Source organism: Natrinema halophilum, assembly GCF_013402815.2.
GTDB lineage: Archaea > Halobacteriota > Halobacteria > Halobacteriales > Natrialbaceae > Natrinema > Natrinema halophilum.
Genome location: NZ_CP058601.1, coordinates 3,312,169 through 3,369,839, shown reverse-complemented (window position 1 = coordinate 3,369,839; position 57,671 = coordinate 3,312,169). Strand labels below are relative to the sequence as shown.

The window sequence follows — 57,671 nt, the reverse complement described above, 5'->3', positions numbered from 1 at the left end:
AGTTTTCAATTTTTTGATTAGAGTGGTACCCTTCGAGGTTGAAGAGGATGTATCTAAAGCAGATTTCGATACTTGGAATCAGCTGAGAATAGCTTTCAGTCATCGAGTTTTGGCCATGTCTCACCGTGCCACCACCCAACTGAGACTCATCATACTTGATTACGAACGAATACTTTCAAATTCCGATAGGAAGATGCTACCGTGACTTCGGGTGAATTGGCTCTGAGTTGGAAATGCTCTGGGCAATCTGAGGGAAAGGGGGATCAGAACGGGGAAGGGTGAGCTTAGTGTCGCGGGAACGCGATCTCGCGGTCGTACTCCCAAGGTTCGTCCTCGGAAACAGGCGTCGTTCCGTGGTCAATCTGTTCGTCGGTCAGGCCGTAGCTGATCTCGTGCTCCATAATGAGGCTCTGATACTGCTGGCCCAGCTCAGACTGGTCGGTTATCCGGCTCGACTCGATCAGGTAGTGCGCCATGTTGCGACCTGCTCTTGAGCCTGCCGCGGTGTGCGTGTCGTTGACGACGTAGCCTAACTCGCCGAGCCCTTCGCTCTCTGGCTGGACAGGGAAGTCGTGCTCTGGCTGTTCCCCGCGCCGAAGCGATTGCATCCGGTCTGGAGCGATCTCCAGCCACCAGTTCTTCATCGGGAGTAGTTCACGAGCGGACTCGGCCTCAGCGAGCAGGCTGGCCGCTCGCATCGCGCAGGCGAGGCCCATTCCCTCGTCGGGGTCCCACTTCTTCGTGGCGAGCTGTCGGAGTCGTTCGATGGCAGGGAGTAGGTCAGCCTCAGTGACCGCAAGTCGGCAGTCCTCCAGCAGAACGGTTTGGGCTCTGTCCCAGAAGTTCCAGGAACATCCGCTGCGTGCGAGTTCAAAGCTCGCCCAGACCGCCTTCTCGCGGTCTCCTCGACGGACTGCCTTTTGGAGCAGGCTGGCCACCGTATAACGCGAATAACCCCCCTTCGTCATGTTGCTATCAAGTGGCTTTCCAAGGTCGTTCGTATCGTTGCTCATAGTTTCGTTTGTTTGTTGTCGGTGGTCAGGTAACGATGCCTCTCTCGGGGTGATGCTATATCCCTGAGTTAGTGCTTGATAGTATACTTGTTATTTGATTACAACTTTGATGTGGCAGCCAAAAATCGAAGGACAGCGCGTCACTGCTGTCACGACGTAGGACAATGCTCCGACAGCAGGGTGTCTACCAGATCTGCTCGGCGGCGTCGTTACGAGTCTCAGCGTCGGAGTGAAGATACTTCATCGTCGTGGTGACACTCTTGTGACGAAGCTGTTCCTTCGCGTGATGTGGACCGAGGTGGTTCGCCCAGTAGGTAGCTACCCTTGACGAATCGAGTACCATGTGATCTCCTTGTGATCCGGGATGGGGAGATCTCCCTCGTCAACGAGACGGCTCAGTAGATAGTTACACGACTTCGAACTTTACTTGCTCCCTTGCTTTGTGAGCCAGAGTTCGTTCCGATCGTTGTACTTGGCGTACGTTGCTCGCTCCTCTAACCACCGCTTGAGGACTCTTGACGTACGCTTCTTGATCGAGCAGTTCCAGTGAGCTTCGTTCTTCGTGGACTCGTCTTTGGGGATGTTGAGCTCGTTATTATCAAGATTGACCCAGTCTGTGCTGGCTCGACCGACTTCGATAGGACGGAGTCCAGTGTCCAGCGTCACTGCGATGATCGAGGGCTCCTTCCACGAGTTCGCCTGTTCGAAGTGCTCGGGTCCGACCTCAGACTTGGGGACACCGAGGCGTTTTGAGACGTGTATCTTGAGCCGATCGCGCTCCTCGGTGGACATCTCACTATGATAGCTCTTGACAGAGTTGTATTCCAGCGCGGCCTGGTATAGCGGCTTGAAGGCTGTCCGACGAAGGTAATCCCGTTCGTCGCCGGTCGCCTGACTCAGTTCGGGTTTTGGTTCCCAGTCGTAATCGGTTCCGTGGATCTGGTTCTGATACTTGAATAACCGCTGTACCGCTTTTCCGTAGTGAAGTACGCTGGAGTCAGCCATCTCGTCTGAGCGATTGAGGAGGCGGATGAAACGGTCAGCGTGGTCCGGTGTGAGTGCTGTCGTGTAGGCGTCCTCGTCTTCCCAAAGCCACCGAAAGACGATCTCCAGCTTGTAGTGTGTTGACTGAAGGGTGCTCTCTGCAAGGCCCTCTCCTTTCTCTGGATGCTTCCCGTAGGTCGCGAGCCACGAGAGGACTTCCTTCTTGAAGTCGTGGTAGTCCTCGATCATATTGAGTCCATATGCCTCGAGATCTTCGCGTGAGCGTTCGCTGACGAGCGGGAAGTCGAACTCTACAGACTCTGGTGCTGGCGGAAGACCTTCTCGTGGAGTTCCACCTCCGGCGGGAAGGTTGTCCAGGGGATCGGGCTGGTTGGTCACCGGCGCGCACCCCCTTTTGTTTGTGTGCCATGATACGTTCTGGAATCGCAAGACTGCGCGGCTATCGGGTTGTAGTCTTTTCGGATGTTATTGGGCATGGTTCGTCTCTCCTGAGAAGGGGAAATCAGTCGAGAGAGACGTTAAGGCCGTGTAAGCCTAGGCCGGGATTTGAACCCGGGCTCTCGTCCTTACCAAGGACGCGCTTTACCGCTAAGCTACCCAGGCGCGTACTCGTTCGTTGTCCGGAGTCGTCTTTATGGGTTTCGATTCGATTGGGCCGTGTGTCGGTCTATCTCGATCAGGTCGTGCGGTCGTGACCGCTCGTCAGGGGTCCGTTGCTGACGTCGCGCGGTCGGACGGTCCATCCTCGAGCGATCGGTCGTGGAGTGATGGCTCGAGATCGGTGAGACACTCTGCCGCCGGGGGAAACGACGGGCCGACCGCGTCGGCGAGATCCGTGGCGACGGCGAGCAGCCAGGGAGAGGGCGTTTCGCCGACGGCGACGGCCCCGGTGAGGACGGCGAGTTCGAGGACGTCGCGCTCGAGGTTGGCGTCGATCGTCGTCGGGTCGATGGGGTCCGTTCCGCTCTCGGAATCGGCGTTCGTATTGTCCTCGTCGTGGAGGTCCGTGCGACGGGTCTGATCGCGACCGAACGATTGGACGGTGCGGACGGCCTTGTCGGCGGCGTCCGTGTGAGCCAGCAGGTAGAAGCCCCGGGCGACGAGAATGTCGGCGGCGAGAATCGCGAGATCACCGTTGCTGCCGTTGTTTTTTGTTGCTGTCGCCGGCCTCGTTGATCGCCGTCCAGGGCTCGTCGTGGGCGAGCGTGCGAGTCAGGCGCAGTCCCTCGTAGATGAGTTGGACCCCAGCCGCGTGGGTGACGATACCGTCCGGATCGCACCCAGCGTCACGGTTGGAATCGTACTCGTGTTCGTGCGCGCGGTCTCGGTCGACCTCGGGAATGCCGGAAAGAGGAAGGTCGCCTTCGAGCGTGTATCCGTCTGCAGCCATCGCTGTGGCGCTCTCGAGGGTGAGTGTCCCGGGAACCATCGATGCTCGCTCGAGGACGGATTCGATATAGTCGTGCAGTTTTGGTGGTTCGACGTCCGCGACGGCCCCAACGGCGGCACGCCGACAGCTGTCGGCCTTCTCCATTAGCGGGGGGTTACGACGGCGGAGCCAAAGACCTTTGGAAACGCCGGGTCGACTGCTGCCATGATCGACGTTGATACGTCCGAGTCGATTCGTACCGTTACCTTCAACCGCCCCGAAGCCCGCAACGCCCTCACCGTCGACGGTCTCGAGGCGCTCGAAGCTGCGATCGAAGGCGCCGAGGAGCCAGTACTCTACCTCTGCGGACGCGGAGGGGCGTTCTCGGCGGGAGCGGACCTGAACGAGGTTGCAGCGCTCGACGGAGATCGCGACCGCGCGACAGAGTTCGCCCACCTGGGCCAACGCGTGGCCCAGACGATCGAGGAGTCGCCTGCGGTTGTCGTCGCGGGAATCGACGGCCCCGCACGCGGCGGCGGTCTCGAGCTCGCACTGGCCTGTGACGTTCGAGTTGGAACGCCTGATTCGACGTACGGCGAACCGGGTGTCACCTTCGGTCTGTTCGGCGCCTGGGGCGGCACCGTTCGGCTGCCACGAATCATAGGTGAGGGCGACGCGCTCGAGTTTGCGCTCTCCGGGCGGTCGGTCGACGCGGCCGAGGCCCGCCGAATGGGGCTGATTTCGCGAGTCGAAGACGAACCCCGGTCTGTCGCCGAAGAAATCGCCGCCAACGCAGCCGACTCGCTGGCCGCGTTGAAACGGCGGATTCGAGACGATAGCGAGCATGCGACGCAGGAACGACGCGAGGCCCAGGCGTTTGCAGACCTCGTTGCCGCTCACGCGGACGACATCGACGCGCTGCTCGAGTGAGCGGCGAACGGAAGAAGTTTATTTGTTGACAGGTTTGGTCCTGATATGCCCGGCCCCGTATTCCTGGAGGGTAACCGCAGTACGCTGCGACCGATCGAAGAAGCGGATCTCGAGTTCCTGCAGGCGCAGGTCAACGATCCGCGAATCTGGCGGCTGATCGGTCGCTCGAGGCCGCTCAACCGTGAGCAGGAACGAGAGTTCTTCGAGGACGTTGTTTGTGGCGATGAGAACGTGTCGCTGCTGATCGTCGACGAATCGACACCGATCGGGACCGTCGCGCTCAATTGGAACGACCTGGAGGCCCAAACGGCCGAACTCGGGTACTGGATCGCACCCGACCACCAGCGACAGGGCTATGGCTCCGACGCGGTGGAACGAGTCCTTGAGTACGGCTTCGACCAGCTCGGGCTCCACAGGATCGAAGCCCGCGTGTTCGAACTCAACGAGCCGTCGCGCCGGTTGCTCGAGTCCGTTGGCTTCACGCAGGAGGGCATCCACCGCGACGTCGAGTTCATCGACGGCGAGTATCAGGACGCGTACTGGTTCGGGTTGCTCGAGGATGAGTGGCGGGGACGAGACGAGTGAGATGACGAGGACCGCCTATTCGAGCGGTTCCGGTGCGGGCGGCGCGTTCCGCTTGTGTTCGGTTTGCTCGTACATTCGACGGACCATCTCGACGGTCTCCTCGTCGATTTCGAGCAGTCGGCAGGTCGCGGCGACCGAGAGCGGCCCGTCGATGTGGGTTGCGAGGATGTCGTCGAGCATCTCGTAGCTGATTCCCAGTTCGTCCTCATCGGTTTGATCGGCCCACAGCTCCGCAGTGGCGGTCTTTTCGGCGAGTTCTTCAGGAACGCCGACGTGGTGGGCGAGTTGGCGAACCTGGCCTTTGTAGAGGTTGCCGATCGGATGGCAGTCGACGGCGCCGTCGCCGTACTTGGTAAAGTAGCCCACCGCGGCCTCGCTGCGGTTTCCGGTCCCGACGACGAGCCGACTCTCGTGATTGGCGACGAGATAGTTCAGGACGGCGCGGATACGCGCCCGAGCGTTGCCGACCGCTTCACGGTCGCCTTCCGCCTCGGGATAGGCCGACAGCAGGGAGTCGACGAGCGGTTCGATCTCGATGACGTCGTAGCTGATCTCGAGAATCTGAGCGACCCGTTCGGCGTCGCTCATGTGCCCTTCGCTGCTGACGGTCGCCGGCAGGACGAGCCCGTGAACGCAGTCGGCTCCGAGGGCCTCGACTGCGAGAAAGCCGGTCAGAGTGCTGTCGATCCCGCCGGAGAGCCCGAGAACGACACCGTCAGCACCCGCTGCGTCGACCTGATGACGAATGAATTCCGTGATACGGTCGCGCCGGCGTTCCAGTTCCGCCTCCGAAAAGCGAAGGTCGATCATAGGAGGGTCTACGGCGGGCGTGACCTAATAGTCATCCCTCTCCGGAAAAAAGTGACCGGGCGGTCGATTTCCCAGACTCGTCGACCGAGCAATCCATTCACCCGCGGTCGGAAATTCCAAGGACAGCGAAGTCCGGGTGCGAGAATCGAACTACGCGTCTCAGCCACACAGGCTGAAGGATAGCCACTACCCTAACCCGGACACTGACCGAAGCTCGTGGCAGCTATCAGTAGCACCTTCCACGCATAATAAACGCTGATCGTCTGCAACGATTGCAACTCGAGACAGCGTTCTTAGATGACGCCGGAGTGCGATTCGGTCGAGAGCGCTACGTTCAAGTGCGACCGGTCGCTATGCTTGGGTGACGAACAGAGTGAATGGGCGCCGGTAGTACGCACCTCCGTCGGAGTTGCGATCCTCGGCGCGCAAGCGAACGACGTGAGTGCAGTGCGCCGGTGGTCTAGTGGGAGGACATGAGCTTCCCAAGCTCATAGCCCGGGTTCAATTCCCGGTCGGCGCATACTGCAGAAAGCGAGCTCGTTTCTCGTGACGCTGGTGGGCCGAGCCCAGCGAGGCGAGAGTCAATAGACGAGCGTCGCGGGCCTATCGATCGTATCGATGCTCGTCTCGAGCGAGTGGTGTCCCGAAAGCGGACAACCGCTGACCGACAACCGACGACCGATAGTCGGCCGTGCTGGCTGCTGGTCAGTTCAGAACCGACGGCCGGAAAAGTGGGTCTGGAAAAAACAGATCGAAGCCGAAATCGGCGTCCAGGGCGGACTAGTGAATGCCCATCGCTTCGATCTGCTCTTGATACCGATTTCGGATGGTGACTTCGGTCACCTGCGCGACGTCGGAGACCTCCCGCTGAGTCTTCTTTTCGTTACAGAGCAGCGACGCGGCATAGATCGCGGCGGCGGCGTAGCCAGTCGGCGATTTGCCGGAGAGAAGTCCCTTTTCGGTCGTCGTATCGATGATTTCGTTGGCTTTGGCCTGGACCTCCTCGGACAGTTCGAGTTCGGAGCAAAACCGCGGGACGTATTTCTTCGGATTGACCGGTTCCATCTCGAGGCCCAGTTCCTGAGCGACGTATCGATACGTGCGGCCGATTTCTTTGCGCTCGACGCGGGAGACGGCCGCGACTTCCTCGAGCGAGCGCGGGATACCTTCCATGCGACAGGCGGCATACAGGGTGCTCGTCGCGACGCCCTCGATTGACCGGCCGCGGATGAGGTCTTCATCGAGTGCCCGCCGGTACATGACGCAGGCGACCTCGCGGACGGATCGGGGGATAGCCAGGGACGACGCCATCCGATCGGTTTCGGAGAGGGCGAACTGCAGGTTTCGTTCGCCGGCGTCTTTGGTCCGGATGCGCTCTTGCCACTTTCGCAGTCTGCGCATCTGGTTTCGTTTGTCCGAGGAGATGGATCGACCGTACGCATCCTGGTTCTTCCAGTCGATTGAGGTCGTCAGACCCTTGTCGTGCATGGTCTGGGTCGTCGGTGCGCCGACGCGCGACTTGTTCTGCCGTTCGGAGTGATTGAACGCGCGCCATTCGGGCCCGTGATCGATGTTCGACCCCTCGACGATCAGGCCACACTGATCGCAAACGAGCTCGCCCTGATCCTCGCTTTTGACGAGCGTTCCCCCCTCACACTCGTCGCACACCCGCTCACGCTCGTCTGGTTCCTGCGTTTTTTCGGTCGTTTCAGGAGTACGTTCACGTTGGCGGGGTGGACTAGCCATGTCGTGTAGGTAACGACGGTGCAAGAACTTAAGGCCTCGCAACAATGGAACCAGTCTTGAATAGGGACACAGATCCGATTTTATCGGCGGAACGGGGCTGGAAATGCCTCACAGGTAGCCAAAGAGCGTTCCGACCAGCACCAGTACCCACATCGTGGTCCCAGCCAGTAACATATCGTTGAACTTCGAGTTGCGCGTCGCTTGTTTGGCCGCACCGCCGGCGATGAGACCGAGCGCGACGACGACGAGCATCCGCTGGACGACGACGTCGACGGGGAGCGTGTCGACACCGAGCATGCCGTAGTCGAGCCAGACCGCCACCGCGAGCGACGCTGCGGCGACGACGGCGGCGTCGAGACGGCGCGTGAGTCCGCGTGCGATCAGGTACGCCGCCACCGGGATGGCGATCCCGATGACAGGGTAGAGCAGCGCCGCGATCTGGTGCGGCGTGAGGAACTCGGCCTGGCGTTCGAGGAAAATGCCCCCCAGTCGGACGCCGAGGTACAGCGCGAGGATGGTGAACACGAGCACGAGGTGGCCGGCTTCGAGGCGGGCGTACGCGGCGGCGATCCGGCGTCGGTCGACGTCAGTCAGGTGGTCGTCGATGGCTGCCGGCGTGCGCTGGCTGATCTGGTCGGCGGAGTGGCCGGATCCACTGTCGGCGTCCAGACCACGTCTGCCGGCGCGAATACCGATCATCGTGGGGACGACGAATAACCCGGCGAGTTCGACGACCGTCGCCCAGCCGTCTGTGTCCGACGGGCCGCCGTTAGCGAGGTAGATCCGTTTGACATCCTCCTGCGTATCGACTCGCGGGTCCGACATGAATTCGGACTCGACTTTCTTCTGGGCGGCTTTGGCCCCGTCGACGCGGTGTCGGAGGGTAAACCAGTCGAAATGCTCCGTGTGCGTCTGCATCGCGACCCAGTCGTCGTCCTCGTTCGGGCTCTCGTAGAGCCGGATGTGATACCGCTGACCGTAGTAGTCGCCATCCTCGAGCTGGAGCGTTTCGGTCGTCCAGTAGCCGCTCTCGTTCGGTCCGGGATCGATGTAGGCGTAGCGGATGCCGCCGTCGGCTTCGCCCCAGTCGAGGTCGGGGATGCGAATCGGTGAGGTGTCCGACGAGGATTCGTTGTCGGTCCCGTTAGACGATCCGTTCGTCGCGTTTGGAGCGGACGCGTTACGCGACGAGTTGTTCGTTGCATCGGTGTCGTTTTCGGTCGTGTTCCCGCCGCTGAAGAGGGAGTAGGTGTCCGGGAGCGCTTCTTCCTCGGACTCGTTGATTTCCGACCAGTCGCCGTCGCCCTCGTCGGTTAGAATCCGCTCGACGTCGTCGACGTCGCCGCGGACGATCACGTTGATAGGGCTTCGCTTCTGGAACCCCTGACGCGGGCTGAGATACCGCCAGAAACCGCTCTCGGAGTTCTCGAACGAGATGACGTCGGGGGCCGATTTCGGATCGACCGACTTCCGTTGCGTCGGTTCCTCGGACGCGGTCAGTCCGGTCGACATCGATAGCAACATCGACGGACCGCCGACCAGCACGAACGCTAGAACGAGGAGTACGGCTCCGATCACGAGCGAGCGACGCATTTCCACATCAGTAGCAACGGGAAACACATCAAACCATGTGTGACGGAGGCGACAGAGTCGCTCCAAGACGGGACAAAGAGTCAGGCCGCAGGAAAGCTAGAGACGACTGGAGAGCCGGGGGCGTACGGATGAATGGTCCCAGTCGACTGAGTGAAACTACCGACTGAGCGAAACAGCCGTGCGAGCGGACCGTCGTGGTCGGTCTCGTCAGTCCGACCGGACGCTCGGGCCGACGGTCGTGACGGGGACGGGTGCCTCGCGGACGACGCGCTGGGAAACGCTACCGACGACGTTGCGCTCGTACTCGTCGCCGCTCGTTCCCATGACGATCAGGTCCACGTCGTTTGTAGCGGCGTAGTCGACGATGCATTCGGCCGGATGACCGGTGTCTACGGCCGTCGTCGTTTCGACGCCGCGATCGGCAGCACGGGTCGCCGCCTCGTCGACCGCCGATCGAGACGTCGCTTCGAGATCGTCACGAACGCGCTCGATACGGTCCTCGTCGAGAACGAGAAAGGCGCGATCGTCGACGACCGAGAGGACGTGGAGGGTCGCGTCTCTCGTGGCCGCAACGTTGATCGCGTGGGCCGCGACGGTCGTCGCGTGGTCACTGCCGTCCGTTGGAAACAGGATCGTCTCGTACATCGCTGTCTAGAGTGACCACTCGAGCGGACGGACAAAGGAGTTTGCGACGTTCTTCCCTCGTGGGAAGTTTGGGTTGGTTCCGTCTGAGCGGGCTATATTCCCGGAATTCCGAGTACGTCGGGCGTGATGATGCCGACTACTGCGAACGCGTAGACGATCACGACCGCGACGATCCAGGCAACGAAGCCGATTGCGATAGCCGATCCCCAGCCGCCGGGATACCGCCAGTTGATGATGCCGACCCAGATGACGAGCATCAATAAGATTCCCAGAACAGGAATCCAGCCCACGAAGAAACTCGTGACTGCCCAAGCGACCGCGCCGATCAGCGCGGTTACCGCCGCGTTCACGAAGCCGGCATCTCGATCCAGCACGAGGCGCGCGCCCGCGAGGATACCGATCGTCCCGACCAACAAACTCAGAACGAAAATCAAGATTGAGTCCGCCGTAGCCATATTAGGGTTTCCAGCTCAGTTCGATGTCTACTGTCTCACGGTTCCCCCGAAGCATCGAAGATCGTTCGACCACTTCGACCGAGATGTCGACGTTCTGGGGCGGATTAAGTGATACGTTCTTGTTCCCGACGGGAACGGAGACCGTTTCGTCACCGTGTTCGAACTCGGTGGCGAGATCCTGGAGGTACGCGGCGAGTTCTTCTCGTGGCAGTGTTTCGTCGGCCGTCGTCCGTTGCGCCATGCGGAAACATGATGATCACTGCCGGAAAAGTATGGGCAACGAACGGCGTTCTAACTCGATATTACCGGCTCGAAAGCCGTTGTAACAGTTCACCGATCGGACGGGAGACGAGGTCCCTGGTTCGGATCGAAGCCACCGGTCTGATCCGAGATCTCCGCTAAAATAAATTCGCCTGCTGGTAGACTGAGATGCCGTCGTTGGTTATCTCGTACGGTTTTTTCTCTCGGGAGTGGTTCGCATCACGGATCTTCTGAATCTCGATCGCGAGTCGCGTTTCGCGGAAATCGTCCGGCCGAACGTATTGGAGAACGAACACTGCGTCAGTGAGGTACTCGACGATACCGTACCGCGACGCGTACGGCGTCTCCGGAGAGACCTCGCTCGTCAGCAGGGCGGTAACACCGGCCTCCTTCAAACTCCGGGCGAAATCGTATATTTCGTTGCGCCGGTCAGCCCGGTTCTCGTACATCATCTCGAGTAACGAGACAGAGTCCAGCACGAGCCGTGATGCGCCGAAATCATCGACGAGCGACGGGAGTTCGTTCCGAATCGACGCCAGACTGTTCGCCATCTCGATCGGATCAACGTCGACGACAGCGAGTTCTCCCTCGGCAGCGTACTCGTCGAAGGCGTACCCTTTCTCGGTCGCGCTGTTGATGACCCGGTCGCGGCTCTCCTCCAGAGTGATACACACGCCGCGCTCGCCCTGCTCCAGACCGTGGTTGAGAAACTGGAGGCCGAAAGTGGTCTTGCCGGTGCCGGCGCTACCCATCGCAACGATCAGCGATCGTTCCGGAATGCCGCCCTGAATCATCCGATCAAGGCCCTCGATCCCGAGGTCCAGCCTGGGAAGTTCCGAGTCGATCTCTTCGTCGAAGTCTGGTTCATCGCTGCCAGAAAGGACGAAATCGAGATCGTCGAACCCTTCGGGATCGCTGGTCACCTCCGTATCGGTGGTGTCGCCGACGGCCGGCGTCTCGACGTCTTGCAGCGCAGCGCCGAAATCGTCCTCGAACAACGAGTCGTCAACATCACCCTCATCGACACCACTTTCGACGGCACCGCTTTCGTCGCCATTGTCATCGACGGTCTCGTCGCCGCTCGAATCGACTGTCTTGTCGGTTGACGTCGCCCTAGCCTCGTCTCCGTCCCCATCGCGTTCCTCGTTCTCGAGCGCTCGGTGGAACCAATCTTCGGCCTCGTCACTCACGGCAACCACCTTCGGGCCATCGTCGGTCCGGGACCGACAGCCGCGAGTGAATCTGGCTGCTGACACCGGGGCGACGCAACGGGAGCATACACGAGTGGACGAACGCCATACTGGACATTGCGACGGAGTCGTCGCGAGGTTCACGTGTTCGGATTCGTTCCAGCCCGATTAACCTTGTTGCCGCCGACGGACAAGCGTGGCTTTTTGACGCCGGGGCGGGTAGCGGTCGACGATGGAGGCTGCCGTCGGAATCGTCGCTCAGCGCGACAACGAGCGTGCACAGGAACTCGCCGCAACCCTCGTCGATGCCCTCGAACGAGAGGGCGCGGGCGTCATCGTCGACGAAGCGACTGGCGGGGCGATCGAGGCGACGGCCGCTCCAGTTTCCGCGATGGAAAGTCGCAACCTCGTCGTGAGTATCGGCGGTGACGGAACGCTACTGTTCGTCGCCCGTGAGATCGGAGCCACGCCGATTCTCGGCGTCAATCTCGGCGAAGTCGGTTTTCTCAACGCCGTCGCTCCGGACGACGCGCTCGCGGTCGTCACCGATCTCGTTTCCCAACTCGACGAAACGGGCGACGTCGACGGGCGCGAGCTAACTCGGCTTCAGGCAACGGGCGTCGACGAGGACTGGACGCTCGAGCCCGCGCTCAACGAGGTCCTCGTCCACGGACCGCGGCGAGGGCCCGGCGGCGGCGCGACGGTCGAGGTTTGCGTCGATGGCCAGGAGTACACCGAAAGCCACGTCGACGGGGTGCTCGTCTGTACGCCGACCGGTTCGACCGCCTACAATCTCAGCGAGGGCGGGCCGCTGGTGTATCCGACGGCCGACGCGCTCGTCGTCACGCAGATGGCCGCCACCGAGTCGATGCCGTCGCTGGTCGTCGAACCGGACACCGAACTTACGCTTTCCATCTCCGGGACCGAGACGGCCTATGCGATCAGCGATGGCCGGAACCGACGGCGCCTCGAACCGCCCGCGACGGTTTCCGTCACCCTCGCTGACGATTCCGTCACCCTCGCCGGCCCGCAAGCTAACTTCTTCGATGGGCTCGACAAACTCGAGTAGTCGCTATCGACGGCCGCAGGCGTCGCCGCTGCTGCCCTCGACGAGCCGCTCGGCGTGTTCCACTCGTTTGTTGGTAGAAACTTAGCATCTTACAGTGAAGAAGATGTCCTTTCAGTGTTCATAAGAATCTGTTCACAGTGAAGTGGGAGTTGTTTTATTCCCGACCTGGGGTCAGACACTTCACCGTATGGATAAATGATGTTAATTCCGCCCCCATGTTGGAATTTTTACTCGGAGTATCCCAATATATAGTGAATTATTATATAAACAGGGAGGAAAATGATTACTATGATAGCTATACCACCACCAATTTCAGAGAATAATTCATTTGTGGCACTGGATACCGATTCAAGGGCTATTATAGCTAATAATTGCAGAATGAGCGCGAGAAACCAATCAGTTCTATCCATGTAGCGAGGTATACATTCGCGATAAAAATGCTTTTTGCTATAGTAATACCTATTAAATAAGTAAATATGAATGTTATATATTAATTTATCTAAATATCAGGCAGAATAGTCGTCTTGTTCTTCCCAAGAATCAGCACCAATGGGTACTGACACGGAGACTGTACCGGTAGGTGAGATAGACACATTTTCAAGAAAGTTCCAGCCAGCCAGACTACCAATACTCCAAGTATGTTCGTATAGCGTTTCAATACGCCCAGGTTGGCGCTCAGGATAGTTTTGCTTTCGAAGTTTAGCTTGGACGGCTCCTTCGCACCGATCAGTGAGCAGAATGTCCCCCGATCGGTCTTTAAGCCAATCTATGACTGTAAACCCAAGTGCATTGTTTTGCTCACCAATTAATCCTCCACCCTGCATCTCAACTGGTAATTTTTTCGACTCTATCTTGTCAGCAGCCGCGTAAACCTCGGACCAACTAATAACTGTATCTAAACCAACTAGGCCCCATTGGCTATCTTCCCAAGCGATAACACAAGCATCTTTTGGCATTTGTCCATCAAAATCGTATGGGGAAGTATTATAATAGAGATCCCAATAAAGAGTGACCCACATTTCTCTTCCATCTTTACCGGTAATCAGGGAGACCTCTCCCGAACCGGTTGAGCTGGGTTTTTTATAGTAATGTTGGGCAGAGACGCTCCCAGAAGTGCTCTTTAATCCATTCTCATTGTGACCAGCCCTGACTGTATTGAGATGGTATTCAAAATCGTTTTCTTTAGCTACTTTCTCTGCTTCCTCAAAGTTCCCGTTTCTTGATAATTCAGCGAATTTGTTGAAAGAATCGCTGGCCGCAGTAACTGAACTGGTCATTACTCCGGAGGCTCCAATCGCTGCCAACCCGCTATAAGAGCCTGCTTTAAGGAATGTACGCCTGTCCGTCTCTATCGTACTTCTGTGATTCGCTTGATTGGAGGTCATTGCATTTCCGGTTATCATTTCTCACTATTAATTTTTTCTATCTTTAGCGGTAATTATAACAATTGTATAGTTAATATTATAAATTAGTATTCTACCATAACGCGCTTCAATTTCTATAATAACTGTCTATTTATCACTATTACGATAATCCATCTAGCGAGCAGGTACTCATAAATCTCAACTAGGTAGTAAAGCTCGTGAAAATTCTCGATGGGGCTTTGTAATGTATAATAGACAACTCGCCAAACAGTCGCCGGCTAGAGTATAAGTAGGGCAATCAACGTATGGGAGACAGGCCATAAGACACTAGGACTATACTGGTTCAAGCAGTAGGCGTGCTATGTTTTACACAGTCTAGCAGACCGTGGTTACGACCACGACAGCGACGAACCATTTCAATGTGACAGAACAGACGGTGAAAGCGAGATATCGTCGATAACTGCGGTGTAGAGATGTTCACCATGACTTAGATGAGCGCGACCGAGCCGCCCGCGACGATCTCGGTCTCGCTCGCCCGACCCCGTTACGCTCGTCGGCCCGCAGGCGAACTTCTTCGATGGGCTCGACAAACTCGAGTAACCGGTACTACTGTCCGCCCTCGACGAGCCGCTTCAGGTGCTCCGGCGGCACCGCGCCGCGGGCGACGCGACCGTCAGAGACGAACATCGGAACGCCGGTGACTCCGTCCTCGTGTGCGTCCGCGAAGCGCTTCTCGAGGTCCGCCCGGTAGTCGTCGTCTTCGACGGCCTTGCGAATCTCGTCGCTCGGGAGACCGACGTCGTCCGCGAGGTCGGTCAGCACCTGACTGTCGCCGATATCGCGCTCATCCTGCCACAGCGCCGTGTAGATCGCCTCGTCGAATGCGTCCCATCGGTCGGGAAACTCCTGTTTGACGTACCACGATGCGACCTGGGCGTTGAACGAATCGACTTCCGTCGCGATTTCCTGGCTCATTTCGACGCCGTACTCGTCCTGGAGCCGGCGGACGTTCTGCCTGGCCTGCTCGTAGTACTGGTCGTCCTTTCCGTCGTTCGCATCGTGATCGACCGATCCGTCCGGATTCCGTTTCCCGCGTCGGAGGTCGAACGGACGCCAGTCAACAGCCAGCGGCTCGTCGCGCCCATCTTGATACTGGTCGAGGGAGCGTGTCCCCAGATAACAGAACGGACAGACGTAGTCAGCGTAGATCGTGATTCGGTCGTCCGTCACCTGCGTCTCGTCGGCATTGGTGTCTGCGTCGGCCATAGCGCCGGTTGGGCTCCACGAGGGAAAAGTATCCGGTCACAGGAGGCGGTTCGCGGGATGTGACTCGCTTTCGAGGATACGAAACGGGTTCTCAGAACGCGATTCGAGACGGACACGGTATCAAGTCTGGGGCCCTGGTTCAGCGGCGGCCGAACGTTCGGCGGAAGCCTGGCGGTTAGCTCTGGCTGCTGGTCGATGCCGCGTTGGTTCCCTCGACGTCCGATTCCGCCGCGTCTGGCAGATTCGGATCTCGGTACGGGTTGCGGCCATAGGCCGGGAGTTCGTCTTCGAGCTGGGCCTTCAGGACGCGGCGCAGTCGATTCAGATTCGTCGTATCCAGCCCGTAGTCGGCCGCGAGTCGCTTGAACGTCTCTTCGTCGGTGATATCATGGGCTCGATAACGGGCGAACAACTCCTCCATTCGGTCGGCCGACAGCGACTGCGCGTCGATATCGTCGAGTCCGAAATACTGCTGTCTATCGATGTCGACGACGTGGCGGATCACCACCAGTGCGACCTTCGGAATCGCCCGCTGGCTGCCGAATTCGGTGAGGTCGATTTCGTCCATGACGCCGAGCGCCAGATCGCGCTGCCACGGGGTCACCTCGAGGGCGTTACACAGCGCCTGCGTGGTTCGAAGTCGATCGAGCTGATGGGCGCGCTCGCTGTAACCCGGCGTCGCCGCGTGCTGTTCGTCGTGGAGGCGACGAACGCTCTCTGAGAGGTCTGCATCGGGTGACGCTGCACGGCCGATGACCGTCGCACTGGGCGTGACGACGCCCCATCGCCGGACCGTCGAATCGCGTTGAACGTCCGCCCGTGAGAGCGATCCGGACCCGGGCCGCGTCTCGAGCCGACTATCGCGTTCGAAGGCGGACTCGGCGCTGTCCGCAACGGCCACGTCACCCTCGGCGGCTGGACCAGGGTCGGCACCGTCGTCTTGCATCGTCTGTCGCTCAGAGGGGGAGAGTGAAAAAGGCTCGCTCCTTTCAGTACCGTCTCGGCGTGACTATCAGGTTTTCAGATAGATACCGGGCGGATCCAAACGAGGTGACGGCACGTTCCGAGCGCAACTGCGGCAGCGAGATGACGCGTATCGAACGATCGGAGGCGATCTCGAGTACCATCGCTCTCGAGTTGCATCACCCGGTCAAAATCCCTTCGTATCTTCACCTTATGACCAGAGGCACTTAAATCACCATCCGGTCGGTGACCTGTCAGATACGGGCAGAAATCCGATCGGGCGAATTCACTGGACTGCGGCGAGTACCTCGTCGATAAACTCGTTTATCTGCGTCGTACGGGGGCCGTCGCGGGCGTGGATCGCGGGATCTATTTCTCGCGGCGGCTGCGCGAACTCGCGGCCGACGGTGTCGCCGATCTCGACTGCCCCTTCACCCGCCTGTTTGCGCTCGAGCAATGCTCGGGCTGCCTCGATCCGCTCCGCGTCGAACACGGTGGGCGCCTGCTCGCGCAGGAACCGATCGAATGCGAGCACAGGAAGGTCGTGCTCGCCGCGGTCACCGGTCGCTTTCAGATAGCGCGCGGACATTGCTGCGCGGAGGATCGTGAGGTTTCGTTTGACGGTCGGCTTCGTCTGTGTCTCCGCGAACCGCTCGTCGTCGCCCGCGACCGTCGCCGTCCCGTCGTCGGTCTCGATGACGTACGAGTCGACGTCAGTCTCGAGGATCGGGAAGATCTCGTCGTCATTGCGGACCAGATGATGTGAGATGTACTTCCGGTAGTTGCTCGTCGCGATCCCGCGCCACGCGTGATAGAGGTCGATCGGGTTGTACGTCCGCTCGACGTATTCGGCCAGAGGCGTGGGGTCGTAGGCGGTGCGATAGCGGATCGGACTCCGCAAAAGGTCGATCGCCCCATCGTTCGAGTCGGCGAGCAGGCCCGCGAACGTCCGCACGTCCCAGCCCTGATACTCAAACTCGCCGCGGTCCTCGACGATGGTTCCGGGAGGTCGCTCGAGGTGAGCGTACCGGCGAAGGTCCGTCGGCGCGTAGACGAACCCGACGTCGTAGTCGCTGCCAGGACTCGCCGCGCCCCAGGCGCGGCTGCCGCGGGCGACCGCTAGCGCGACCACCACGTCGTGCTCGCGCTCGAGTTCCGTCAGGTGGTCGTCGACGGTTTCCCGGACGTGGTTCGGAACGACAGTCATAGCTGGGGCTCGATGAAATCAGAATCGAAACCCGAAACGGCCGGGTGACGAATGCCCTTCGTAGCTTCACCTTGTGACCAGAAGTACTTAAAGGCCGAACGCAAGTCAGTCCCGAATCGGACGGGCTATCGGAAACGTCTCGTCGTGATCGAGAATTGGTCTCAGCCGGGTCGAACTCGTCCGGGAGAGACGGGGCCGAGGCTATCAAACGTGAGCAATGGAGAACAGTCGTCTCCCGTCATAACTCTACCTTGTGACGAGAACCACTTAAAGAAACGTCGGCTCGAGGATCGGACCTCGCCACGACTAGCACGCGAACGGATCTACGGCGTAACTGGAGTACGGACAAGGGCCCATTCGGGAGAGATCCGGCAGACGAACAGAGAGGTATTGTTCTGGAGACGATCGGTAAGGCCGTTCGAGAAGGGGAAGAAGCGGCTACCGCACGACGAAGATCGGGTTACTCGCGCCGGATGCGACGCTGGCGAGCGTAAGCGACCTCGAGAAGCGAACGATCTCCCGTCGTAGCTTCATCTTGTGACCAGAAGCACTTAAAGCACGACCGGAGTCCGAGATGGCAGCGCGACAAGCGGTATCGAATAAATACCCGCGGAGCCGTCCGGAGCGGGTCCAGTTCGTTCTTGACCGACTGGATCACTCACGACGGTCCGCCGACGATCAGTTCGACTTTTGTATTTATTATCCAACCCCTAAACTGTGTGACAATGGCTGCCCGCCATTCAGCCCTATTCGAACGGGAACTGACCGTCACGTACACAGACATCACCGGGATACTGGCCGTCGCCGTGGCGGTACACAGTACAGACGGGACGATCACCGCCGTCGGTGCGACGTTTCTCCTCCTGTTCGCGTTTTGCATCCCGCTGACGGTTGCAGAGTACCTCTCCGTACGCTCGCGGGACTCGTAGTCCGTGTTCCGTTACCGAGATCGATATCCGTGCGAACAAAACGGTCGAAACACAGCGTAGCAACTATCGAACGAAGATTTTGTGGTAGAACCGTCTCCCGTCATAGCTCTACCTTGTGACCAGAACCACGTAAAGAAACGTCGGCTTGAGCCAACGACATCCGTTCGGAGCCGCCGGCACTACCGTTTCCGAAAGGTTGAATCGCCTGCTGCCCTGAATGCGGCCAATGAGTCATCAGCTGCCGGACGTGCAGGCCACGTCGCCCGACGTCACAGTCGGCTTGAGCCAGGTCGGCGTCACCGGCGTCGACAAACTCGTCAAGCTCGCCCGCGAGGGAAAGCGACCGATCGTACTCACCGCCGAATTCGAGGTGTTCGTCGATCTGCCCGCCTGGCGAAAGGGCGCGGATATGAGTCGCAACATGGAGGTCATCGACGAGATCCTCGAGGACGCCACCCGCGAGGAGGCCTACAGCGTCGAGGAGGTCTGTGGCGAGGCTGCCGAACGGCTGCTCGAGAAACACGACTACACCTCGAAGGCTGAGGTTTCGATGGAAGCAGAGTACATGCGCCGCGAGCAGACGCCGGCGAGCGACCGCGAGACCCAGCACATGGTCGACATCGTCGCATCCGCCACCGCCACCGAATCGGGGACTCGCGAGGAAATCGGCGCCCAGGTCACCGGCATGACCGTCTGTCCGTGCTCGCAAGGGATGTCCGCGGCTCGCGCGAAACAGACCCTCGAGGATCTCGGCGTCGAGGAACAGACGATCACGAAGTTTCTGGACGAGGTACCCCAGCCAGGCCATTCCCAGCGCGGACACGCGACGCTGACCGTCGAGGCCGACGGCGATCCCGATGTCGACCTGAACCACGTCATCGATATCGCGCGCGACTCGATGAGCGCGCGGATCTACAACCTCGCGAAGCGGCCCGACGAGGACCACATGACCTACGAAGCACACGCCGACGCGAAGTTCGTCGAGGACTGCGTTCGCGCGCTGGCCGAAGGCGTCGTCGACGAGTTCGATCACCTGCCCGACGACGCGGTGATCACGATGAGCCAGTCCAACGACGAGTCGATCCACCAGCACAACGCCCATGCAGAGCGCGTCGTCGAAATGGGAACGCTGCGCGACGAGATCGGAACCTAAAACTCGAGCGGCTCCGCTTCCTCCCACCGCGGGACGAACTCCTCGTGGACGTTCGCGGCGAATTCGGGGTCCTTCAGATCGATCATGCCGAACGCCTCACCCGACGAAAGCGGGTTCGGTACCTGAATGCACACTTCCACGCCGTCGATAATATTGAACGAACCCGTGATATCGTCGTTCGTCCGAACGTTGAAGTCGTCGCGTTGCTGGAGAGTCTCCCGATACCGTTGGCCCACGTCTTCCGACAGCGATGCGACCATGTCACGGGTCATCAGGAGATCGACCGAAACACCGCGATCGAGTGCGTCCTCGAGTTGAGCGTTCACGTCCTCGCTGACGGTTTGCATGTCCCACTGAGGGGCCGGGTCCGCGGATACCATAACGATATCGCGGTCGGCGGCTGCGAGCCGCTCGAGGAGGAGGTCGATCGTCTCGTCGGGGCCAACGGCGGCGGTCCAGAACTGTTCTTCGACCGGTTCGGCGGCATCGAGTTCGTCGGCCAGGTCGTCGACGATCGACTCGTACTGATCCGCTTTTTCTTCAAGTTCGCGTTTCTTGTCGTCGAGCAATCGATCGAGCGCCGTTGAGGGTTCGACTGCGACGTACTTTTTCGGCCGACTCGCGGTCTGGCTTCGAACCAGATTGTACTGCTCGATGCTGTTGAGGACGTCGTAAATGCGGCCCATCGGCACGTCACTCGCCCGTGACAACTCCTTTGCCGTTGTCGGCCCGGTTGTTAGCAACGATCGGTAGGCTCGAGCTTCGTACTCGGAGAGCCCGAGATCCCTGAGGCTGGCCATATCGGGAACCAATATACCGAAGAAACATAAACGCTGTGGTAGTTTGACGGAATAGCAGGTACGGGCGTCTCGGGCCCGAACGTCAGTCGTGAACGGCCCGGACACGTTCGCTCAACTCGCGGGGAGTTTCGGCGAGGGCGGACACGCGGTCGCGGCGTTCGACTCGCGCCGTTCCCGCTTCGATTTCGTCCGCTTCGGGGACGACGACTTTTTCGTGGTCTGCGAGGCGAAGCGCTGCACGGTGCAGGTCCGACCCAGGCTCGCCCGCGATCCGTATCACCAGCGGTCCCTCGAGCAGGCGGGAGACAGTCGTCGCGTATCGTGCGATCTGGACGCCGAAGCGGTCGCTCGCACCAGCGAAGGCTTCGAGCGTCCGTCGTGCGTACTCTCGATAACGATCCGTGTCGGCGAGAACGGCTACCTCGAGCAGCGCATCGGCGAACGCGACGTTCGAATCGAGTGGCCGAAGCGGACGGTCGAGTAAGCCTACCCCTTCGGCCGGGCCGTCGAGAAACGAATCTTCGTCGTAGAGTCGCTCGATCGTCGCGTCGGCGATCTCGATTGCGTCCTCGATGGCCGCCGTTTCGAGCGTGCTCGCAGCCGTCGTCAGTGCCCCCAGCGCGCGCGCCTGATTCGAGAGGAGACAGACGGGTTGGTCGCCGACTCCTCTACGGTCGTCTTCCCCGAGTGTGTGCCGGACGACGCCGTCGGCAAGCAGGTCCTCACGGAGGGTCGTGAGCGCGCGTTCGGCGTACCGGCGTGTGCGGTCGTCGTCGGTGTAGGCGTAGTAGGTACACAGTCCTTCGATCGCCAGTGCGTTCGGACCGGCGAAGACGCCGTCGTCGACAGGGGGCTCGTCCGCACTCGCCCGCTCGGTCGCATCGAGGCTATGGGCGTCGTCCTCACCGGGAGCCTGGCTGTTCGCGAAGGCGTCTCTGTTGCCGTTCCACAGCGTCGTCGTCAGGTACTCGATCGTCCGCTCGGCGGGCTCGCGGTACTCGTCTTTCCCGGTGAGCAGGTAGGCGTTAGCAAACGCCCGCACGAGCGCGCCGTTCGAATCCAGTAACTTCTCGCGCTGGAGCCCCGACCAGTCGCGCTCCGTCGCGAAGCGATAGAATCCGCCGTCGTACTCGTCTAACAGATTTGCCCCGACAGCATCGTAGCAGCGCAGCGCCATCTCCCGGTCGCGTTTGAGTGCGAACTCGAGGGCATCCGGGAGTGGAAACTTCGGGCTCTGACCCCAGCCGCCGGCGACTTCGTCGTATGTCTCCGTGAGCTGACCGAGCATGGCCGATTCGACGTCGGCGGTCAACTCGTCGGCCGGCGGGTTATCCTCCCGCAGCGGACGGGGGATTCGCGCGGCCCCGCTGCCTTTCGTCTGCCACATGGTCCGGACGCTGTCGAGAACCTGGCGCATTCCGTCGGGGCCGAGATAGCCTGCACCGGTCAGCACCGTCCCGTCGGGCGCGAGAAAGACCGTCGACGGGAACCCGCCCATGTTATACCGGTCGCGAACGCGCGGGTGACGGTCCACGTCGACCCGTACCGGAACGAAACTATCGTTGACGTTCGCCGCGATACGGGGCTCGGCGTACGTCTCAGCGTCCATCTCGTGACAGTGATCGCACCACGTCGCAGTCAGCGAGAGCAAGACGGGAACCTCGGCCGTAGACGCTTCGTCGAAGGCCGCCTGCCCCCACTCGCGCCACTCGACGCGCGTAGCATCGTTCATAGTTACCCGACGGGAGTCGCCGGCGTAAGGCCTTCGTTCGCACGGGGAACGTCAGGAACCGACGATCATTTCGCTCGCACTGACTCGGTCGCCGCCCTGTCGCCCCATCGGGGACCGCGCTCTCGAGATGAAGATGATGCGGATACCGAGACGAGAGTAAAGGATTTTCAATCTTCGGGCCCTAGCGAGGGTATGCTCTGGTGGATTTTCGCGCTATTGCTCATCCCGTTTCTCGATGCCGTCTTGCTCGCGGTCATCGTCACCCAGTTTGGTCTCCTGAACTGGGTCGGGATGGTACTGCTCGTCGTCCTGACGGGACTGGTCGGGATGCTACTGGTCCGTGCAGAAGGACGGCGGACGATTCGGAAGATGCAACGGTCGATGGCCCAGGGCAAGCCGCCGACCAACGAACTACTCGACGGTGGACTACTGATCGCCGCCGGAGCGTTCCTGCTAACCCCCGGTCTGGTGACCGACGCCATCGGCTTCCTGCTTGCCGTCCCGCTGACGCGGATCCCAATCCGCGCCGCTCTCAAGCGTTTCGTGATTATTCCGTACGCGGACAAGAAAACGGGCGGATTCGCCAGCGGAAAGGTCTGGACCGTCGGCTTTCCCAGCGAGGGGACGACGAGTGAGCCATCCGAATCGACCGACGGCGGAACGTACGACCTCGGGTCGGATGCCTATACCGTCAACGATGAAGATTCGTACACGATCGAGTTCGGTGACGACCGCACCGACGACACCGACGACGAACGGGACGACGATCCCCTCGCCCGGTAGCGGTTCGCACGCCTCCCGAAGAAAGAAACGCTTAAACGTTCCACCGGGCAACAACCGAGTGCGAAGCGGGCCAATAGCTCAATCAGGTTGAGCGCCACTCTGATAAGGTGGAGGCTCTCGGTTCAAATCCGAGTTGGCCCACTCAGTTTCTGAACGGTTCTTAGACGGCCGGTAACGCCGGTTTTAGCGTTCGACAGTTCCGTTCACGGCATTCGAGGAGATCGGTGCCCCCTCGATTTCGCCGCTTAGTTGATTCACTTCTGAACGCAGGTCGCCTCCGTCTCGGGATTCCGGTTAGCTCAAACAGTTTCGTGAGTGATAAGTATGGGTGTGAAATGAGAATTGTTTCTTGAAATCGTAATAGTGTATTACAATCTGCTGCGTAATTAATCCGATTCAATTACGGGAGGCAGCATCAGACTCATGGTTCAAATACCTGCGGTGCTGAGCGTGCGATTTTCCAGAACTCTCCGAACCGATTCACCGACTGCAAGCTGTTACTCTCTTGATTCTCGCTGGATGCATCTTGATCCGAGCTGTACTTTGAGCGAGCTGCTCGGTGTGTCTGATCCACCGCAACGACGGCACCATGGTATTGTGCAGACATCTCGATTCCACGGCGGGCAGCCGGCAGTATCACGTAGCGTTCTTGCCCTCGCACTTCTCCTCCTTTTCAGACTCTTTCTCGGGTTCGTCTTCTTTTGGCTCCTCTTCGTCCGGCTCGACGACCTCTTCATCCGGAAGGGAATCCTCCGTGAGGAGTATCTCGAACGGCTCATCGGCGGGTGCTCCCTCCGGCTCGAGGTAGCCAATCGCAAACGCGGAGTAGACGGTTCCTCCGGCGAGGGACACGTCGATTTCGAAGACGCTGGTCTCTCGGTCACCCGCAGGATAGATGACGAGTGGATACTCGCCCTCCGGGACCTCGGTGTAGCCGGATTCACCGAAAGCGACGTTCTCGAACAGCGCATTCCCGTTTTCACCGGCAACGACGTCCACCGCAGGCGCGTCGGGTGAGGCGTGGAGGACGCGAACGCGAGCGGTACCCGAATCGATCGGGCTGTTGTCGTCATCGAGAAACAGCGCCTCGAGGGGCTGGTTTTCGGCGGCCACTTCGCCGATCACTGCGAGGAGACCGTCGAGGGTGGGGTCTCCGTCGCCGGCCTCGACGGTCTCCTCGAGCACTGCTTCGGCCGGGTCTTCACCGGCGGGATCGATCTGGATCCTGTACGTGCCAGGCGCGAGGTCGCGGTAGTCGGTGACCGTCCCGTACGAGATGCCCTTGCGGACCCGCTCTCCGTCGACGTAGACGTCGATGTTGGGTGCGTCGGGTGAAAGGTGTGCAACGCGAGTCTGGAAGCCAGTATCGGTTGGCTGGTCGTTCGTTTCGTGGTCACTCGAGGCGGCCGTAGTACCTCCGACGCCACTGACCACCACGAGGCCGCCACCGATCTGTAGAATTCGTCGTCGACTCACGCAATCTTCAGTCATGCAAATGTCATGAACGGCGAGATAGGTAATGGTGATAATACTTGCAGGCACAGGCCGATGCAGTTCCGAGGCTCGATATCCAACGCTTTGGGCCGTCCGAGCGAACCACCTGATATAGAATAATCCGGATGCGCCCACGCCCTGCTCGTCGCCGTCGAGACGGAACGTGGCCTCGTTCTGGTCGACGTCGGTCCGAGGGGATTGCCGACGCCCTCCTCGCCCGGAACCAGCTTGCAGAGCCGACTGACGAGGTTGGCCTCCGCCTCGTTGCGCTGCTGACTGCCGCGATCAACGTGCGTGATGAGGATCAACGGCGACTCCTCGAAGACGGGATGCAGCGCGTTGGGCACATCGCCGTCGGCGGTCTCCAGCGTCGAGTCAATATCGGAGACGGACTTGATGCCATCCTGTTCGTACATCCAGCGGCGGAGGAACTCCGTGACGTCGAGGTGGCAACGGTACGTCTTCCGCAGCCGCGTGAACTCGATACCGTCCGCCTCCGGCGAGTCCTCGTCGAAGAGGTCGTGCCGCTTGAGCCGCTCGACGTCATCGCCGCGCAGGTACCGACAGAATTTCAGTGTCGAGAGGAACGCCGCCGACTGGATCGTAGGCGTGCGATCCTCGTCGATAAGTCCCACGCCCACGAGCAAAGCAAGTGGGATCGTCTTCCTACGGTTCAAATCCGAGTCGGCCCATGTTTTTGTGGCGAGCAACACCGCGAGCCACTGATGGTACCTCTTAGTCAGTTTCTGAGGGGGTTCCAGGTGCCCCGTAGCGACGGCTCTGGCACTCAGCGTAGGACAGGCTACGCGTCAGCGCATCCTCGAGCGGATTGATCAGGAACTCCCGTGTTCGAGGGTCGTGCACTTGCCACGGTCAAACGGCGGTATCGCATCCGAATCTACGACCGCTCGCGCACTCGGTTGCTGGTCGAGACGCGAATATCGAGTTTCTCGGTCCCGCGAATCCAGTCGATATAGCCCTGGAGGCGGGCTGCCGATCGGAGCGCGTCGACCGTGTCGTAGTCCTCTCGAAGTTCTTCGTTCGAAAATAGCGCGTGTAGTTGCCTGTGACACGGTCTGCATAGCATCACCGTCGGACTCTCGGCTCGTTCCTCTGGCCGCAAATGGTGCTGCTGTACGACCTGCGGATCGTCGATATTCTCATCCGGAACGACGCGCCGACACAGCGCACACGTCGTCGGCATTGCAAGAACTACGAGCGACGCGCGCAAAACGTCTTCGTTCGAACCATACGATATCTATCACCGCCTCGTTTTCAGATCCGATACCAACGCTCGTCAACACTCTCACAACGCGTACCCTTTTCCGTCACGGTTTCGACGACACTACCATGGTAGGTGGATTGGACCCGACCGAGGAATGCGACGGCTCCGTCAGGGTCCGGCTCCTGGACGACGATACCGGAACGGAGATAATCCGGTGTGACTCGTACGACGAAGCGATCGACGCCGTCGAAGAACACCGGTGCTCCGTCACGGTGGCAAAAATCGTAGACCGGAATGATACTATCGTCTTCACGTCGGCAGAAATGCGACTCGAGGACTGGGTGTCCGAATGGGAGGACGCAAAACGCCATCTCTCCGTCACTGTCGACGCATACGACTGTCCCTACGACGACATCGCTTGCTTCGCCGACGACCGCTGCGTGCAGTGCAAGATGGATACGGCACAGAATCAGTACTGAACACGATCGCCGGGGGTATGGCATGCGTCGAACGAGATCACACACCGGGCAGCGTACGGTAGCCGACGACGTGATGGCGTCGGGGTATTACAAACAGTCAATCGACGTCGCTGACGATTCTGCCCCCCTCGAGGCATGCCGACGGAATACTCGTTGGATGCTTTCGCCACCGACACCATCGATTCGACCGCGTCGACGAAATTACTCGTGCCTTCGCGTGATGGATGGCCGGCCCGATATCTTCTGCCGTCGGACCCAACTCGCCGTGGGACTTATTCGTGCTTCGAACGACTGCCTCCTCGCTTCGCGGCGGCTGTAACTCAGCGATGCGATGGACGGCTATTTCGACGGGAGTCGGCTCGAGTCCGCCCGAAACAGCCGCCTCGGAAATCTTCGGCCCGCGGTGGGATTATTGCGACGGTCTGAACGAGAGCCGTCATCGGGATTCGCCCCACTCGCGGCAGGCAGCGGCGGGGCTTCCGAGAGTCCGAATCTGCTCATCAGTGGTCGGCTGTCGAACCGGGGTGTCGCTCGCCGGGCGACGATCGATCGGACGAACGAGGTTCGCAACCCGGATATGCGTTCTAAACCGGAATCCGCCCTGTTCCATTTCTAAATGTCCGAAACGATAGACCGCGGAAAATAGAGAGAGATCCACGCCTCGAAAGCGCGACTTACCGAATCGGAACCGGCTATAGTATCGTTTCTACATAATATATCCAAATAAGATAGGTTGCGATTATCGGCCCCGGTTGGCCTTTCATAACTGGACCCGAGACCGGACTGTCAATCGAACGACGAGGAAGTAACAGATTGCAGTCGCATCGATAACGGCGCACACAACGGACAATAGGACAGATCGTCGAGTACATCAGGACAGTGCAGCACTGTAATCCCACATTTGTATATTAAATCATTAGTAAATACAATTTCCACTATTATTTACCAAATTTTACGATCGTCTCTATGGAATCCGAGAGAGCTATACGAAGATAAAATAAAATGTGTAGGCAGAGCCCGAGTACTCCGTTGTAACCGGGCTGATAATAACCCGGCCATTATATGACTACTTTAGTATGTATCACTAGAAACAACAGGAATATTTTATTTCTGAAGAGGGTGCCAGGAGATGGCATGGAAGGATGCAAGTACATGTCGCCTGAATCACCTCATCGAATCGCCATCCGACGCAAGGCGCCACAATTCCCGACAGCGGAGGTATATAACGGAAAAGAGGAAATGCGAAATGGGACGTCCGCTGGATAGCCCCGTTTTCGGGTTGCCATCGCTTTGGGCACAGACGATCTGGAGCGAACGTTCTCCCGTTGACGGCTCAGATGGTACGTAAATAGTCGATACGAGTCGACGTCCATCGCCGAGAGGCTACAGATGTACAATGAGTGCCCGTTTCAGATTTTGGTACGGCTGCGAACGTCGACTTCGACCGACCGAACAAATGCCGGCCCGGGTGACGGCACGGATGGTCGAATTCGAGAAAAATCGTTCGTCGATCTGCGTCCGGTGACAACGCTGTGAAACCTGAACACAATTATGATTAAATATATAATAATTATGGGGATACTCATCGTATGGTGTCCCATTTTTCGAAGGGTATGATCCACATTGAGCGGATCGCCGGCCGGATCGGCTAATTCGAACCCGCGTGGACACGGCCCATATACACCGATAGTTATAAACGAATGCGGAAATTTCCCGTAGGTATGCGACTGAGTGACGAGCAGGCGTTTGTACAGCAAGAGGTACGTCGATTTGCGGAAGAAGAGATCGAGCCGGTAGCCGTCGAGTACGAGCGAAACGGTACGTACCCGATAGACATCATCGAACGGAGCGCCGAACTGGATTTACTCGCTCCGGGATTCGATGAAGACCACGGCGGTGCCGGGATGGATCTAGTCACGGAATTACTCATCAACGAGGAACTTCACCGGGCCGATCCCGGCATCGCAGAAAGCGTCACCGCTGCTACGTTCGGATGTGAATCGATTATCGAACACGGAACGGCTGAGCAAATCGAGACGTACGTACGACCCGCTACTCGAGGAGAGAAAGTAAGCGGTGTCGCTATGACCGAACCCAAGGCCGGATCGGATTTTGCAAACATTCAGGCGACGGCCGAGAAAGACGGCGACGAATACGTTCTCAACGGTAATAAGGTATTCATCAGCAACGGGAGCGTCGCGGATTTCCTCGTAGTATACGCTCGCACGGGTTCACCGGAGCAAGCACACAAAGGGATCAGTACGTTCATCGTCGAGACGGACGCGGCGGGGTTCGAGGCGACGCCAATGGATGGTCATCTGGGGCCTGCGACGACGGATATCGCACAGGTATTCCTCAACGACGTTCGAGTCGACGAGGAAAACCGACTCGGGGCCGAAGGGCAGGGATTCTACCAGGTCATGGAATTTCTCGACGAAAGCCGGCTGGGCGTCGCTGTCGCTTCCGTCGGCGCCGCTCGCGGTGCACTCGACCTGCTGATTGACTATGTCTCGGAACGGCAGGTGTTCGGTGGGTCTGTCTCCGAAAAACAGGCGGTTCGACACCGAGTCGCCAACCTTCGTGCTCGCGTGGCGGCTGCCCGCTCGCTCGTTTACGAAACGGCCTACGAATGCCAGCAGGCCGACGATTTCGATACCGAACGCGCCGCGATGGCGAAACTCGTTGCGACGACGCTACTTGAGGACGTGTCCAGCGAAGCCGTCCAGCTCCACGGCGGATACGGCTGTTTCGATGAATACCGCGTCGAAACGTACTTCCGTTTCTCGAAAATTCCCCAGATTTACGAGGGCACAAACGCGGTGATGCGGGAAGTAATCGGTGATGCGACCTTCGAATGACGATGTGTCCCAGTAGACGATACCGGACACGGGACACCTCCCAGGGGAGACGTACCGTCGGACGTACTCACTGAACAAAATACTGTTCTAACGTCGTTCGGTTCCGAGTAATTCGGCTACCCAAAGCTCGGCCGCGAAAAGAGAAACCGACCGACGCGAAGTATCGAACGCCACTCCCCCAGAAACGCGTTCGAGGCGGGTTCGGTTCCCGTCGGAAATTGGTAACCCGAGCAGCATCGGATGTCGGTACGCCACTACGCTCGAGAGTCGACCCAAGCGCGATCAATACGTAGCGAGGTGATCGATCGTCGATTCCATAAGGGCAGCGTCCGCCGACCGTGGGAAGAACAGGTGAATCTCGTCCGCCGGGGTAGCAGCGAAAGAATCGAGTTGCTCGTGTGCTTGACGGGGCGTTCCAGCGACCGCCGTCTCATCAATAACCCTGTCACTTATCGTTTCGGCGGCGTCTTCGGGACCGTTTTCGTGCCACGCCTCTCGAATCGCATCGGCGTTTTGCTCGAACCCGGCCTCCGATAAGGTGCGGTGATAGAAATCACCCATCGCGCCGACGTAAAACGCGATGTGACGTCTGACCGCCTGTCGAGCCACGTCACCGTCCTCGCTAATGGCGGCGACGGTATTCGGTGCAACCGAGAGGGAGTCGGGATCTCTCCCTCGCTCAGACGCACTGGCAGCGAATTCCTCGTACAGTTCCGAGATACGACTGCGCGGGACGAAAATCGGCATCCAGCCGTCAGCGATCGCGCCGCTCATTCTGACGTTCGACTCCCCGAGAGCGCCGACGAAGACGGGGACGTCCCCCGACTCTCGAGTGGCCCGGAACCGAAACCCGTCCAACTGGAACGAGTCACCGTCGTGGGAAACCGTCTCTCCCGAGAGTACCTGTTCTATGACGTCGATAGTTTCCGCCGTGTAGCCAATCGGCCGTTCGAAGTCGTCTCCATGCCAGTTCTCGATGACTGCAGGGCCGCTCGTCCCCAGACCCAGAACGAAGCGATCACCCGTCGCTTCGGCGACAGTTGCGGCTGCCTGCCCGAGGAGGGAGGGTGACCGCGTGTAGACTGGGACGATTCCGGTCCCGAGCGTAATTTCGTCCGTCAATTGGGCGAGTTCGCCCAGTAACGTGAACGCTTCCCACCCCCACGTTTCACCCACCCAGACCGAATCCAATCCCAGTTCTTCGGCCCGAACGGCGTAGTCACGCATCAGGTCGTATTCGAGGTCGCTTACGTTGATACCGAGGTTCATAGCTCGTCACCAGCGAATGGAGAAACGATACCGTAACTAGTCCGATCTACTGCGCTCGCAGTTTGACGCATAGACGTCGAGTCGGACTATACTCAATTATACTTTTGGAAACGAGCTCCTCCCGTTCGCCCCGCTCTCGATATGCATTCGTTGCAAAACCCCAGACTATCGTTCTTCGATACCCGCCGTCGATTCCCCTCCGAGGAGGCTGAACGGACGAAGGAGGTCCCGTACTGCCGAGTCGTGTGCAGTGAGACGAGACCGGCCGATCTGGTGTTCGGCTCTCGTGAACTACTTTACGTGGACGTTCCGAGTGATTTACAACCTTATGCTAGTAAAACAGTGTGTCAAAGTGTTACAGACCTACGTCTGTAAACGGCCGGAGGGGAACCTGACTGCGTACGGAGGGAAATCGGAGCCTCGTTCGTGCATCGAACGCGTGAAAGGAACGTTCTCGTAGACGGATTGGCGCGCGTCATCAATTACCAATCTCCGTCGCGGTATCGCTTCGTTCCCGACTGAGAGACGTACGTATACGACCTCGGCACTCGAGACGACTCAGTTCGGCTCTAGAAAACTTTTATATCGCAGCAGTAGTATTGTTCTGGCATGGCAAAAAAGGACACAAATCTGGTCCAGGCGACTCAAACGTCGCTCAGACTCATAGAGACGATTCAGGAAATGGACGGGGCGACGATGGCGGAGCTCACAAACGAACTTGGAATGGCCCGAAGCACGGTTTTCAGTCATCTCCACACGCTCCAAGAGAGCGGGTACGTGACGAAGCGAGGGGAAATTTACCACCTCGATTTCAAATTTCTCTTCCTTGGAGAGTATACGAAACGTCGCAACGATGCGTACAAGCTAGCGGAAACGTACGTGAAAGAGATCGCGGGAGAATGCGATGAGTACGTCGATTTTTGCGTCGAACAAAACGGCCGGGTTCTCACAGTCCATCTCGCCGTCAACGGAATACAGAATCCGCGTTTTACGATCGCTGAATACTACTACATGCCGACAACGGCACAAGGGAAAGCGCTCCTCGCGCACTTGCCTCACGACCGCGTCGAAGAGATTATAGAGCAATGGGGGCTGCCCCAGGAGACCGAGAACACGATTACATCGGAAGATCGCCTGTTCGACGAACTCGAGACGATCAGAGAGCAGGGCTACGCCGTGAGCTATCAGGAATGTATCGACGGAATGCGGGCCGTCGCGGTACCGCTCGTGGAACCGGACGGGTCGCTTTTCGGCACCTTCGGTATCAGTGGACCCAGGTACAAGTTGACCGACGAAATGATCGAGTCCGAACTGGTAGAACTGCTCGTGGAGGGAAAAACCGGATTCGAAGCCGAGTCGGAAGAGATCTACAGATCGATTTGACGCGCTGTGACTCCTGCTTCGCCATGGGCACGGTGGACGGCGGAACCCACCTCTCGACGGTCGGTACCGACGCGACGTGATCGGGTCGTCCGAGACGGGTTTCGAGACGCCTGCCGCAACGAATTGAGAACCGGACCGATTTCCGACCGTGATGCAAGGTCGATCAGTCGACTATCTCTTCCTCAAGCGCGGTGCGCTGTATCTTACCGACGGAATTCCGGGGAGGATCGTCGATGAACGTGACAGTGCGCGGGTGTTTGAACGCGGCAAGTTGATCGAGACAGTGCGATTTGATTTCCGCTTCCGTAAGTTCGGACTGGTCCGTTCGTTCCACGAACGCAACCGGTTTCTCGCCTTTTCGCTCGTCAGGTTTCGCGACGACGACCGCGTTCCGAACGCCATCCAGTTCTTCGATCACGTCTTCGACCTCCTGGGGATAGATATTTTCGCCACCGGTTATGATCATATACTTCTCTCGATCCTGCAGGTAAACGTACCCGTCCTGGTCGATGCGTGCGATATCGCCCGTGCGTAACCACTCGCCGGAAAAGACGTCGCTCGTTTCGGACGGCTGACCGAGATATCGCTTCATCACCGCGTCACCTCTCACGAGTAATTCACCGGCTTCGCCGCTCGGCAATTCCGAACCGTCTTCCTGATCGATGACTTTAACCTCGAATAGCCGATCACTCGACGTCCCGACGCTGGGAATCCGTCGTTCTTGAGACGGCTCTTCCCAGACGCCAGCGGCAAACGTTTCGGTCATACCCCACCCGTTGAAAACCGGACACTCGAGAAGCGCCTCCGCATCGGGGATGAGCTCCGATGGCACACGAGCGCCACCGGTGATCGCGACTTCCAGTGATGTCGGTTGCCACTGGTCCGACTGTGGAGACGCCATCAGGTCCTTGTACATCGCTGGGACGCCGGAGAAGAAATCGATCCCGTATTCGTCGATTCGCTCCATTGCTTCCTCGGGGTTCCACCGGTTCATCAGAACTATTTCTCCGCCGATTTTCAACGTCGCCCCAAGATTCATGAGACCCCAGCAATGGTACAACGGGAGTGCAGCGAGATGTGTCGTATCTGAATGAAGTTCGTACGAAATCGTCGCAAGATCGCTAACAGCGATAAAACTGCCGTGGGTGTGGACGACGGCTTTCGGTTGGCCCGTAGAGCCGCTTGTATGCAACATAAGTGCTTCTTCCTCACCGAGCGTTTCGGGAACTCGAAACTCAGCACTTGCAGCCTCCGTTTGCTCCCAGAAATCTTGGCCGACTCCGTCGCCCGCTTCGGTACAATAGACCGATATACTCTGGTCTATTTCCCTGACCGAATCTGCATTCTCAGCGGTCGTGACGATCGCAGCGGGGTCCATCTGTGTGATGAGTGTTTCAAGCTCGCCACGTTTGCTCCGAGGGTCTATCAGGCCAGTCAGCTGGTTGCGTGCGAGCGAACCAAACAAAGCGACGGCAAATTCGTAGGTGTTAGGGAGCATCACGGCGACGTGGCTTTCCGAAGAGATGCCATCTGATTGAAGGACGTTCGCAAATCGGCGGACGTCGCGTACCAACTCTTCGTACGTCCACGTGTTCGTTTCCGTTCGAATCGCTATCTGGTCCGGGTTGCTACGCCGGTTGAGCTCGAGGTAATCGACGAAATTCATATTTGTATGTTCCAATACAGGTTGCTCTTGCTGAGCGACCCTTTCCGGGAGTTCATCTCTGAATCATTAAAAATGTTCGGAGGCATAAGCCGGGATAAGACACAGATTGTGTCAGTACATTTCGGGCCATCGTTGCATCCGCTCCAGTGACCACCCGAGCGATACGAGAACGGACATAGAAGGCGGGAAAGCCGAAGACGGGAGAGACAGACTGCCAGAAACGGCTAACTGAATCGCACTCTACGAAGGACGACCGCGGGCAAGTAATCGGGACGACCATCGAAGCCGGTCAGCGGATATGGTGCGGACCATCCGGCAGTACTGATGGAGACGGTTCCCATTCCGATCGAAAGCGAGGTATTCCTCGTCCCCGGCCGTCTCTCGGAGCGAACGGGTACCGGCGTTCAGAGGATGCCGGCTCCGGTTCCAGCGTGAGAAATCGACCGTAACGAAGAAAAGACGGAATCGCCAAACCGATCACGGTAAAAATGAACTGCGGTCAGGGGAAGGCGGACACTATCGACCTTTCCACTCGGGGTTTCGATCTTCACGCCGTGCCGCCGCTGCTTCGGCGTAGTCCCGAGTCGCCATTAGCGCGTAAAATTGAGACCACTCGTACTTCGTCCCTTCATCGATGTCCGCATCTTTCGCAAAGTTGGCGGTGTGTTTGACGCCCCGAACGCCGAGCGGGGCTTTCGAAGCTAACTCGGCAATGAATTCTCTCACCTCGGCGTCGAATTCTGCTGCTGGATAGGCCTCATAGATAATCCCCTCGTCTGCCGCTTCACGCCCGGAGAGACGCTCACCGGTCATTCCGAGTTGTTTCGTTCGATCGGCACCGATCTTTTTGACGAGTCGCACCGTCCCACCGGCACCCGGACAAAGCCCGTGTTCGATTTCAGGGAACCCAAATTCACTCTCCTCCGCGGCAAGAACGAAATCACAGGCGAGTGCGAGTTCCAGTCCGCCGCCGAGACAATATCCGGAGACCTTGGCAATAACGGGGGCGCCGTATCGTTCGATAGCGTCGTACATACGAACGGGAACCATCGAATGCGCAGACTCGCCACCGAATTCGTTGGTGTCGGCTCCGGCGGAGAAGTTGTCCCCCTTCCCCTCGAGAACGACTGCTTTTACCACGACTTCGTGAGATTCGTCGTCGAGTCGCTGGAACCGCTCGAAGGCTTCAGCAATTTCTCGACGCGTCCTCCAGGTGAGCGCGTTGAGGCTCTCGGGGCGGTCGATGACGACGCGGCCGATACCCGTCTCTTCATCTACAGACCATTCTATGTCTTGGAAGCTCTCTCGTGTCACAGTACCAGTGGTGAGAAGGAAATATATAAATCTACTCACCGCACCAGTACCTTCATAAGTGAGTTGAAGCGATGTATCCGTATGGCTCCGTCACCCGTAGTGTTTGCAGTGGTTGCGATGATTTCCTGGGGGTTGTGGACTGCAATAGCAAAGATAGCGACCGAGACAGTCGATCCGACGGTAGCGATGATTCTGTCGTACGTAACGAGCATCGCGATTGCAATCGGGTACCTCTGGATTGCCAGTGATAACGTGTCGATAACGGTTGAAGGCGTAGGCTGGGCGCTGGTTAGCGGTATATTCGCCGGGATTGGTGCCATTGCGTTTTATTCCGGTATCGCACAGGGACGAGCGGGAACCGTTACGACGATTTCAGCCTTGTACTTCGTAGTGGCGGTTGGCATCGGAATTGTCCTGTTCGGAAATCCTCTCGGGATCAGAGAGGTAGTCGGTTTCGTGTTCGCTATTCTGTCCGTTGTGTTGCTAGCTGGGTAAGCGAGTTTGAGCGCATATCGCGCAACTCGATGCATTCATGTAGTCGGGTCCCGACAGCTCGCGGGACCGCGCGTCTGGCATCGCATCCGCCATACGGTGGAGCAGACTACTGGGCTCGCGTCCTGTCGAAACCTATATATACCTGCAAATTAGCATGGTACATGTGATTCCGTAGCACAGAAAGGAATTGCGATGATGTGTCGGATGGACAACACGAACACGATGTGGAAATGCGAACAATATAACCATGAAACATAACATGAAGCAGGGAGAAGGACGCACACGTTTCGACCGCCGATCATTCGTTAAAGCGCTTGGCATTACGTCGGTTAGTGCCAGCGTTGCGGGATGTATGGGTTCTGGATCGGGATCAGGCGGACCGCTTCGCGTTGCGACCTGGAGTGGACCCTATACGGAACGATTCCGGAATAAGATCAAGAAACCGTACGAAGAGGAGACGGGAAACAAGATAGAGTGTATCCCCGGATACAGTGAAATCCTGTCCAAGATTCAGTCGGCGCCCGAGGACAATCCCCCCTACGATCTTACCGTCGCTGACGATTACTTCTATTTCCAGGGAAAACAATCAGGGCTCTTCGCCGAGGTAAATCACGACAATATCCCCAATTACGAGGACGTCTTCCCGGTATTGAAAGAGATACGAGCGGACGGACACAAATACGGCGTTCCGGTAGAAGGAAACCCCAACGCAATCGCCTACAGTGAGGATCTAGAGTCGCCACCGGAGAAATTCGCCCATTTCACCGATAGTAGTCGTGATCTGAAGATCAGTTTGAGCGACGGGTTCTACATTTATCCATTACAGACCGGTGCCATCGTCGCCGATGACCTCGAAGGGACTGGAGAACTCTACGGCGAAGAATATCACGATGCACCGTTCGATGCAATCAGTCAGATGAACATCACCAAATGGTTCACTTCCGGCGCTCAAATTTGGGAACTCTTCCGGAACGATATCATAAATACGGCTCAGTACTACTGGGCTACGGCGGCATATCAGTCGCGAACGAACGACAGCCTCAATCTGAACGTGGTCGTTCCGGAAGTAACTGGTGGATACTTCGACGACTATTGTCTCGTCCGCGGCTCGGACAAACAAGAACAGGCAGAAGAATTCCTCAATTTCCTGCTTCGTGCCGATATCCAGACCAGTTGGTCGGAAACCAGTTGGGAGATCAAATCCAACAAGAACGCAGAGTATCCGGACTTCGTCGCGGAAACCATTCCGACGACGAACGAGGAACTGAAGGGACTTCAGCTCCCGGATTGGGAATATCTGAGCGATTACAACTCCGATTTCTCGGAGCGAATGAAAACGCTAAAGTCAAATCAAACTGGGAACTAAGGAGACTACGATGTCAGGATTACACACAGAGAATCTCACAAAGCGCTTCGGCGATCTCGTCGCAGTCGAAGACGTATCGCTCACGGTCGAAGCCGGTGAGTTACTCTGTCTGCTTGGCCCGAGCGGCTGTGGAAAGTCGACGACGCTCCGCATGCTTGCCGGGTTGGAAACGCCGACCGAGGGCGAGGTATACATCAACGATACGGAAGTCACAGACCAACCGCCCTACAAACAGGACAGTTCGATGGTGTTCCAGGAGTGGGCGTTGTTTCCCCACAAGTCGGTGATAGAGAACGTCGCCTTCGGACTGAAAATGCAGGGGATGGACAAGAAAGCGCGACGGGAAAAGGCGCGCGAAATGCTCGAGGTGATGGAGATGGGTGAGTTCGGGGACGCCAGTCCAACCGATCTGAGCGGGGGGCAACAACAGCGAGTCGCACTCGCCCGTTCGCTCGCGACGGAATCTCCCGTTCTTCTGCTCGACGAGCCGCTCTCAAATCTGGACAAGCGGCTCAAAGAGCAAATGCAGATCGAAATCAAGGAGATCCACAGCCAGTTCCAGCGAACGACGATTCACGTCACGCACGATCAAGACGAGGCGTTCACGATCGGCGATAAGATCGGAATCATGAACGATGGTCGACTCGTACAGGTCGGTCCACCGCGGGAAGTCTACAACAATCCTAAAAACAAGTTCGTCGAGGAGTTCCTCGGGGAAACTAACTTTATCAAAGGGTCCGTCGAACAGGTGGTTTCCGACGGCGTGGTCGTAAGTACCGGTATCGGTGAGCCCATACGAATCCCGCTCCAGAACCGAAGTATCACTGAAGGCGACCGCATTCACGTCTCGATTCGGCCGGAAATCCTCTCCCTTGAGCCAGCAACAGCCGAAACGAACACCGTCAGAGCTGACGGATCCCACAATTTCACCGCCACTGGAACCGTGACGAATTTGCTGTATCGAGGGTCGACGGTCCGGTACTACGTCGATGTCGGAGACACCTCCATGTTCGTCGAAAAGACGGTCGGGGATTCGTCTATCGACGAAGGGAGTACGGTAGAACTCCAGTGGCAGGCGACCGGCCTCCTCTGCTTCGATAGGTCAGGGGACAAAATCAAGGTACAGTCATGAGTGTCAAGTCATCCTCGGGTCTATTTACGCGGGTTGGCGAGATCTTGAAAGACGACTCGAATAGATCGTCGCTTCTCCTTCTTCCCGTTACAGTATTCGAACTCGTATTCTTCGTTGTTCCGATGCTGTATCTCCTGCGAATCAGTCTATACGAGCAGACCTCTCAAGGAGCCTTCAAAGAAGGAACGTGGACCCTATCGACTTACGCCGACGTCATCACCTCCGGATATATTCAAGACCTAATGTGGTTTACGTTCAAATTTGCCATCATATCGACGGCAATCTCTGTCGCGATAGGCGTCTTCTATGCATACGCGATATGGAGAGCAGAACAAAAACTTCGAATGCTCCTTCTGTTCGGAGTTGTGCTCCCGCTTCTGACGACTCTAGTGGTGAAACTATACGCTGGGGTCTTGCTCCTCTCGCCTGGAGGGGCAATCAATGAAGTGCTGATCAGCACCGGTATTCGGTCCGAACCGATCCAACTTATGAACAATTTCCTCGGGGTTCTTATCGGACAACTGTATATCACAGTTCCATACTCGGTGCTGGCCATATACAGCGTTCTCTCGACGATGGACTGGGAGATCGTCGAAGCAGCACGTGACCTGGGAGCAAACCGAGTCCGGTCGTTTTACGAAGTGGTGCTCCCGGAGATAGTGCCCGGAATCGCCGTCGCGTCCGTAATCTCCTTCGCCTGGGGTATCGGAGCGTATTCCTCACCGGCGATTCTCGGAACTGCTCGCCAGACGACGTTCGCACTGGAAGTGGAATCACTCATGCTCAGCGAGTTTAATTGGCCTGCTGCAGCGGCGCTATCCCTCATAATGTTGCTCGTCGTCCTCGTAAGCATCATCGTCCTTTTTAGATTCCTCGATAGTCGGGGAGGTGAAACGGACTATGTTTAAGCGAGAACAGATCGAAACGGCTGCCTTCCGCATCGGGTACATCACGCTGGTAGTGATGTTGCTTCTCCCGCTGGTGATCATAATCAGTACGTCGATAACCGAATCGAGCTATCTCTCGTTTCCACCAAAAGAAATCTCACTACAGTGGTACCAGAAGTTCCTCGAGAGCGATCAATGGCTGACTGCTATGAAAAATAGCCTCATCACCTCAACCGGGACGATGCTCCTCTCGACGACGCTCGGCGTGCTCGCAGCGCTGGGTGTCGAAGGATCCAGAGGGAAATTGTCGACGTACCTCGTCCCGCTCGTCTTGCTTCCGCTACTCATACCGGCGGTGGTGACCGCGGTTACGCTGCTTACCTTCTACAGTAAACTCGGCATTCAGCAGAGCTATCTCGGGATCATACTCGCACACTCGCTCTGGGCAACACCGCTCGTATTCTTCATCATGCAGTCGGTCTTCGCTCGCTTCGACTGGAGTCTCCGCGATGCGGGACTCGATCTGGGCGCATCGCGAATTCGCGCGTTCTGGGAAGTAGTTCTCCCGGGCGTGCGAAACGGGATTTTCGCCTCGATGTTGATCGCCTTTATCATCAGTCTCCAGGAATTCATCATGGCGTTGTTCCTGTCGGGATTCGATACCCGCACCGTCCCCGTGCTCGCGTATATTTCGCTCCGGGAGATACTCGATCCCCTGGTGAGCGTCGTCTCGACGGTGATGATCGGTGCCGCGGTGATAATCGTAATCGGCGCGAGCCTCGCCATCGGACTCAATCAACTCTCCAAAAATCTATAACTGCTATTTTCTGCGTTTCGGGCGTGAGTTCGATCGGTTCACGAGAAGTCTCTGACTGTATCGAGACCGTGAATTCCGCCACGAGACACCGGATGTCTCGAAATACCCTCGAGAAAGAAGTGGTGTCGAAAGCCGGTCGAAACACTTTCAGTCACCGACTGATGTCGAACCTCACTCTGATCCACGGTATCGGTCGGTCTTCACCGATCCGAGCAACGCGAGGACCGACCAACGCTCACGACGAACTGGTTGCACACTCCTCGTCGGCGGGTGAAAGGGACGTCGTCGTTCGGCCGACACTGGCTGTCGGAGATGAGCGTTCCATTCGCGGATAGAACGTGTATGAGTCGGATCTAACTGCGGTTTGCACGGCGTTGCACACGAACGTCGAACTCGATATCCCCTTCGGAGAAGGACTTCACACAATATTGAACTTTATCCGCGAATCATTTCCGGTGGGATAATGTTGTTGTGGCATGGACTAATAGCACAGCAATACATTCAGCAAATCGCCACAGTTCACGTTCCTCCGAGTAAGTAAATGAAATAATAATGACTGGCTTTGAGTATATGGCGAAAATATCACAGGTGCAACACCGACATCGATACACTCCGCGACGAGTTGGCAGATGTGCGCTCGCACGGTATTACAGAGAATCACGAAGAGTCGATTCAGGGACTGGGCGTCGGAGCGCCAATTCGAGATCAGGATGGGAAGCTCTACGGCGCCGTCTCCGAAACTGGTCCCGTGAGCCGACTGGGAGATGACGTTCTCGAGGAGGAGAGCACGGGGCTGATTCGGCGTGCCGTCAACATCGCGTCGCTTACTCTGAACTCGTCGGTTCGCTACTACCTGACTGACGAAACGCCATCGAGTGATTGGTCTTCGTCTGCAGTGGGCCAGCGTTGCCCGCTGATGAGTCGTATTGGCGAGACGATACCGATATACGTCGACTCTGACGCCGGAGTCGGTCGGGGGCCGTCGCTGTACTCGAGGGAGACGGAGCAAATGCCGAGAACGAACTCACGGATTCTACACCGAGCCACCGCGGTGACGTTACTCCCGGCGCTACTCAACCGCTTCCCGTCGGATACCGCCGGTGACGGACACAACTTGATGGATCTAAATAATACATTTTTAAAATATGTGTTGTGAATGCGATATTGATATAATTATTACGTAATTGGGGACCGTTCTCTAAGGGTCAGAACGGAATTCAGTCCGGTTTGGCGCAGGGGATGCCATTTCTCAGCCACTGATGGCTGATTTCCCGATCAGCGTTTCGGATAGTTCTCCGGCAGAGAAAGAGAAAATCGTCGTTCATAGCGGAGTCTCGATCGCTGGAATGCGTATCGAACTGTAATCAGGTAGCCACCCACTGACGACGCTGAATTTCTGCCTGTGAGATCGCTGACTGTGTAAGTAGTGATCGCGGCTGGTCGCATCCAGTTATATAAAAATACATATGTAAAGTGCAACTACTCGAAAGAAGAACATATATTTCTGGAGGGGTATCTCTAGACGGCATTTAACCCAACGACTACACGACTCGGCGAGAAGTGCCGAGTCGCTTCGGCGAAACCTTCGCCGGTCACGATTGCTATCGAACGAGGACGGAGTAGCGGCAAAAGATGATTACATGCATAGGAGTGTAATTGAGGGGTGCAGATCGATCGAGTTTGAATCCACGTCCCGGTCCGAGATCTGAAAAACATCGATGGGTACAGTCCTGGCAGTCTGAAAGACAGGTTTCGAATCTCGCCTTACGGCTCCGGGAGGTCAATCCCTTCCACACGAATGATTTCGGCCTCGACGTCCTCGAATACCGCACCCCACGCGCCGACCGAAACGATACCGTCCTCAGTCTCGACGTAGAGAGTGATCTGGCCCGCCAGGTCAGTATACTTCGGATGACGCGGTAACTCGAGGTGGCCACCACAGGTGACCCGAGCGAGCTCGCCGCGAATATCGACTCGGTCGCCGGTCTCGATCTGCCGGCCGATTATGTGGAGCGTCATCGTCGCATCGTCGTGAAGTAGCGATGCGGCATCGTGGACGAACCCCTCGATGCTGACGTACGTCGGGGGCTGTTCTCGATCGACGTGAATCCGTTCGTTCTGTGCCCAGAGACACGTCCAGAAGTACCAGTGCATGATGAACGAAAGGATTTCGTCCCCGATCGTGATCCCGTACGAGCGATCGCTGCGGACGTTCGGCTCGAAGAACGCATACCGACGGTCGACGATCGCCAGAAACGGGCCGGGAATACAGCACCGACGAATTTCCAGGACGCCCTCGATCCGGGGGACGTCGACGGTGCCGTCGTCGTAGACCGCAATCTGAATCAGCGTGCCGTTTGCGGCGGCGGTCTCGATCGTCGGCCGCAATTCCTCGAGTTGGGCCGGTGTGACGGCCAGTACGAGGGAGATGTTCGACTCAGCGATTGCGTCCGCGGTGCTCCTGAGCACCGTCTCGGCCCGTTTGAGGACGCTAATGCGCGATTCGCGCGGATCAGGACGCTCCCATCGATCTTCGATCTCCCCGGCAGCGTCCGCAAACATCTCGCTCTTTTGGCGAAGCCGATTGAGAACGTCGACGGGTTCGCGCGGCCGAGCGTGTAATCGATCGCGCTCGAGCGTCTCGACGAAACCCTCTTCCTCTAACGATCGGACGATGTCGTAGATCCGCGAGGACGAAATCGACGACTGCTGGGCGATCTCGACGACAGGAGCTGGTCCCGATTCGAGGAGTGTGAGATAGGCCTCCGCTTGCTGACCGGTCAACCCAGCGTCCTCGAGCGCCCGTCGGAGCGTCTTCGTGTCCATACCATTTACTGAATCACGAACGTACAAAAATGTATGTGTATAATACACTCTATTAAAATAACATAGCATTATTACATGTAATACAATATATAATTGTAGTTCCTGAACCGGTCCAGTGCCACGATTTTCATTCAATGATTCGTTCTTTAGTCGGCCACATATAAAATATATGTACGGTCTGAGTCGATATCGGTCGAGCGACTGGCGATTTTGAACTCGGTGGGCGTCGGATTTCGAGTTTCCCCTCATTCGCTGTCTTTCTCGATCGACGACGCTAGATGTACCGAATGCGATGAAAATCGATCGACAAAAAAGCAATTCGCCAGCTATCGCCGGGCGTTCGTCTGCTCGACCGTGACTGTCGTCGAACAGTTCTCACACGAGAGTTCGAACACACCTGGTTCGACCCTGCTCCGGCCTTGCGAGTCGGTCACGGCTAATGACTCGTTCGGAATCGTTACCTCGGCGACCGTCGACTCGCCGGGTTCGAGAGAAACGCGTGCGAAGCCAGCGTGTTCCCGAACGGGGCGAACGCGCGAACTCACTTCGTCTCGCAGGAAGAAATCGACCGCCCGGTCGCCCGCTCGATTGCCGACGTTTTCGACGGTGATCGAGGCGGTAACCGATTCGGCAGGTCCGATCCGCGAGTTGGCTACCGTCAGATCGCGACACGAAAATTCGGTGTAGCTCTCGCCGTAGCCGAACTCGTAGAGGGGGTCGTACGTATCGGGGTGTTCGTCGGCCCCGATCGGCGTCGGATGGGCGACGTGATTGAAATTCGTCGGCAGTTCGGACGCCGAACGCGGAACGCTGATCGGCAATCGACCTGACGGATTGTGATCGCCGAACAGAACGTTCGCGATCGCTTCGCCGCCTTCGCTGCCGGGGTAGTACGAGTAAACGAGCGCGTTGGCGGCGTCAGCGGTCCACGACAGCGCCAGCGGTCGACCCGCAATCGCGACGACCACCATCGGCGTTCCGGTTTCGTTGACGGTCTCGAGCAGGTCGCGCTGGGCATCCGGTAACTCGAGCAGGGAGCGACTCGGAAAACTGCCGGTGGGGCCGATGAGTTCCGTCGGTCCGAACTCGTGGTAGTACCACCCTTCACCGACGGCCACGACCGCCACGTCTGCGTCCGTCGCGGCGTCACCGACCGCCTCGAGGTCGCGTTGGTCTCGGAGAGTCGCACCCTGCTCGTACCGGACCGACGTCCCGTCACCGGCCCGTTCCACGATCCCGTCCAGAACCGTCGATCCGGTCGTGGGGTCGGGAGTCTGAACGCTCCATCCACCGAACTGATTGCGCAGGGAATCCGCGTTCGGACCCGCGACGAGAATCGAATCCAAATCGTCCGACAGGGGAAGGACCCCGTCGTTCTCGAGGAGGGTCTGGGACTCGCGGGCCGCTTGCAACGCGGCCGTACGATGATCCGAGGAACCGACCGTTGACTTGACGGTCTCGACGTCGACGTACGGGTCCTCGAAGAGGCCGAGCGACTGCTTCAGGTCGAGAATTCGGGTGACAGCCTCGTCGATACGGCGTTCAGACAGTTCGCCCGCTTCGACGAGGTCTCGGATGTGAGCCGTGTACTCGTCGCGGCCGATCGATATCAGGTCGAGACCCGCGTCGATCGCCGTTCGCGCCGAGTCACGCTGGGATGCCGTCACGCGGTGATCCTCGTGGAGATGATCGATCCCGCCCCAGTCCGAGACGATCGCTCCGTCGAACCCGAGTCGTTCGCGCAGAAGTTCGGTGAGGTATCGGCGGGAGCCGTGGGCCGGTTCACCGTCGACGGAGTTATAACACGGCATCACGACCGACGCACCGGCGTCGATCGCTTCGACGAACGGCGGGATGAATAGCCGATGAACGGTACTCGAGGAGCGGTCTACGACGGCAGCGTCCTCGCCACCCGCCGGATCGCTGTAGGCTGGGAAATGTTTTGCTGTCGCAGCGACGCGTGGACTGTGCTCGATGGACTCGAATCCGCGAACGGCTGCTCGAGAAAATGCGCTACACAGAAGCGGACTCTCTCCGTACGTTTCGAAGGTGCGTCCCCAGCGCGGATCGCGTGCCACGTCGCAGGTTGGGCCGTAGGCCTGGTTCGCACCGGTTGCACGCATCTCCGCAGCCGTGATATCGCTGGCCATACGCTCGTTCGCTGGGTTTCGGGTCGCAGCGACGCCCAGCCCGTGGGGAAACACCGTTGCCCCGTCTACGTACGCGTGTCCGTGGACGGCGTCGACGGGAAGCAACAGCGGGATGCCGTGACGCGTCTCCTCTATGGCAACCCGCTGAAGACGATTGGCGATCTCGGCGAGCCGTTCAGGATTCCGGTGCGGAGAAATACCGATTCCAAACGCCGCGACCGTTCCGACGTTCTCGTCGCGGACGAGCGCTGCTGCATCGTCGACGCTCAGGTCGACGTCACCTAACGGTCCAACGTACGCACCGACGAGCTGTCCGGCCTTTTCGGCCAGGGTCATGTTCGCGGGATCGGGTGCTGCATAATCGCCACTCTCGTAGGAATGCTCTCGACCGGTCATTCTTGTTTTACATTGACTCGGTTTGTATTAAAACTACGGGTACAGTGATAGAATCGTCAGCGGTAACAGAAACGTTGCCTTTTTTCAGGCGGAGGATCCACTGAAGACGGCGGGGTGCGTCAATCCGTGGTTGGCGACTGCGCCGGGGCCGTACCGTCGGCCGAGTCATCGGTCTCGGTGAGCGGCGTCGACGACCAATACTCGTGGTCGTCGACCTCGCGGAAGCACGCGACCTCGTGGTCGGTGCCCGCGCCGACGGAGTCGGGGTGAGCCCGCCGACATGCTTCGCGCGCGTCGGGACACCTGGTGTGGAATCGACAGCCGCGTGGAGGATTCTGCGGATCGGGGATATCGATCGTTCGAACCGGTGGCTCCGCCGCGTCCGTCCCGGTATGGAGGTCCGGCGTCGCCCACCGAAGCACCTTCGTGTAGGGATGTTTTGGGTCGGTGACGATCTCCTCGGCCGGACCGATCTCGACCAGTTGTCCGAGGTACATCACGCCGATCCGTCCGCCGGCGTGAGATGCCAGGTATCGCGCGTTCGAGAGGTCGTGAGAGACGAACACGAACGACGTGTCGAACTGATCCTGCAGTTCAAGCAACAGATCCATCATCTCGACGCGCAGTGAAACGTCCAGTGCCGAGATAGCTTCGTCCGCCAAGATCATATCGGGATCCATCAACAGCGCGCGGACGAGCGCGACGCGTTGTTGCTCACCACCGGAGAGCTGGTGGGGATATCGACCGGCATAGTCGGCTGGCGGTGTCATTCCAACCCGTTCTAACATCGACAGGATCTCTCGGCGTCGATCGCCCGTGCTCATTCCGGACTGCCATCGCTTCAACGGGTCCTCGAGGATTTTCATCACCCGACGATTAGGGTTGAGTGCGCTCCCCGGGTCCTGATGGATGATCTGGAGGGAACGGCGAATCTCGTCGTAGGGGATCGCAACGTCCCCATTCCCGTCTTTCGCGTCCCAGATGTCCTGGCCCCGATACCGGACGCTTCCGCCGGTCGGTCGCTGGAGCCCGATCGTCGTCTTCCCGAGGGTCGTCTTTCCGCACCCGGACTCTCCGACGAGTGCGACGACGTCGTTTTCTTCGATATCGAGCGAAACGCCGTCAACGGCTTTGACGACGTCCGGATCACCGAACTCCAATAGACCCTGCGATTCCTCGAAGTGAACTTCGACGCCGTCGAGCGAGATGAGTGGCTCCCCCGTCATCGGTTCTCCTCCGCGGTCGATGCTTTCGGTTCCGCGTGTTGCTCCTCGCTGGTGAAAGGGACCGCCTCGGCCGCGTCCTCCCAGTGAAAACACGCAACCTCGTGGTCCGGACTGGCCGACTGGAAATCCGGATCGTCGGCGACGCAGGTCTCGTCGGCGATCGGACACCGCGGGTTGTACGAACACCCCTCCGGGACGTTCACCGGATCGGGTGCGGAGCCTTCGATCGGTTGCATCTCCTCGAGCGGTGCGTCGAGGTTCGGCGTCGCGTTCAGGAGCGATCGCGTGTACGGGTGTGCTGCGTGGCGAAGGATTTCCTCAGTCTGGCCGATCTCGATCAGTTCGAAAGCGTACATCACGGCGATGCGATCGGCCAGTTCGGCGACCAGCGGCAGGTCGTGTGTGATGAACACCATCGTCAGATCGTATTTTTCCTGCAGGTTCTCCAGCAACGAGAGTATCGAGCGCTGCATCAGCAAGTCGAGTGCCGCCGTCGGCTCGTCCATGACGAGTACCTCGGGTTCGAGGATCAACGACAGGGCGATCAATGCCCGCTGTTGCATGCCGCCGCTGAGTTCGTGCGGATACGAACCGAGAACGCGCTCAGGCTCGAGGTACAGGTCCGAGAGCAGTTCGCGGGCGCGCTCCATCCCTGTATCGACGTCGTAGTCGTGGGCAACGAGGGTTTCCTCGAAGTGTTTGCCGACCTTCATGGTCGGATTGAACGAGCTCATCGCACCCTGGAAGACCATGGAGATATCCTCCCATCGAAGGGACTTCAGCTCCCGTTCCGAGAGACCGAGGACGTCGACGGGCGCTCCGTCGTCTGGGTAGTACGTGATCTCTCCGGAGAGCACACCCGGATCGACCACCGCGTCGAGAATCGACGAAGCGAGCATCGACTTGCCGCTTCCACTCTCGCCAACGACTCCGATGATCTCACCGCGCTGGACGTCGAGGTCGACGGTGTCCAGAACGCGGGAGACGCCGCGGTCCATCCCGAATGTGACCTCGGCGTTCCGTATCTCGAGGACGGTATCGGACGTGGTTTGTGAGCTGTGCGTCGCCGTCTGCGTCAGTGGTGTGTCTTGCTCAGTCATAGCTATTACATCGGAGGATTAACCTGGGGATCAGCGTCGTCGTCTTGAACCGTCTTGCCTTCGTGACGGGTGCGGACCCGGGGGTTGAACAGCTTGTCAGTCCCCTGTGAGAGCAAGATCAGTGCCAACGACAACGCGATGATCGGAATCATTGGCAAGATGAGCATGAACTCTTTCCCCGGAACGGTCATCGCATTGTTTTCGTTGTACGCCCAGTCGAGCATCACGCCCCAGTTTTCCGCCGTAGCGCCGCCCAACAGCCCCAGGTAGTACAGCGCGATGCTGTCGTAGACGACCCGGCGTGCGGCATAGACGAAGTTGACCGTGATATACGGCATCAGGTTCGGCAGAATATCCTTCCGGATAATCTGCGGGGTGGAAATACCCATCGTGCGTGATGCCTCGACGTAGGATTTCTCGCGGAGTGAGAGCACCTGCGAATGGATCGTCCGCGCGAGCCCGGCCCAGACGTTGATCGTGATGAATATCCCGATCACGTAGGGAGAGGACGGCTGAAAAATCGCCATGAGCACGACAACCAGCGGCAGACCGGGGATAGCAACTGCCACGTCGACGATGGTGTTGAGCACCGTTTCGACAGTCCCGCCTTTATACCCGGAGACGGTCCCGACGAGTGTTGCCATAGCCGTCGAGAAGACTCCGCCGGCGATGATCATCTGCAGCATTCCCGGCGTCGCCCAGAGCAGCGCCGATAGAACGTCGACGCCGTTGTCGAACGTTCCGAGCGGCGTTTCCCAGTTCTCGAACGGACGAACGCCCGTCATTTCTGGCGTAAGGACCGTCGGACTCCGCGGTGTCTCGAGCGTCCACGGCGACCCGACCAGGTTGAGTGCGTCGTTCAGGATGGTGATACCAATCTGGTGGAGCCAGACGATCACGGCCGTGATGACGAAGGTCGTGATAATAATCAGGGCGACCTTCGTCCGCCAGTCCGACCAGGCGATTTTGAACGGGGCGACGATCGATTCGTCGACGACCTCCCGGGCTTGCTGACGGCGCGTCACGTTCGTTACCGCCGATTCACCGAACATTCCGCCATCGGTCCGTACGTCGTCGTCAGTAGGCTTCACCTTGATCACCCGATTTGATCCGCGGATCCAGGAAGCTGTAGGTCACGTCTGCGATGAACGTCGAGATCACCATGCATACCGAGATGACGATGAACGTTCCCATCATGAGCGTGATGTCACTATTGTTTATCGCCTGAAACATCCGATATCCGATGCCTTTGTACTGGAAAATCTGTTCGAGCACGACGGACGCTCCCAGCATGGAGCCAACCGCGAGCAGCAGGCTTGTGTACAGCGGGAGAACGGCGTTCCGACCGACGTATCGGAGTGCGATCCGCCGGGATGGGAGGCCGCGAAGTTCGGCAACGCGGACGTAGTCCTCGCCGAGTGTCTGGATGCTGTTGCCGCGCATCGAAAGCGCGAGCAAGCCGTACCCGGTAATGATATACGACAATGCGGGAAGCGTCGCGTGTCTGAGCACACCCCACGCGTACGCGAGGGTGAGGCCGGGTTCGATTTGGTACTTTGCAGGTCGCCGTCCGGCCTCCGGGAATAGTTCGAGGATCGGGGCGTCGCTGTGGCCGACCCAGAGGATTAGCAAGAGCGCGGCGACGAAGTAGGGTATCGAGGTCGTGACGGTCCCGACGATGGTGTTAGCGAGGTCGAATCGGGATCCTTCTCGATAGGCCATGATCGCGCCCAGCGACAGGGAGATGGCGAACATCCCGAGAGTCGCGAGCGACATCACGAGCAGCGTCCACGGGAGCGTATCGGCGATTTCTGCGCTGACGTTTTTGCTCGCTACGATGGAATACCCGAGATTACCCTGGGCTAATTCCGTCATGTACGTTACGTACGCCTCGAAGATCGACGCATTCGGATCGAACATGAGGCGGCTCTCGATCGATTCACGGATGACCTCTCGGCTTCCACCACCGCCTGATTGTGCCATCCGAGCGATCATCTTCTCGACGATGGAACCCGGAATGTTCCACGCGAGAACGAACGCGATCGTAATGACCGACCAGATCGTAAACAATGCCTGTCCTGTTCGTTTGATGTACCAGTTCATAAAAACGTGTGAATGGATCAGTCCGTTTTCTTCATCAGACCGGGCGTGTCGTAGCCGTCGAGGCTCTCATCGACCTTGGGGAGCCACCACAGCGGCCAGTAGGAGTAGCAGTGTGGGGATTCTGCGTCGATTTCGAAGGGGCCTCCGTGAATGAACGATTGTTCGTATTTCTCCGTGACGTAGATACAGGGCACGTCTTCGTTGACGACGCGAGCCAGGCGTTCGACGATTTCTTTCTCTGTCGCTTCGTCGTTGGCAGTTGCAAACGCCTGCAATTCGGCTTCGATGTCGATCGTCTCCCCATCGAGTTCGACCGTGGTAGGGTAATTTGCGAAGTGCTTCTCGGTATTGAACGTTCGATTTCTGAGGATGAAATCCAGCGAGAAATACGGATGGTTCATGCGCGGTTTCCCGCCATCCGTGTGCCTGGCGACGTAGACATCGGTCGATTCCAGATACCCCCCTGGACCCTCCTTTCTGGGATCACCGGACGCATCCCAGCCGGCATCGTTGAGGTGGTCGACGATGGTCTGGGCTGCCGTCGCCCAATCGGACCAACTCTGTGGATAGGTCAGTTCGACCGTGATTTCGCCCATGTCGTAGCCCGCTTCGGAGAGTAATTCTTCCGCTTTGTCGACGTCGCGTTCGTAGACGGTAAATCCGTCCGGTTCCTTGGAATCGAACCACTCGTCGACAGTCTCCCACGTCAATCCGGTCGGCGCTGGATGGTGGCTGATCTTCGTACTCTCACCGACGGAGGTGATGACAGACTCGCGGTTTATCGAGTAATAGAGCGCCTGGCGGACCTCTCGCTGATTCCAGGGCTCTGTCTCGTGATCGAACCAGATGGCCATTCCGAAACCGCCGGGAATCCGGAACTCGTGAATTTCTTCCGGGAACTGCTGCAGGACGTCTGGATCGACAAACAGGCTATGCTGACCGTCAGTGTCGCCGTTGATGAACGATTGATGGGCCTTGTTGTTGCCATCGCGGTGTTTGACCCGGTAGCCTTCCCAGTTGTAGTGGTCAGCCAGGTGATGATCGGCGTGGTCATCGAGACCGTCTCGGGGCTCAGTCTGAGCGTAATTATCAGTGTGATCCGTCAGTCCGATCGGTCCCGACGGATCGGGGTCTAGAATCTCGACGCCAGCCGGGTCTTCCTCCCAGTTCATCCCCTCCCAATTCTCGGGAGAATAAGCGGCTTGCGTACCGAGTAATGCATATTCAATGATGTCCTTGTTCGTTCCCTCCGGATACGAAATGGTCAGTTCGTACTCGCCGGTCGCCTCCGCACCCTCGATGAACTGCCATATCGCCTTATCGGCCGCCTTGAAGATATCGAGCTGGAAGACGAGATCGTCCGCGGTTACGTTGTCACCGCTGCCCCACGTAAACTCCTCCGAGAGCGTGAGGATCATCTTCCCGTTCTCGTGGGTCCACTCTTTGATCAGGTGCGAATGGAACGTATCTTCCTTGATCAGGTACTGCGTCCACTGGGCGAACATGCCGAATCTGTCCTGTGGTATTTCCCAGCCGGCGAGGAGATTCCAGTGGTAATTACTGGGATCGAAATTGACCTGCGTCGCATCGAACCAGTCGTTACCACCGCCTCCGCCGCCATCGAGACAACCAGCGACTGCAGCGACACCCGTTGCACCCGCAAGCGATACGAATTTTCTTCGGGATACTATATCGCTATAGTCCCCACTTCGTTGGCTTCGAACCATACGGTTCCCTAGTCAACGTTGCTCACACATAAATTTAGTCATATTTTAATTAGCAAAATTTTTCACAAGTATTGTGTGAAGAGATTTTTCAGCAATTATTACAGGGGCTGACGATCTCTGGTGGGACCGCTCACTGCTGAACGGTCCAGACGGAAAGCGGATCATCGAATACGATGACACTCAGTGTGACTCGGCGATCCAGTCGGCAGTATCGGCAGCTAATTCCTCGAGATCGCCGGTGGCATCGTCTGCCAGTTCGCGGAGTGGGTCGACCGCATCGACGGCTTCCGCAAACCCGAGTGCTCGGACGGCGTGTGCACGGACGAACTCGGCGTCGTCGTCGAGACGGGCGATCAGCGCGTCGGTCAGGGGCGTTGCAGCCGTCGGATCGACTTCGGCTACGTTCGCGATCGCGTCGATGGTCGCCGCGCGGGCGATGGGCGGATCGTTCGAGAGGGCAGGCGAGAGTTCGTGTAGTCGGTCGGCGACCGCGTCGGGTTCTCTGGCCGTGACCTCGACGAGCGCATGAGCTGCAAGTTCCCGAATTCCGCTGTTGCGAGCCCGTTCTTTGACGATCTCGTTCCGACGCGACGTTAGCGTATTCGTGATCGATAGCCGCTGATCTGGAGGGAAGTCCTGCAGCGCCGCCGAATTCGGAGCCCATACTTCCGGTGGATCGATCAATACGTCGAGAAGCGCGTCCGCTTCCGGAACGAATCCGCGCGGATCCTCCTCGAGAAACGGAGACAGTGCTCGGGCCGCTCTGTACCCCGTCTGTGGAGGGTGCTCGTCGAGTTTTCCAACCAGCGCTGGAAGTCCCGGTCGAACAGCGTCTGGATGGTCGTCCGCGATACTTGCAAGGACTGCAGCAGCCGTGCTCCCCGCGACGGGGAAGTCGTCGTCCAGGCGCTCGATGACGTGCTCGCTAATTTCCGCGACGCGACTGGGATCGTCGACTGCGACGAAGAGCACGCATCGCAACGCGATGTTTCGAACCTGTCCACGTTCGGCATCGAACAGCGCGACAACGGCGTCGAGGTCGACGTTTTCGGGATCGTTCCGTGCAGTCTCGAGGAGTTCCTCGTCGTCCGGGACCTGCGTAGACATACGTAGCGATAATCAGCTACAGATAGAAGAACTTTACTATGGGCCGCATCGCCTAAATATTAGGTAGTTGCGGCCTTTTTCGAGGTTCGTTTGTGAAGACGATACGCGACCGAAGAGGGATAATGAGAGGTAACGAGTCGATGGAAGAACCGCGTCGGTAGGAACGAACACGGAGGACGCACACGCTATCGCCGTTTGCACACCCATAACACGATGGCGATTCCGAACCCGGTCAGCCCGAGAATTACGAACACGAGCAACGAGACGACGATCGTTCCCGCTGACTGTTCGCCGAGTCCCACTGCCGCTGCGTTCAGGACAGCCATCACGGTGACGAAGACGAACATGAGATAGAAAGACGAGGAATGCGCACACACGATGCTCCAGAACTCCTCGCGGACACTCATGTTCGCCCTCCTACTCGCGGGACGATATGACGTTGCATACCAACTCATGGCCACTGGTCGACAATAAAATATACTGACCGTTCGGGCTGGGATCAATGATCGATCACCTCGTGTAACCAGTTTGATTACGGCATGAATGGCGACAGCAGTGGTTCGCGGGAGATCAACAAAACGACGTTGCTGCTCGCAAAGAGGGCATACAGGATAACGACGGACGTGACGAAGACGACGTCGAACGGCCTCGAAAGGAGGGAACTGATACCGACGACGATGCCAGCGTAGATGAGTGCAGCGAAAACGACGCCAGTTAGCCCGAGGAGGTCGTACAGAAAGACCGTAATCGGATTCAGTTCGGTCGCGTATGGGACGACGAAGAACAGAATCGTCGCGACGAGGTCGACGAACCAAACGCTGAAAAACGCAGCACGAAGACTGGAGGTCCCCGGCCGATCCAATCCGATCTCGCGTGCGGGTGTTTCCACCATCGTATCTGGATCGACGCGTCACCGACTATTACGCGTTTTACTTGCTGTATCCGGCAAATGAGATGGGTTCACATCTGCCACAATACGTGTTAAGAACTAGTAAAAATCTTTATTCCGTTTGTGAATCAAACGTATGATAGCATCCATAGTGGGTGTTGGTAGCAGCAGACGAACGACGAAAGCATACCAGTACATCATGAGTGAGCAGACATCGACACGAACGAACGGTCGTCCGAACGAACCCGGAAACGAAACTGTACAGCACGAAAACAATGGAACTGAGGATGCGAGACACAAAACTGCAGGCAACGACGCCCCACACCAGAAATTCGCGATGGCTGATGAGACGGGTGGTACTGTCCGTCGGACGTTCTTGCGATCGGCCGCCGTAGTCGGATCAGTTGCCCTGCTCGGGAGTACGACGGTGGCCGCCCGACAGGAGAACTGCCAATCGTTCGCAACGACCACGGTCGGCGGCGGGCAGTTTCAACTCGTCAACAACGACTGGGGGAGTTCCGACGTCGACATGTGTATCTGGACGGAAGACAACGGCGACTACGGATACGAGTGGTCGACGCGGACGAGTGGCGGGCCGCCGAATTACCCGCAAGCCCTCCTCGGGACGAAACCCTGGGGTTCGGATACCGGGGTACGGGACTTCCCGATCCAGCGAGGGGACGTCGACCAATTAGAGCTCGAGGTCGACATCGATCAGAGCATCTCCGGCGGCGAGTGGGACCTCGCCGAGGAGTGGTGGTTGATGGATGCGCCGGTCTCCGAACAGTCGGAGACACACACCCACGAGATCATGCTGGTCCTCGACTGGGGCGGCGGCCACAGTCACGGCGGTACGAAAGAAGAGAGCGTCTGGACCGACAAATTCGGCAACACCATCGACTACTGGGTCCACTACGGTGGCGGCGGCGGCACGAGCGCCGACTTCCACATCTTCCGGGTCCAGGGCGGCCTCACATCGGGCCGTGTCGACCTCAAACCGGTCATCGATTTCATGAGCGAGCGACACGGCGTCGGCGGCCAGAAGTGGATCTCCGGGATCGAACTCGGGAACGAATACTGGCAAGGCAGTCAGGGCGACGTCACGTTCCACCAGTTCGACGTCACCATCAACGGCACCACCTACTCGAGCGGGAGCGGCGGTGGCAGCGGCAATAGCGGGAGCGGCGGTGATAGCGACGACGGCACCGGTGGCGATAGCGGAGACGATGGCGATAACGGATCCGACAGCGGCGACGGCACCGGTAGTGATGACGGATCTGGAGGGGATGACGGCACCGGTAGTGATGACGGATCTGGAGGGGATGACGGTACCGGTGGCAATAACGGATCTGGGGGCAATGACGGTACCGACGGCGGATCGTCCGATCCGATCGCGACGCTGTCTCCGAGCACGACGTCGGCGAGCGTCGACGAGCGGATCACGTTCCACGTCCAGGACACGTCCGGCGTCGGCCGATGGATCACCGATCTCGAGTGGGATTTCGGTGACGGTACGACGGCCACGGGCTGGTGGAACGCCCATCGATACGATGCGCCCGGGACGTACACCGTCGAGTTGCTGACCACGGCGAACAACGGCGACCAGACGATGTACGAGGTAACGATCACGGTATCGTAAGGGGTCCACCCGTCGCGAAACGGACTACCGCACCCGTTCGGCCTCCGTAGTCGATACCCGCCGAGCGGAACCGACACTCGACTGCTGAGGGAGACCGGGGGCAAATTATCAGACACGAAACTGACACGAATGACAGACTACCCACAGAATATCGAGCGGACGGTCGAGAGGGGAACAGGCAGCAATACCGAGAAGCGCCAGAGTACGGAGAGCCGGGGCGGCGACGGACGAGATGGACACGCGTCTCGGCGCGTATTCGTGAAGTCGACCGTCGGGTCGGTCGCGCTGGCAAGCGGATTGCAAGCCGTTTCGGTCGGCGAGGCGGCCACGACTACCACCGAAACGCCGTGGTTGCACCGTGAGGGCAACCGCATCAGGGACGCCACTGGGAATGAGGTACACTTGCGGGGCGTCAACGTCGTCGATCCGAAGCGGGCCGCCGCGGAGTGGCGAATGGACATCGAGCCGCTGATCGAACTGGCGACCGACTCGAGTCAGGGCTGGAACGCGCGTATCATCCGACTACCGATGCAGCCGCAGGATATCGGTGATCACGGCCCTGGGACGGCCGCACCGACGCCAGGATTCACCGAGAGCCAACTGGAGACGTATCTGGAGACGTACGTCGACCCGGCAGTCCAGACGGCCGAAGACGTCGGCGCCTACATCATGCTGGATTACCATCGACATTATCCCGAAGGGCCGGACTGGGATTCCCCGGAACTCGACGAGGAGATCCGGACGTTCTGGAACCACGTTGCGCCGCGGTACAGCGACCGTTCGCACGTCATCTACGAACTGTACAACGAACCGACGACGCCGTATCCCGGTGCTGGTGACCCGACGGACGAGGTCGGCGTCACTGACCCGCGTGCCGAGGAGAACTATCTCTACTGGCGCGAGACTGCCCAACCATGGGTTGACCTGATTCGGTCTCACGCGTCACGGAACCTCGTCGTCATCGGGTCGCCGCGGTGGAGCCAGTTCACCTACTGGGCACCCAAACACGAATTCCAGGGCGACAACCTCGCGTACGCGGGTCACGTTTATGCCCACGAGAACCTCCGCCCGTTGTCGACGCACTTCGGCGAGCCGTCCGAGGAGGTCCCGGTGTTCCTGAGCGAGTTCGGGTACGGCGAGGAAGGCCCGCCCTACCTTACGGGTACCACCGACGTCGAAGGACAGCAGTTCCTCGATCTCTTCGACACCTACGACATCCACTGGCAGGTCTGGTGTTTCGATCACACCTGGTCGCCGGCTATGCTGAACCGAGACCACGAGGTCGCGAGCCCGCACGGACGGTTGTTCAAGAACCGCCTGCAAGCCACCGGGACCGGCGACCCGTCGAACGGCAGCGGGTCAGACGACACGCCGCCGGCGCCACCGTCGAACGTGTCCTCGCCGGCCCAGACTCGTTCCACCGTCGATCTCGCCTGGGAACCCCCGTCGGACTCGAGCGACGGCGATCTTGACCACTATTCTGTGTACGTGGAGGGGAACGTGAATCAACAGGTCGCGGCCGGAACGACCGCGGCGACGGTTTCGGATCTCTCGGCGAACACGAGCTACCAGTTCGGCGTCTCGGCGATCGATGCCTCCGGCAGCGAGTCGCCCGTTGCGACCGTCTCGGTGGAGACCACAGCGGATGACGGATCGTCCGATCCGATCGCGACGCTGTCTCCGAGCACGACGTCGGCGAGCGTCGACGAACGGATCACGTTCAGCGTGACCGATACGTCCGGCACAGGGCGGTGGATCACCGACCTCGAGTGGGAGTTCGGTGACGGCACGACGGCCACGGGCTGGTGGAACGCACACCGGTATGACTCGGCGGGCGCGTACACCGTGGCGCTGACGACGACCACAAACACGGGCGACGAGACGGTTCACGAGGTGACGATTACCGTCTCATGAGACCGATCAGCGGAATGGAGAGAAATAGACCGTACCGACTATGACGCCGGAACTCGCCAGAGAATTCGACACGCTGGGTGCACCGGCAGGGCTGCCAGCGCCACACCACGAGACCCGGTCTGTGGTTACCAGATGGCGCTCACGACCCGGAAGCAACTTCGCTACCGCAGCCGGATCGGTCCGCGTCCGGACCACGATAGTCCCAGCCAGCGTCGTCGGCAGCCGTGAAATGACGCTGCCAGCGCCCCAAGGTATCAATGCATGTGATGTCCAGAACCCTCACGTGAACGGACGACAACCCGCTGCCCCCCCTCGGTCCACCGAACTGACACCATGCTGTCCGTCATCGGTGACGGCCTGGATGGAACGGGGTCGACGACGATGAGCCTCGTCGTCGAATACCAGATCAACGGGCCGCCGATCACGCTCCCGCAGGCGGCGGCAGTGGTCCCTGAATCGACGCTCGAGATCCAGAACTGGCATCTGGACGGGGGCGAAATAATCTGGTACGTCTGGGCCACTGGCGATGATGCGAGCCGAATCACTGCTGCCTTCACCGACGTTCCGAACGTGGTCGACGTCGGTGTCATCAACGAACTCGACGACAGGGGCCTGTTCTGGGTCGTGATGGACCTGACACTCGACGAACCGCCTGACGACCTGTGCAAGCAAGGGACAATTATAGACGCTCGCATTCGTCCCGACTGTCTCCAGTTCACGTCACGCGTGTCGGGTCGAGAGTACCTCCGCGATGTCTGGGAGTACTTCCGCTCGAACGACATCGACGTGACCGTGTTACGATTACGTCAGGCAACCGAAACGAACGAGCCACGGGACCAGTTGACGGACGCTCAGTTCGAAGCACTGTCGACGGCCTACGAGATGGGATACTTCGACGAGTCCGAACGCGTCACACAGGCCGACATCGCCGAGGAACTCGGTATTTCGTGTTCGTCAGTATCCGCGCGATTGCGCCGCGCACAGCACCGACTCCTCGAAGAACAACTCTTCCAGTCTCTCGGGTAGGCTCACGTTCCGACATGTGCATATAATAGGACGGAATATGACGGGTAAATCTAATATCCGATCATTATTAAAGATAGATTGCAGTGTGGTGCAGCTATGACCCGGCGTCGTCGGCGGTTCGCTCACGAACCGCGAATGCGGTCCACCCTCGCGTCTCGAGCAACGGTGGATTCCAGCGATCGACCACGCCGGAAAGTCGACTCCGGGCGGCGCCTACCCGACACGTGAAAGAACGAAATATAATGATTCGACCCGATCGCACGACGACTGTCGGATTCGAACGCGTTGAATCGCGAGAGGAAGCAACCGGCTGGC

General features: G+C 58.5%; 50 protein-coding genes, 3 tRNA genes and 2 pseudogenes. 21 read left to right on the top strand and 34 right to left on the bottom strand.

The window, feature by feature from the left end:
• Nucleotides 1-284 precede the first annotated feature (284 nt).
• From HYG82_RS36895 to HYG82_RS44685, 5 genes and pseudogenes are all read right to left on the bottom strand, one after another.
• Nucleotides 285-1,013 (bottom strand): hypothetical protein, encoded by a 729-nt coding sequence (locus tag HYG82_RS36895; protein ID WP_179262538.1) that lies wholly within the window; start codon nucleotides 1,011-1,013, stop codon nucleotides 285-287.
• Nucleotides 1,014-1,197: 184 nt separating this feature from the next.
• Complete coding sequence (locus HYG82_RS36890; protein WP_218834183.1) at nucleotides 1,198-1,356, bottom strand: hypothetical protein; 159 nt, start codon at nucleotides 1,354-1,356, stop codon at nucleotides 1,198-1,200.
• An 80-nt stretch (nucleotides 1,357-1,436) separates the two neighbouring features.
• Nucleotides 1,437-2,396, bottom strand: a complete 960-nt coding sequence (locus tag HYG82_RS36885) for a site-specific integrase (protein ID WP_218834182.1) — start codon at nucleotides 2,394-2,396, stop codon at nucleotides 1,437-1,439.
• A 153-nt stretch (nucleotides 2,397-2,549) separates the two neighbouring features.
• A tRNA-Thr gene (locus tag HYG82_RS36880) sits at nucleotides 2,550-2,621 on the bottom strand.
• Between the two features lie 99 nt (nucleotides 2,622-2,720).
• Nucleotides 2,721-3,552 (bottom strand): annotated as a pseudogene (locus HYG82_RS44685) (DUF7114 family protein).
• Nucleotides 3,553-3,612: 60 nt separating this feature from the next.
• Between HYG82_RS44685 and HYG82_RS36870 the strand changes: the two are divergent.
• Nucleotides 3,613-4,317, top strand: a complete 705-nt coding sequence (locus HYG82_RS36870; protein WP_179262536.1) for an enoyl-CoA hydratase/isomerase family protein — start codon at nucleotides 3,613-3,615, stop codon at nucleotides 4,315-4,317.
• Between the two features lie 45 nt (nucleotides 4,318-4,362).
• Nucleotides 4,363-4,902, top strand: coding sequence for a GNAT family N-acetyltransferase (locus tag HYG82_RS36865; RefSeq protein WP_179262534.1), 540 nt, complete (start codon nucleotides 4,363-4,365; stop codon nucleotides 4,900-4,902).
• A 15-nt stretch (nucleotides 4,903-4,917) separates the two neighbouring features.
• On the opposite strand, the gene HYG82_RS36860 is transcribed toward HYG82_RS36865, so the two are convergent.
• The gene (locus HYG82_RS36860; protein ID WP_179262532.1) at nucleotides 4,918-5,712 is read right to left on the bottom strand and encodes an NAD+ synthase; all 795 of its coding nucleotides are present in this window, start codon (nucleotides 5,710-5,712) and stop codon (nucleotides 4,918-4,920) included.
• Nucleotides 5,713-6,161: 449 nt separating this feature from the next.
• Here HYG82_RS36860 and HYG82_RS36855 point away from each other — a divergent pair.
• Nucleotides 6,162-6,232 (top strand) — tRNA-Gly (locus HYG82_RS36855).
• 260 nt (nucleotides 6,233-6,492) lie between these two features.
• Here HYG82_RS36855 and HYG82_RS36850 read toward each other — a convergent pair.
• The 6 genes from HYG82_RS36850 to HYG82_RS36825 all read right to left on the bottom strand — a co-directional run bounded on the left by HYG82_RS36850 (nucleotide 6,493) and on the right by HYG82_RS36825 (nucleotide 11,611).
• Nucleotides 6,493-7,458 carry a transcription initiation factor IIB gene (locus tag HYG82_RS36850; RefSeq protein ID WP_179262530.1) on the bottom strand — a complete coding sequence of 322 codons (966 nt, stop codon included), beginning with the start codon at nucleotides 7,456-7,458 and terminating at the stop codon, nucleotides 6,493-6,495.
• Nucleotides 7,459-7,566: 108 nt separating this feature from the next.
• Entirely contained in the window at nucleotides 7,567-9,051 is a 1,485-nt protein-coding gene (locus HYG82_RS36845) for a hypothetical protein (protein WP_179264587.1), read from the bottom strand.
• Nucleotides 9,052-9,258: 207 nt separating this feature from the next.
• Entirely contained in the window at nucleotides 9,259-9,696 is a 438-nt protein-coding gene (locus HYG82_RS36840) for a universal stress protein (RefSeq protein WP_179262528.1), read from the bottom strand.
• Nucleotides 9,697-9,788: 92 nt separating this feature from the next.
• Nucleotides 9,789-10,151, bottom strand: a complete 363-nt coding sequence (locus tag HYG82_RS36835; protein ID WP_179262526.1) for a hypothetical protein — start codon at nucleotides 10,149-10,151, stop codon at nucleotides 9,789-9,791.
• Between the two features lies 1 nt (nucleotide 10,152).
• On the bottom strand, nucleotides 10,153-10,392 hold the full coding sequence (locus HYG82_RS36830; protein ID WP_179262524.1) for an amphi-Trp domain-containing protein: 240 nt from the start codon (nucleotides 10,390-10,392) through the stop codon (nucleotides 10,153-10,155).
• Nucleotides 10,393-10,549: 157 nt separating this feature from the next.
• Complete coding sequence (locus HYG82_RS36825; protein WP_179264585.1) at nucleotides 10,550-11,611, bottom strand: KaiC domain-containing protein; 1,062 nt, start codon at nucleotides 11,609-11,611, stop codon at nucleotides 10,550-10,552.
• Between the two features lie 223 nt (nucleotides 11,612-11,834).
• On the opposite strand from HYG82_RS36825, the gene HYG82_RS36820 reads away from it, so the two are divergent.
• Entirely contained in the window at nucleotides 11,835-12,671 is an 837-nt protein-coding gene (locus HYG82_RS36820; protein WP_179262522.1) for an NAD(+)/NADH kinase, read from the top strand.
• Nucleotides 12,672-13,177: 506 nt separating this feature from the next.
• On the opposite strand, the gene HYG82_RS36815 is transcribed toward HYG82_RS36820, so the two are convergent.
• Entirely contained in the window at nucleotides 13,178-13,948 is a 771-nt protein-coding gene (locus tag HYG82_RS36815; RefSeq protein WP_179262520.1) for a hypothetical protein, read from the bottom strand.
• A gap of 590 nt (nucleotides 13,949-14,538) precedes the next feature.
• On the opposite strand from HYG82_RS36815, the pseudogene HYG82_RS44680 reads away from it, so the two are divergent.
• Nucleotides 14,539-14,635: pseudogene (locus HYG82_RS44680) on the top strand (NAD(+)/NADH kinase); the annotation flags it as partial.
• A gap of 6 nt (nucleotides 14,636-14,641) precedes the next feature.
• On the opposite strand, the gene HYG82_RS36810 reads toward HYG82_RS44680, so the two are convergent.
• The 3 genes from HYG82_RS36810 to HYG82_RS36800 form a co-directional block, all read right to left on the bottom strand.
• Nucleotides 14,642-15,301 (bottom strand): DsbA family oxidoreductase, encoded by a 660-nt coding sequence (locus HYG82_RS36810; protein ID WP_179262518.1) that lies wholly within the window; start codon nucleotides 15,299-15,301, stop codon nucleotides 14,642-14,644.
• A gap of 175 nt (nucleotides 15,302-15,476) precedes the next feature.
• Complete coding sequence (locus HYG82_RS36805; RefSeq protein WP_179262516.1) at nucleotides 15,477-16,247, bottom strand: DNA-directed RNA polymerase subunit epsilon; 771 nt, start codon at nucleotides 16,245-16,247, stop codon at nucleotides 15,477-15,479.
• Nucleotides 16,248-16,550: 303 nt separating this feature from the next.
• Nucleotides 16,551-17,471 (bottom strand): nucleotidyltransferase domain-containing protein, encoded by a 921-nt coding sequence (locus tag HYG82_RS36800; protein ID WP_179262514.1) that lies wholly within the window; start codon nucleotides 17,469-17,471, stop codon nucleotides 16,551-16,553.
• Between the two features lie 725 nt (nucleotides 17,472-18,196).
• Here HYG82_RS36800 and HYG82_RS36795 point away from each other — a divergent pair.
• Together HYG82_RS36795 and mptA are read left to right on the top strand one after the other, a co-directional pair.
• Nucleotides 18,197-18,400: a hypothetical protein gene (locus HYG82_RS36795; RefSeq protein WP_179262512.1), complete on the top strand. Its 204-nt coding sequence runs from the start codon at nucleotides 18,197-18,199 to the stop codon at nucleotides 18,398-18,400.
• 226 nt (nucleotides 18,401-18,626) lie between these two features.
• On the top strand, nucleotides 18,627-19,553 hold the full coding sequence (gene mptA / locus HYG82_RS36790; RefSeq protein ID WP_179262510.1) for a GTP cyclohydrolase MptA: 927 nt from the start codon (nucleotides 18,627-18,629) through the stop codon (nucleotides 19,551-19,553).
• Here mptA and HYG82_RS36785 read toward each other — a convergent pair.
• Nucleotides 19,550-20,353 (bottom strand): TrmB family transcriptional regulator, encoded by an 804-nt coding sequence (locus tag HYG82_RS36785; protein WP_179262508.1) that lies wholly within the window; start codon nucleotides 20,351-20,353, stop codon nucleotides 19,550-19,552. The genes mptA and HYG82_RS36785 overlap by 4 nt on opposite strands.
• Nucleotides 20,354-20,435: 82 nt before the next feature.
• The gene (locus HYG82_RS36780; protein WP_179262506.1) at nucleotides 20,436-22,085 is read right to left on the bottom strand and encodes a DUF255 domain-containing protein; all 1,650 of its coding nucleotides are present in this window, start codon (nucleotides 22,083-22,085) and stop codon (nucleotides 20,436-20,438) included.
• A gap of 192 nt (nucleotides 22,086-22,277) precedes the next feature.
• Here HYG82_RS36780 and HYG82_RS36775 point away from each other — a divergent pair, with 192 nt between their 5' ends.
• Together HYG82_RS36775 and HYG82_RS36770 are read left to right on the top strand one after the other, a co-directional pair.
• Nucleotides 22,278-22,868, top strand: coding sequence for an FxsA family protein (locus tag HYG82_RS36775; protein WP_179262504.1), 591 nt, complete (start codon nucleotides 22,278-22,280; stop codon nucleotides 22,866-22,868).
• A 67-nt stretch (nucleotides 22,869-22,935) separates the two neighbouring features.
• Nucleotides 22,936-23,009 (top strand) — tRNA-Ile (locus HYG82_RS36770).
• A 495-nt stretch (nucleotides 23,010-23,504) separates the two neighbouring features.
• Here the strand turns inward: HYG82_RS36770 and HYG82_RS36765 are convergent.
• The 3 genes from HYG82_RS36765 to HYG82_RS36755 all read right to left on the bottom strand — a co-directional run bounded on the left by HYG82_RS36765 (nucleotide 23,505) and on the right by HYG82_RS36755 (nucleotide 25,566).
• On the bottom strand, nucleotides 23,505-24,359 hold the full coding sequence (locus HYG82_RS36765; RefSeq protein ID WP_179262502.1) for a DUF4397 domain-containing protein: 855 nt from the start codon (nucleotides 24,357-24,359) through the stop codon (nucleotides 23,505-23,507).
• A complete protein-coding gene (locus HYG82_RS36760; protein WP_235217725.1) occupies nucleotides 24,356-24,997 on the bottom strand; it encodes a hypothetical protein in 642 nt (213 codons plus the stop codon). Before HYG82_RS36760 ends, HYG82_RS36765 begins: the two co-directional genes overlap by 4 nt.
• A 263-nt stretch (nucleotides 24,998-25,260) precedes the next feature.
• Complete coding sequence (locus HYG82_RS36755; RefSeq protein ID WP_179262498.1) at nucleotides 25,261-25,566, bottom strand: hypothetical protein; 306 nt, start codon at nucleotides 25,564-25,566, stop codon at nucleotides 25,261-25,263.
• A gap of 146 nt (nucleotides 25,567-25,712) precedes the next feature.
• On the opposite strand from HYG82_RS36755, the gene HYG82_RS36750 reads away from it, so the two are divergent.
• Together HYG82_RS36750 and HYG82_RS36745 are read left to right on the top strand one after the other, a co-directional pair.
• The gene (locus HYG82_RS36750) at nucleotides 25,713-26,066 is read left to right on the top strand and encodes a hypothetical protein (protein ID WP_179262496.1); all 354 of its coding nucleotides are present in this window, start codon (nucleotides 25,713-25,715) and stop codon (nucleotides 26,064-26,066) included.
• Between the two features lie 1,721 nt (nucleotides 26,067-27,787).
• On the top strand, nucleotides 27,788-28,924 hold the full coding sequence (locus tag HYG82_RS36745) for an acyl-CoA dehydrogenase family protein (RefSeq protein WP_179262494.1): 1,137 nt from the start codon (nucleotides 27,788-27,790) through the stop codon (nucleotides 28,922-28,924).
• Nucleotides 28,925-29,206: 282 nt separating this feature from the next.
• Here the strand turns inward: HYG82_RS36745 and HYG82_RS36740 are convergent, their stop codons facing one another.
• On the bottom strand, nucleotides 29,207-30,193 hold the full coding sequence (locus tag HYG82_RS36740; RefSeq protein WP_179262492.1) for an LLM class flavin-dependent oxidoreductase: 987 nt from the start codon (nucleotides 30,191-30,193) through the stop codon (nucleotides 29,207-29,209).
• Nucleotides 30,194-30,802: 609 nt separating this feature from the next.
• On the opposite strand from HYG82_RS36740, the gene HYG82_RS36735 reads away from it, so the two are divergent.
• Nucleotides 30,803-31,576: an IclR family transcriptional regulator gene (locus HYG82_RS36735; protein WP_179262490.1), complete on the top strand. Its 774-nt coding sequence runs from the start codon at nucleotides 30,803-30,805 to the stop codon at nucleotides 31,574-31,576.
• 163 nt (nucleotides 31,577-31,739) lie between these two features.
• On the opposite strand, the gene HYG82_RS36730 is transcribed toward HYG82_RS36735, so the two are convergent.
• Both HYG82_RS36730 and HYG82_RS36725 read right to left on the bottom strand, forming a co-directional pair.
• Nucleotides 31,740-33,242: a class I adenylate-forming enzyme family protein gene (locus HYG82_RS36730; RefSeq protein WP_179262488.1), complete on the bottom strand. Its 1,503-nt coding sequence runs from the start codon at nucleotides 33,240-33,242 to the stop codon at nucleotides 31,740-31,742.
• 516 nt (nucleotides 33,243-33,758) lie between these two features.
• On the bottom strand, nucleotides 33,759-34,556 hold the full coding sequence (locus HYG82_RS36725) for an enoyl-CoA hydratase/isomerase family protein (RefSeq protein ID WP_179262486.1): 798 nt from the start codon (nucleotides 34,554-34,556) through the stop codon (nucleotides 33,759-33,761).
• An 81-nt stretch (nucleotides 34,557-34,637) separates the two neighbouring features.
• Here HYG82_RS36725 and HYG82_RS36720 point away from each other — a divergent pair, with 81 nt between their 5' ends.
• The 6 genes from HYG82_RS36720 to HYG82_RS36695 all read left to right on the top strand — a co-directional run bounded on the left by HYG82_RS36720 (nucleotide 34,638) and on the right by HYG82_RS36695 (nucleotide 40,409).
• A complete protein-coding gene (locus HYG82_RS36720; RefSeq protein WP_179262484.1) occupies nucleotides 34,638-35,051 on the top strand; it encodes an EamA family transporter in 414 nt (137 codons plus the stop codon).
• Between the two features lie 352 nt (nucleotides 35,052-35,403).
• A complete protein-coding gene (locus HYG82_RS36715; protein ID WP_179262482.1) occupies nucleotides 35,404-36,417 on the top strand; it encodes an extracellular solute-binding protein in 1,014 nt (337 codons plus the stop codon).
• Between the two features lie 10 nt (nucleotides 36,418-36,427).
• Entirely contained in the window at nucleotides 36,428-37,549 is a 1,122-nt protein-coding gene (locus HYG82_RS36710) for an ABC transporter ATP-binding protein (RefSeq protein WP_179262480.1), read from the top strand.
• Nucleotides 37,546-38,457 (top strand): ABC transporter permease, encoded by a 912-nt coding sequence (locus HYG82_RS36705; RefSeq protein ID WP_179262478.1) that lies wholly within the window; start codon nucleotides 37,546-37,548, stop codon nucleotides 38,455-38,457. The genes HYG82_RS36710 and HYG82_RS36705 overlap by 4 nt, the downstream gene beginning before the upstream one ends.
• The gene (locus HYG82_RS36700; protein WP_179262476.1) at nucleotides 38,450-39,253 is read left to right on the top strand and encodes an ABC transporter permease; all 804 of its coding nucleotides are present in this window, start codon (nucleotides 38,450-38,452) and stop codon (nucleotides 39,251-39,253) included. Before HYG82_RS36705 ends, HYG82_RS36700 begins: the two co-directional genes overlap by 8 nt.
• Nucleotides 39,254-39,815: 562 nt before the next feature.
• Complete coding sequence (locus HYG82_RS36695) at nucleotides 39,816-40,409, top strand: IclR family transcriptional regulator domain-containing protein (RefSeq protein ID WP_284145002.1); 594 nt, start codon at nucleotides 39,816-39,818, stop codon at nucleotides 40,407-40,409.
• 608 nt (nucleotides 40,410-41,017) lie between these two features.
• On the opposite strand, the gene HYG82_RS36690 is transcribed toward HYG82_RS36695, so the two are convergent.
• The 10 genes from HYG82_RS36690 to HYG82_RS36645 form a co-directional block, all read right to left on the bottom strand.
• Entirely contained in the window at nucleotides 41,018-42,079 is a 1,062-nt protein-coding gene (locus HYG82_RS36690) for a TrmB family transcriptional regulator (protein WP_179262474.1), read from the bottom strand.
• Nucleotides 42,080-42,405: 326 nt separating this feature from the next.
• Nucleotides 42,406-44,625 (bottom strand): glycoside hydrolase family 3 N-terminal domain-containing protein, encoded by a 2,220-nt coding sequence (locus HYG82_RS36685; protein ID WP_218834181.1) that lies wholly within the window; start codon nucleotides 44,623-44,625, stop codon nucleotides 42,406-42,408.
• 119 nt (nucleotides 44,626-44,744) lie between these two features.
• Nucleotides 44,745-45,851 (bottom strand): ABC transporter ATP-binding protein, encoded by a 1,107-nt coding sequence (locus HYG82_RS36680; RefSeq protein WP_179262472.1) that lies wholly within the window; start codon nucleotides 45,849-45,851, stop codon nucleotides 44,745-44,747.
• Entirely contained in the window at nucleotides 45,848-46,951 is a 1,104-nt protein-coding gene (locus tag HYG82_RS36675) for an ABC transporter ATP-binding protein (protein WP_179262470.1), read from the bottom strand. Before HYG82_RS36675 ends, HYG82_RS36680 begins: the two co-directional genes overlap by 4 nt.
• 5 nt (nucleotides 46,952-46,956) lie before the next feature.
• Nucleotides 46,957-48,042 (bottom strand): ABC transporter permease, encoded by a 1,086-nt coding sequence (locus HYG82_RS36670; protein ID WP_218834180.1) that lies wholly within the window; start codon nucleotides 48,040-48,042, stop codon nucleotides 46,957-46,959.
• On the bottom strand, nucleotides 48,029-49,054 hold the full coding sequence (locus HYG82_RS36665) for an ABC transporter permease (protein WP_179262468.1): 1,026 nt from the start codon (nucleotides 49,052-49,054) through the stop codon (nucleotides 48,029-48,031). Before HYG82_RS36665 ends, HYG82_RS36670 begins: the two co-directional genes overlap by 14 nt.
• Before the next feature lie 17 nt (nucleotides 49,055-49,071).
• A complete protein-coding gene (locus HYG82_RS36660; protein ID WP_179262466.1) occupies nucleotides 49,072-50,781 on the bottom strand; it encodes an ABC transporter substrate-binding protein in 1,710 nt (569 codons plus the stop codon).
• 180 nt (nucleotides 50,782-50,961) lie between these two features.
• A complete protein-coding gene (locus HYG82_RS36655; protein WP_179262464.1) occupies nucleotides 50,962-51,888 on the bottom strand; it encodes a HEAT repeat domain-containing protein in 927 nt (308 codons plus the stop codon).
• Nucleotides 51,889-52,073: 185 nt separating this feature from the next.
• On the bottom strand, nucleotides 52,074-52,295 hold the full coding sequence (locus tag HYG82_RS36650) for a hypothetical protein (protein WP_179262462.1): 222 nt from the start codon (nucleotides 52,293-52,295) through the stop codon (nucleotides 52,074-52,076).
• Nucleotides 52,296-52,420: 125 nt separating this feature from the next.
• Nucleotides 52,421-52,780 carry a hypothetical protein gene (locus tag HYG82_RS36645; RefSeq protein ID WP_179262460.1) on the bottom strand — a complete coding sequence of 120 codons (360 nt, stop codon included), beginning with the start codon at nucleotides 52,778-52,780 and terminating at the stop codon, nucleotides 52,421-52,423.
• Nucleotides 52,781-52,976: 196 nt separating this feature from the next.
• Between HYG82_RS36645 and HYG82_RS36640 the strand changes: the two genes are divergently transcribed.
• The 3 genes from HYG82_RS36640 (at nucleotide 52,977) to HYG82_RS36630 (ending at nucleotide 57,356) form a co-directional block, all read left to right on the top strand.
• Nucleotides 52,977-54,416 carry a PKD domain-containing protein gene (locus tag HYG82_RS36640; protein ID WP_235217723.1) on the top strand — a complete coding sequence of 480 codons (1,440 nt, stop codon included), beginning with the start codon at nucleotides 52,977-52,979 and terminating at the stop codon, nucleotides 54,414-54,416.
• Nucleotides 54,417-54,545: 129 nt separating this feature from the next.
• Entirely contained in the window at nucleotides 54,546-56,330 is a 1,785-nt protein-coding gene (locus HYG82_RS36635; protein ID WP_179262458.1) for a cellulase family glycosylhydrolase, read from the top strand.
• A gap of 333 nt (nucleotides 56,331-56,663) precedes the next feature.
• Complete coding sequence (locus HYG82_RS36630) at nucleotides 56,664-57,356, top strand: helix-turn-helix domain-containing protein (RefSeq protein ID WP_179262456.1); 693 nt, start codon at nucleotides 56,664-56,666, stop codon at nucleotides 57,354-57,356.
• The last annotated feature ends 315 nt before the right edge of the window (nucleotides 57,357-57,671 follow it).

Bases quoted from the DNA above. Each gene is read 5' to 3' on its own strand.
- HYG82_RS36640 (WP_235217723.1), top strand. From the start codon at position 52,977: ATGAGTGAGCAGACATCGACACGAACGAACGGTCGTCCGAACGAACCC.
- HYG82_RS36710 (WP_179262480.1), top strand. From the start codon at position 36,428: ATGTCAGGATTACACACAGAGAATCTCACAAAGCGCTTCGGCGATCTC.
- HYG82_RS36635 (WP_179262458.1), top strand. From the start codon at position 54,546: ATGACAGACTACCCACAGAATATCGAGCGGACGGTCGAGAGGGGAACA.
- HYG82_RS36740 (WP_179262492.1), bottom strand. From the start codon at position 30,193: ATGAACCTCGGTATCAACGTAAGCGACCTCGAATACGACCTGATGCGT.
- HYG82_RS36815 (WP_179262520.1), bottom strand. From the start codon at position 13,948: ATGACCAGTTCAGTTACTGCGGCCAGCGATTCTTTCAACAAATTCGCT.
- HYG82_RS36630 (WP_179262456.1), top strand. From the start codon at position 56,664: ATGCTGTCCGTCATCGGTGACGGCCTGGATGGAACGGGGTCGACGACG.
- HYG82_RS36715 (WP_179262482.1), top strand. From the start codon at position 35,404: ATGGGTTCTGGATCGGGATCAGGCGGACCGCTTCGCGTTGCGACCTGG.
- HYG82_RS36865 (WP_179262534.1), top strand. From the start codon at position 4,363: ATGCCCGGCCCCGTATTCCTGGAGGGTAACCGCAGTACGCTGCGACCG.
- HYG82_RS36765 (WP_179262502.1), bottom strand. From the start codon at position 24,359: ATGACTGAAGATTGCGTGAGTCGACGACGAATTCTACAGATCGGTGGC.
- HYG82_RS36860 (WP_179262532.1), bottom strand. From the start codon at position 5,712: ATGATCGACCTTCGCTTTTCGGAGGCGGAACTGGAACGCCGGCGCGAC.
- HYG82_RS36805 (WP_179262516.1), bottom strand. From the start codon at position 16,247: ATGCAAGACGACGGTGCCGACCCTGGTCCAGCCGCCGAGGGTGACGTG.
- HYG82_RS36735 (WP_179262490.1), top strand. From the start codon at position 30,803: ATGGCAAAAAAGGACACAAATCTGGTCCAGGCGACTCAAACGTCGCTC.
- HYG82_RS36745 (WP_179262494.1), top strand. From the start codon at position 27,788: ATGCGACTGAGTGACGAGCAGGCGTTTGTACAGCAAGAGGTACGTCGA.
- HYG82_RS36835 (WP_179262526.1), bottom strand. From the start codon at position 10,151: ATGGCTACGGCGGACTCAATCTTGATTTTCGTTCTGAGTTTGTTGGTC.
- HYG82_RS36690 (WP_179262474.1), bottom strand. From the start codon at position 42,079: ATGGACACGAAGACGCTCCGACGGGCGCTCGAGGACGCTGGGTTGACC.
- HYG82_RS36820 (WP_179262522.1), top strand. From the start codon at position 11,835: ATGGAGGCTGCCGTCGGAATCGTCGCTCAGCGCGACAACGAGCGTGCA.
- HYG82_RS36840 (WP_179262528.1), bottom strand. From the start codon at position 9,696: ATGTACGAGACGATCCTGTTTCCAACGGACGGCAGTGACCACGCGACG.
- HYG82_RS36645 (WP_179262460.1), bottom strand. From the start codon at position 52,780: ATGGTGGAAACACCCGCACGCGAGATCGGATTGGATCGGCCGGGGACC.
- HYG82_RS36870 (WP_179262536.1), top strand. From the start codon at position 3,613: ATGATCGACGTTGATACGTCCGAGTCGATTCGTACCGTTACCTTCAAC.
- HYG82_RS36800 (WP_179262514.1), bottom strand. From the start codon at position 17,471: ATGACTGTCGTTCCGAACCACGTCCGGGAAACCGTCGACGACCACCTG.
- HYG82_RS36890 (WP_218834183.1), bottom strand. From the start codon at position 1,356: ATGGTACTCGATTCGTCAAGGGTAGCTACCTACTGGGCGAACCACCTC.
- HYG82_RS36705 (WP_179262478.1), top strand. From the start codon at position 37,546: ATGAGTGTCAAGTCATCCTCGGGTCTATTTACGCGGGTTGGCGAGATC.
- HYG82_RS36660 (WP_179262466.1), bottom strand. From the start codon at position 50,781: ATGGTTCGAAGCCAACGAAGTGGGGACTATAGCGATATAGTATCCCGA.
- HYG82_RS36850 (WP_179262530.1), bottom strand. From the start codon at position 7,458: ATGGCTAGTCCACCCCGCCAACGTGAACGTACTCCTGAAACGACCGAA.
- HYG82_RS36655 (WP_179262464.1), bottom strand. From the start codon at position 51,888: ATGTCTACGCAGGTCCCGGACGACGAGGAACTCCTCGAGACTGCACGG.
- HYG82_RS36810 (WP_179262518.1), bottom strand. From the start codon at position 15,301: ATGGCCGACGCAGACACCAATGCCGACGAGACGCAGGTGACGGACGAC.
- HYG82_RS36650 (WP_179262462.1), bottom strand. From the start codon at position 52,295: ATGAGTGTCCGCGAGGAGTTCTGGAGCATCGTGTGTGCGCATTCCTCG.
- HYG82_RS36785 (WP_179262508.1), bottom strand. From the start codon at position 20,353: ATGGCCAGCCTCAGGGATCTCGGGCTCTCCGAGTACGAAGCTCGAGCC.
- HYG82_RS36830 (WP_179262524.1), bottom strand. From the start codon at position 10,392: ATGGCGCAACGGACGACGGCCGACGAAACACTGCCACGAGAAGAACTC.
- mptA (WP_179262510.1), top strand. From the start codon at position 18,627: ATGAGTCATCAGCTGCCGGACGTGCAGGCCACGTCGCCCGACGTCACA.
- HYG82_RS36775 (WP_179262504.1), top strand. From the start codon at position 22,278: ATGCTCTGGTGGATTTTCGCGCTATTGCTCATCCCGTTTCTCGATGCC.
- HYG82_RS36720 (WP_179262484.1), top strand. From the start codon at position 34,638: ATGGCTCCGTCACCCGTAGTGTTTGCAGTGGTTGCGATGATTTCCTGG.
- HYG82_RS36730 (WP_179262488.1), bottom strand. From the start codon at position 33,242: ATGAATTTCGTCGATTACCTCGAGCTCAACCGGCGTAGCAACCCGGAC.
- HYG82_RS36755 (WP_179262498.1), bottom strand. From the start codon at position 25,566: ATGCCGACGACGTGTGCGCTGTGTCGGCGCGTCGTTCCGGATGAGAAT.
- HYG82_RS36895 (WP_179262538.1), bottom strand. From the start codon at position 1,013: ATGAGCAACGATACGAACGACCTTGGAAAGCCACTTGATAGCAACATG.
- HYG82_RS36675 (WP_179262470.1), bottom strand. From the start codon at position 46,951: ATGACTGAGCAAGACACACCACTGACGCAGACGGCGACGCACAGCTCA.
- HYG82_RS36685 (WP_218834181.1), bottom strand. From the start codon at position 44,625: ATGACCGGTCGAGAGCATTCCTACGAGAGTGGCGATTATGCAGCACCC.
- HYG82_RS36750 (WP_179262496.1), top strand. From the start codon at position 25,713: ATGGTAGGTGGATTGGACCCGACCGAGGAATGCGACGGCTCCGTCAGG.
- HYG82_RS36780 (WP_179262506.1), bottom strand. From the start codon at position 22,085: ATGAACGATGCTACGCGCGTCGAGTGGCGCGAGTGGGGGCAGGCGGCC.
- HYG82_RS36665 (WP_179262468.1), bottom strand. From the start codon at position 49,054: ATGAACTGGTACATCAAACGAACAGGACAGGCATTGTTTACGATCTGG.
- HYG82_RS36680 (WP_179262472.1), bottom strand. From the start codon at position 45,851: ATGACGGGGGAGCCACTCATCTCGCTCGACGGCGTCGAAGTTCACTTC.
- HYG82_RS36845 (WP_179264587.1), bottom strand. From the start codon at position 9,051: ATGCGTCGCTCGCTCGTGATCGGAGCCGTACTCCTCGTTCTAGCGTTC.
- HYG82_RS36700 (WP_179262476.1), top strand. From the start codon at position 38,450: ATGTTTAAGCGAGAACAGATCGAAACGGCTGCCTTCCGCATCGGGTAC.
- HYG82_RS36795 (WP_179262512.1), top strand. From the start codon at position 18,197: ATGGCTGCCCGCCATTCAGCCCTATTCGAACGGGAACTGACCGTCACG.